Origin of the sequence: Rheinheimera soli (assembly GCF_031457405.1) — a bacterium.
GTDB classification, from domain to species: domain Bacteria; phylum Pseudomonadota; class Gammaproteobacteria; order Enterobacterales; family Alteromonadaceae; genus Pararheinheimera; species Pararheinheimera soli_A.
On sequence record NZ_JAVDWR010000019.1, the window covers coordinates 1 to 57,671 of the forward strand.

Here is a 57,671-nt window from a genome sequence, read left to right on the forward strand (position 1 = left end):
AACAGCTGATCCAGTAATTGGTCTGTAATTGGCATTCTTTATCCCTTCCAAGGAGTTAGGTAGAATGCCACTTACACAGATTTTTTTACACTCTCGCCGATCGTAGCTGAATTTTCGCTGAGTAATGCAGAAAATTTTACACTCTCAAACCAAGGGCCGCATTGCGGCCCTGATATCTAACTATTCAGATTTAGTCTGACAGTTACCAAATCTTCACGCGATTTTCCGGCGCTATATACAACTTGTCGCCTTCTTTCACATCAAAAGCTGTGTAGAACACTGGCAGGTTAGACACTATGCCGTTGACGCGGTAATGTGGTGGTGAATGAGGACCTGTTGCCAGTTGTTGTTTCATCATTTCTTCACGGTATTGAGAACGCCATACCTGAGCCCAGCTTAACAACACACGCTGATCACCGGTGAAACCATCCATCACTGGCGCTTCTTTGCCTTGCAGCGATAACTGATAAGCCTTCATTGCGACAGTTAAACCACCTAAATCACCGATATTTTCACCTAAGGTCAAATCACCGTTTACAAAGTGACCTGTGACAGGCTCAAATTTGCTGTATTGAGCGCTTAAGGCTTTGCCTAAAGCCTGGAACTTGGTTTCATCCTGCTCTGTCCACCAGTTGCGTAAGTTACCATCACCGTCGTATTTAGCGCCCTGATCGTCAAAACCATGCCCAATTTCGTGACCAATCACAGCACCTATGCCGCCATAGTTCACTGCATCTTCTGCTGCCATATTAAAAAACGGCGGTTGCAAAATAGCGGCAGGGAATACGATTTCATTGTTGACGGGGTTGTAATAGGCATTGACGGTTTGAGGTGTCATATACCATTCGTCTTTGTCGATTGGCTTGCCTAATTTGGCCAGCATCTGATCGTAACCCCAGTGGGTGGAACGAACAAAGTTACCCAACAAGTCATCGGCTTTGATCTCCAGATTAGAGTAATCTTTCCACTTATTTGGATAACCAATTTTTGGCACAAAAGTACTCAACTTCACCAAAGCGGCCTTTTTGGTGTCTTCCGACATCCAATCCAACTCTTTAATCGACTGCTCATAAGCGCTGATCAAATTGGCAACTAACAACTCCATGCGTTGTTTGGCTTCAGGTTTAAAATGACGTTCTACGTACAGCTTGCCGGTTAATTCGCCCAGCACAGCGTCGCTGGCATCCACTGCTTTTTTCCAGCGTGGTTTTTGTTCTTTAATACCACGTAAAGTCGCTGAATAAAACTGGAACTGACGGTCTTCAAAAGCTTTATTCAGCTTGTCAGCAAAGGAATTGATGGTATGGAAGGTCAGGTAGTCCTGCCAGCTTTGCACATCAGTGGTTGCAACAAGTTTACCTAAAGCTTCAAAGTAGCCTGGCTGACCGATAATAACTTCATTGACGTTCGCAAGTTTTGAACCTGCGGCAAAATCGCTCCAGCTAAAGTCACCCAGGGTTTTGCTTAAATCAGCATTAGATACCTTGTTATAGGTTTTATCTGCGTCACGGTTTTCAACACGAGTCCACTGATTTTTGGCCAGTTCAGTTTCCAGTGCATACACACGTTGTGCTGCAGCTGCAGGGTCGGCATGCTTAGCTAAAGTAAATAAATCCAGCAGGTAGGTCTGGTAATCGGCCTGAATTTTTTTCGAGGCTTCGTCTTCTTTGGTGTAATAGTCACGGTCTGGTAAACCTAAGCCGCTCTGGTCAAAATACACAGCGTATTCAGTGGACTTTTTCGCGTCGTTATTGACATACCAGCTTAGCGGAATAGTCACCCCATCACGTTGCAGTGAAGCAAAAGTACTGGCTAGTTGGGTTTTATCTTTTAAGCTCTGGATTAGCTCTAATTGAGGCTGCAGGGCTGTTAAGCCTAATTCTTCCAGTTTGGCTTCGTTCATATAGCTGTTGTAGAAGCTGCCTAACTTATGGCCATCTGAACCTGGTGCCAGATCTGTGCGGCTGGCCACTTCATCAATAATAGCTTTCACAGCTAACTGAGAGTTATCCGCCAGTATATGGAAAGAACCATAAGAAGATTTGTCTGCCGGAATTTCAGTTTTTTTGAGCCAACCGCCATTCACCGCTAAAAAGAAGTCATCCTGAAAACGTACTGTCGAATCAAAGTTTTCTTTATCCACACCCGAAACTAAAGCGGCTACCGCTGCTGTTGTTTGTTGTTCTGCTGCTGGTTTTGCCGTTTCTGTAGTAGTGGTTTCAGGGGCTTTGCCACAAGCCGCCAGACCAAGCGCAATAGCCACGCTTAAGGCGGTCAGAGTAATTTTTTTCATTCGAAGGGTTCCTGCCAAAAGGGTTAAATAACCGCACTATACTACTCCGGCAGGCCATTTTTTGTTAATGGAAGTTGTAACAAAATATGAAAAAACCGGCAATGCGAAGCAGTTGCCGGTTTTTTGTTGTGCGTCTTAGTGAAGACTCAGCTTATTTTTTCTTCGCTTTTGGATTTGGCAGGTCAGTGATAGAACCTTCGTACATCTCAGCTGCTAAACCAATAGATTCGTTTAAGGTTGGGTGAGCATGGATAGTCAGAGCTATGTCTTCAGCGTCTGCACCCATTTCTACTGCTAAGCAGATTTCACCTAACATTTCGCCAGCGTTAATACCCACAATAGCGCCACCTAAAATACGGTGCGTTTCTTTGTCGAAAATTAACTTAGTGAAGCCTTCAGTACGGGCTGAAGCTATAGCACGGCCAGAAGCAGCCCAAGGGAAAGTGGCGGTTTCAACAGCAACACCTTTTTCTTTGGCTTCTTTTTCAGTGATACCTACCCATGCCATTTCCGGATCTGTGTAAGCGACAGAAGGAATGCAACGTGGGTCGAAGAAATGTTTCAGACCAGAAATGACTTCAGCAGCCACATGGCCTTCATGCACAGCTTTATGCGCTAACATTGGCTGACCAATCACGTCACCAATAGCGTAGATATGAGGCACGTTAGTACGCAGTTGTTTATCTACATTGATAAAACCACGCTCATCGACGTTCACACCAGCTTTAGCTGCATCTAACAAAGAGCCATTTGGACGACGACCCACTGCGACTAAAATTTTGTCATAACGTACTGGTGTTGCCGGTGCGTTTTTGCCTTCAAAAGTGACATACAAACCATCAGCTTTGGCTTCAACTGCAGTCACTTTAGTCGACAGCATGATGTTGAAGTTGTCTTTGTTGTATTTGGTGTAGACCTTCACCAGATCCGTATCAGCAGCAGGAACCAGCTGATCAGCAAATTCAACGACAGAAACTTTAGAGCCTAAAGCACGGTACACAGTACCCATCTCTAAACCAATGATACCGCCACCTAATACCAGCATTTCGCCAGGAATGTCTTTTAATTCCAGAGCGCCGGTAGAGTCGATGACGCGGGCATCATCTTTTGGAATAAATGGCAGAGCTACAGGCTCAGAACCGGCAGCGATAATGGCGCTTTCAAAAGTAATAGTGGTATCACCGACAACCAGCGTATTTGGGCCAGTGAATTTGCCGTAACCAGTCACTACTTTGACTTTACGCATTTTAGACATACCGGCTAAGCCGTTAGTTAGCTGAGCTACTACTTTGTCTTTCCAGGCACGGATTTTGTCTAAATCGATTTGTGGAGCGCCAAAAGTTACACCGTGAGAGGCCATTTCTTTAGCATCGTCGATCACTTTGGCTACATGTAATAAAGCTTTAGATGGGATACAGCCAACATTTAAACAAACACCACCAAGTGTGCTGCGTGCTTCAACTAAAGTCACTTCCAGACCTAAGTCGGCAGCGCGGAATGCTGCAGAATATCCACCAGGGCCAGCGCCTAACACCACAACTTGAGTTTTGATTTCGTTGCTCATCGTTTTACCTTTTTATCTTTTGCTAAGATAGCCACCTGTAAAATCAGGCGGCCAGGAAATAAAGTGACGGAATTTTATCACCCTACCTGAAAGATGTCCCGTAACTTTTCAGAACATGGGACAACTTTCAGTCGTGTTTCGTCTTACATAATGATCTGACGGATATCGGCCAGATAAGATGCCAGAGTAGCAGTGAAACGCGCTGCTAAAGCACCATCAATCACACGGTGGTCGTAAGAGACAGATAAAGGCACCATCAGGCGTGGTTCAAATTCTTTACCATTCCACTTAGGTTTGATATCCGATTTTGACACACCCAGAATAGCCACTTCAGGCGCGTTGACTATAGGCGTAAAAGCCGTACCACCAATACCGCCTAAACTGGAGATGGTAAAACAGCCACCCTGCATATCCGCAGCTGTTAGTTTACCTTCACGGGCTTTTAACGAAATATCCTGCAGTTCGCGGGATAACTCGATAATGCCTTTTTTGTTTACATCACGTACCACAGGCACCACTAAACCGTTTGGTGTATCGACCGCTATGCCTAAATGCACATATTTTTTCAGAATCAGGCTGGCACCATCTTCAGATAACGAGCTGTTAAAGGTTGGGAACTCTTCCATAGCTTTAGCCACAGCTTTCATAATAAAGACCAATGGAGTGTATTTAACGCCCATTTTCTTTTTATCAGCCAGCGCGTTTTGCTCTTTGCGGAACTCTTCCAAAGTCGTGATATCAGCTTCATCAAACTGAGTGACATGCGGAATCCGTACCCAGTTGCGGTGTAAATTTGCACCGGATAACTTCTGAATACGTGACAACGCTTTTTCTTCCACAGCGCCAAACTTGCTGAAATCAACTTTTGGCCAGGGGATTAAATCAAAACCCACACTGTTGCTACTGCTGGTGACGTTGCCTTTGCCAGACGCCACCTGAGCAATAATGTTTTTCACATAATTTTGCACGTCTTCGCGCTGTACACGGCCTTTACGGGCTGTGCCTGTGACTTTGCTTAAATCAACGCCAAACTCACGGGCTAAACGACGAACCACAGGAGAAGCATGAGCATAAGCCTGATTCTCAGTAAATTCGCTTGCAGGTGCAGAGGATGTTGCAGCAGGAGCTGACGCAACAGGCGCCGGAGCAGCGACAGGAGCTGGCGCAGTAACAGCGGCCGGAGCGGCTACCGCAGGAGCTGCAGCTGCCGGAGCACTTCCAGCCACTTCAAATACAAAAACTGAAGAGCCTGTTTGTACTTTGTCGCCTACTTTGACTTTGATCTCTTTGACAGTACCTGCAAATGGTGCTGGCACTTCCATTGAGGCTTTGTCCCCTTCCACCGACAGCAGAGATTGATCAGCGGCAACAATGTCACCTACTTTCACCATCACTTCAGTCACTTCAACGGCGTCGCCACCAATATCAGGGACCTGAACTTCTTTTAACTCTGCAGCGGCAGGTGCAGCAGGAGCTGCGGCAACTGGAGCTGGTGCAGCCACTGGAGCAGGAGCCGCCGCGGCTGGCGCTGCAACAGCGCCACCTTCAGCTTCAAAAACCATAATCAGCGAGCCGGTTTTTACTTTATCGCCGGCTTTGACTTTAATTTCTTTGACAGTACCAGCTTGCGCTGCTGGTACTTCCATTGATGCCTTGTCGCCTTCTACCGATAATAAAGACTGGTCCAGCGTGACTTTATCGCCCACTTTCACCAGTACTTCGGTGACTTCAACTTCATCCGCACCTATGTCAGGCACATGAATTTCAATCGTCATGACAAATCCTCTTATGCGTACAGTGGGTTAGTTTTGTTGGTGTCGATACCAAAGCGGGCTATGGCATCTGCCACTAACTGCTTATCGATTTCACCGCGTTTAGCCAGTTCACGTAAAGACGCCAGCACGACATAACCGGCGTTCACTTCAAAGTGACGACGCAGGTTTTCACGGCTGTCAGAACGGCCAAAACCATCTGTACCCAAGACTTTATAAGATACCGAAGGCATAAATGAACGCACCTGATCGGCATAGTTTTTAATGTAATCGGTCGCTGCAATAGCAGGAGCTGTGCCTAACACCTGAGCAATATAAGGCACTTTCTCTTCAGCCATAGGATGCAGCATGTTGAAACGCTCACAATCCTGACCGTCACGTGCCAGCTCGTTAAATGAAGTCACAGAATAAACGTCTGAGCCCACACCATAGTCTTCACTTAAAATTTCAGCCGCTTTACGCACTTCGTTCATGATAGTGCCGCTGCCTAACAGCTGAACTTTGGCTTTTTCACCGACATGGCTTTCCAGTTTATAGATACCACGACGAATACCTTCTTCAGCACCTGCAGGCATAGCAGGGTGATGGTAGTTTTCGTTCATCACTGTGATGTAGTAGTAAATGTTTTCCTGTTCAGCACCGTACATACGACGGATACCGTCCTGAATAATCACCGCCAGCTCGTAAGAGTAAGTTGGGTCATAGGAAATACAGTTTGGTACTGTGCCCGCCAGAATATGACTGTGACCATCTTCGTGCTGTAAGCCTTCACCGTTTAAGGTAGTACGGCCGGCAGTAGCGCCTAACAGGAAACCACGGGCTTGCTGATCACCAGCCAACCAGGCCATATCGCCCACGCGTTGGAAACCAAACATGGAGTAGTAAATATAAAACGGGATCATCGGCAGATCGTTGGTGCTGTATGAAGTAGCAGCTGCGACCCATGACGCCATAGCGCCCAGCTCGTTAATGCCTTCCTGCAATACCTGACCTGAAGTTTCTTCTTTGTAGTAAGACACTACTGCGCGATCTTCCGGCGTGTAGGTCTGGCCACGAGGGTTATAAATACCAATCTGACGGAATAAACCTTCCATACCAAAAGTACGGGCTTCGTCAGCAATAATAGGCACAATTTGCTGGCCGATATTTGGATCTTTCAGCAAGACGTTCAGTGAACGCACAAAGGCCATAGTGGTCGAAATTTCACGTTTTTGCTCTTCCAGAAGAGGCTCAAAAACATTCAGTTCTGGCAGAGTTAAAGCCTTAGTGAAATTAGGTAAACGCACTGGCGTATAACCATTTAAGGCGTTACGACGGGCATGCAGATACTGATGCTCAGGTGAACCTTCAGGCAACTGGATATAAGGCAAAGCCTGTACATCTTCTTCGCTGATGTAATCTTGCAGATTCAAACGCTTACGAATTTGCAGCACATGGGTCATATCCATTTTCTTAACCTGGTGCGCAATGTTTTTGCCTTCAGCCGCTTCACCCATGCCATAACCTTTGATGGTTTTGGCCAGGATCACAGTTGGGCGACCTTTGGTTTCCTGAGCGGCTTTAAAGGCAGCATATAACTTGGACGGCTCATGACCACCACGTTTTAATGCGAAGATTTCTTCGTCTGTCATATCAGCCACTAAAGCTGCAGTTTCAGGGTAACGTCCGAAGAAATGCTGACGCACATAAGCACCGTCTTTGGCTTTATACGTCTGGTAGTCACCGTCTACTGTTTCGTTCATCAACTGCAGTAACTTGCCTGTGGTGTCTTTCGCCAGCAGCTTGTCCCAGCCACTGCCCCATACCACTTTAATCACGTTCCAGCCGGCGCCACGGAATAAACCTTCCAGTTCCTGGATGATTTTACCATTGCCCATCACAGGACCATCTAAACGTTGCAGGTTACAGTTCACCAGGAAACATAAGTTATCCAGCTTTTCACGGGCAGCAAAAGATAAAGAACCACGGCTTTCCGGCTCGTCCATCTCGCCGTCACCTAAGAAAGCATAGACACGTTGCTGGCTGGTATCTTTCATACCACGACCATCTAAATACTTCAGGAAACGCGCCTGATAGATAGAAGTGATAGGGCCTAAGCCCATAGAAACAGTAGGGAACTGCCAGAATTCAGGCATTAATTTAGGGTGTGGGTAAGAAGATAAACCTTCGCCACCGACTTCCTGACGGAAGTTGTCCAGTTGATCAGCAGTTAAACGGCCTTCGACAAAAGCACGGGCGTAGATACCCGGAGAAATATGGCCCTGGTAATACACCAAATCGCCGCCGTCTTTTTCATTAGGCGCACGGAAAAAATGGTTAAAACAGGTTTCGTAAAACGCAGCGGAAGACTGGTAAGAGGCCATGTGACCACCTAAATCCAGCTCTTTTTTCGAAGCGCGCAGAACTATCATAATAGCGTTCCAGCGGATCACTGAACGGATACGTTTTTCCAGATTTACATCACCAGGATACGCAGGTTCCTGCTGTGGCGGTATGGTATTGATGTAATTGGTGGTGATGCCTGTTGGCATATCCACGCCTTCCAGACGAGCCTGTTCCAGCACTTGTTCTAACAGGAACTGAGCGCGCTCTACACCTTCGGTGCGAACTACAGATTCAAGAGCCTCTAACCATTCTTTGGTTTCGAGCGCGTCGATGTCAGTCTTATTGACTTCAGACATATCAAAGTTTCCTTAATCAGTTCCACGCCAGAGAGCGGAACATTAACAGTTAAAAAGTATGCTTACGCTCATTCGCTCTGTTGTGAACGTCTGAGCGAGCGTTCAATGCGTGAGCGCTCCCGGTCAGCTTCCAGCAATGCCTCTTCGATAAAGGCTAAATGGCTGTTGCTGGCTTGCCGGGCTTGCTCCGGCTCGCCATTGATCACCGCTTGCATCAGACAATGCCTGTGCGAATTCAGCTGGCTCACTATGCCTTCTTTTTCCTGCAAAACTTCAAGGTTTAACTTGATGTTTTGCTCTACCAGCGGCGTTAAGCCGCGCACCAAATGCAAAAGCACCACATTATGCGATGCCTCTGCAACCGCCGAATAAAACTGGCCAACTGACCGCGCTTCAGCGTCTAAATCCTGTTGCTGCTGGGCAGCACAAATTTCTTCATACCGTTGTTTAATCAAATCATAGTCAGCTTGTGTGCCACGAAGTGCAGCGTAATAAGCACAAATGCCTTCCAAAGCGTGACGAAACTCCAGTAAATCAAATTGCGACTCCGGGTGACGACCAATCAGAGCAAACAACGGATCTGTCAGTCCAACCGCCAGATTTTCGCAGACATAAGTGCCACCACCCTGACGGCGATTGACCAAACCTTTGGCTTCGAGTTTCTGAATAGCTTCACGTAAGGATGGACGGGAGACATCAAACTGCAGCGCAAGTTCACGTTCAGGCGGTAACTTTTGTCCGGGCGTAAAAGTCCCCTCCAGCAGCATATGTTCCAGTTGCTGGACTATTTGATCGGACAATTTGGCAGGTTTGATTCTCAGACTGGACATTGCCACCTTGGTTTTAATTCTATGGTTATTGTTTGGCTATTTTAAGTTGATCACTTGTAAATTGGTCTTACCAATTCAATTTAATGCGGCATAACTTAGCAGAAAGGAGTCAAACTGTAAATTAAACTGCGGAATTATGCGACCAAAGCGGGTAAATAATTAGAGTAAAAGCTCAGAAAAACAGAGGGTAAAATGCGGCAAGAAAATTGGTCTGACCAATAAAAAGAACTGGGGGCAGAGCAAAGGCTTAACTTTACCCTGACCCGAATTAAGCTTAACCCAGCCAGCCTGACAAGGTCAGCACTGCGACTAAAGCAAGGAAAAACAGTACATTACGTTTGGCTAACTGTACCATGCAGGCGGTTTCTTCAGCGCAGTTGTACGCATCATCAGGCAAAGGTTCAGCCGCTTTGGCCACACTGGTAATCACAGTAGTGGACGGCGTACTGAAATCTCCTAAAAACGCCAGCAGCGCAGCGGAAGCGCGGGAGAAATGCCCAACCAAAGCTAAACCTACGCCAAATAAACGGGCTGGTACCCAGTCGGCCCAGAACATCACTTGCTGGAATGCAGCAGGAATATCAGGGGTTGCTTCGACAAATTCGGCTGTTTCTGCATCTTCAGTTTCTGCCAGTTTCACTGGTTTATCCCAGCTGCCAGGCTCGTTCAGTTGGCGTAACAAGGCGTAAGTAATAGCGCCAGCCCCACCTAAAAGTGCGAACCAGAACAATACGGCGGCATAATAACGAAAGTTCAGCCAGACCAGACGTTGACCATAACTCAGCTCAGGGTCTGTTAAACCTGCGTCCTTGCTTAATTGCTGCATAGTTAAAAAAGCGGCTTCGTTATCTGCTCTTTCGCTGGCATTTAAATACTGTTTGTAGAGTTGACGGTAGTGCCAGCAACCAATACACACCAGCAGCACAAGAGTGTTCAGCACTAAAGTCACCAGGCTGCTGCCAATCAACCACAGCAGCAGGGCATACAAGATGCCGGGTAAGATTAACCAAAGGTACTGACCTTTGCTGTCATCTGACAGTTTAGACAAGCCTGAACTCTGACTTAGAGACAGGTACTTTTTGGCATAAAACGAAAACTGCCAGGCCTCACTGCGAACCGCCAGCCGTTCAATAATTAAGGCGATAAGCATACTGATCAAGGTCATTTATCCATTCTCCTTTAACGCAGATTGATAACGGTTCCAGTCAAACGACGGGCCAGGATCGGTTTTCCGACCCGGTGCAATCTGCTGATGTCCCACAATACGATCCAGGCTAATAGCAGGAAAGTCTTGCATCAGTTGTCTGGTTAACAGCACCAGACTTTGGTACTGCGCATCGGTATAAGGCTGATGCTCAGTGCCTTCTAATTCTATTCCTATCGAAAAATCGTTACAGTTTTGTCGTCCGTCAAATTCAGATACCCCAGCATGCCAGGCTCTGTAGTGAAAAGGCACATACTGCCGGACCAAGCCGTTCCTGAAAATAACACAATGAGCGGATACCTGCACTCCTGTTAAATCAGTAAAACTCTGATCGACGCTGGTGTCCAAAACACCCATAAACAAATCATCAATGTAACTGGTACCAAACTGACCTGCAGGTAAGCTGATGCAATGGATCACCAACAAGCTGATATCACTCTCTTGTGGTCGCCTGTTCCAATGTGGACTGGCACGCTGTTCAAGTTCAAGCGGAACTTGCAGTTGATTTAACGTCACAGTGTCAATCCCGTTTTGCAAAAACGCTTCATGCTCGGTTAAGCTGGAGCCTTTATTGTCAACCCTGAGACTTTGGAATGCAAGCACCTGACAATACAACTAAATTAGGTCGGTTATTTAGCTGGATCAGTTGGCTGCTGTTGCTTGCCCTGCTGTATTGGTTTTTTGAAGATCAGATTTCGTTACAAATAAATCCGAATCAGCAGCTGCAAAGTCAGATCGGCAGCAGTGGTGAAAAAGTCACCATATTAAAGCGCAACAAAGCAGGGCATTACGTCGGTACAGCTTTGTTTAATGGTGTGCCTATGGAATTTATGCTTGATACAGGCGCTACTGTAGTAGCCGTATCTGAGCAGGCCGCACTCAAATTAGGCATGCCCAGAGGCCAGCGTTATCAGGTCAGTACAGCCAATGGGCCTGCTGCTGCATACGACAGCAGACTGAACAGCCTGCAACTGGGTGATATTGTGCTGACAGAAATACGCGCCAGTATTACCCCTGGCTTGCATGGCACAGATATTTTGTTAGGCATGAGTGCATTAAAACAATTAGAATTCAGCCAACAACAGGACGAGCTGAAGCTAATCCAACGCTAACTTTTAATGGGCCACAGAGCCTGTTATTTATCGGAATTATAAATACAGATGATTAACGTCCCTTACCTTATTGATTTGCAACGGGATATTGAACTGACTGTTCGTCAGGCTCTGGCTGAGGATTTAGGCCATTTACCACTGGAGCAAGGCGATATTACCGCCTCCCTGATCCCTGCGACCCAACAAGCCAAAGCCACTATTATCAGCCGCGAAGACTGTGTGTTTTGTGGCAGTGCCTGGCTGACAGAAGTATTCCGTCAGTTATCCAAAGAGGTGCAGGTCGAATGGTTTGTCGCTGATGGTGACAAAGTAGCAGCCAACTCCATGTTATGTGAGCTGACTGGCCCTGCCCGCATTTTGTTAACAGGCGAGCGTACCGCTTTAAACTTTATTCAGAGTTTAAGCGGCACTGCCACCACCACAGCTCAGTACGTTGCTTTACTTGAAGGCAGCCCCACCCGCTTACTCGATACCCGTAAAACTTTGCCTGGTATGCGTTTAGCACAAAAATACGCTGTGGCTTGTGGCGGTGGTAAAAACCACCGTCTGGGTTTATATGATGCGTTTTTAATTAAAGAAAATCATATTGCAGCTGCGGGCTCTATCGACAATGCCGTCAGCATTGCACGGCAAAACTTCCCGGGAAAACCTGTTGAAGTAGAAGTAGAAGACTTAATTGAATTTGAGCAAGCCCTTAAAGCTGGTGCTGACATTGTGATGCTCGACAACTTCCATATTGCCGATATCCAGCAAGCCGTCAGTATGAACAAAGGTCAGGCCAAACTGGAAGTGTCAGGTAATATTACTGCTGAAGCTTTACGTTCTTTAAGCAGCACTGGCGTGGATTATATATCCAGCGGTGCTTTAACAAAAAATCTGCAGGCTATTGATTTATCTATGCGTTTACGCAGTATCTGACACCTGCTCTGAGGTTACGCTTTTTGGCGTAACCTTCTGCCATTCGTCGCAGTAAACAGCAAAGTGATAAAAGGCTGATACACTTTAATCAGTGTTCCCGCAACGCTGTGATCCTTATGAATCCTGGTCAATTATTGCAAGGCACTGTCTGTTACTGGCGTGATGATAAAGGTTTTGGTTTTATTGCCACAGACTCTGGTGAACGGCTGTTTTTCCATATCCGTGATTTTGAGGCAACTCCCCAACACAGGCCACAACGAGGCGATCTACTCTGTTTTCAATTGGGGCTGGATAAACAAAATCGTCCTTATGCTCTGGCTTTGCAACTGGCGACAGCCAACACTATCTTGCTCACTCCATCCACAAAAACTATCAGTCCTAAAGGGCCTGCTATTTATCAGATCCAACATCAGGCCTGGTGTTTCCGTTATTTGTTTTTTGTTTTGTTGTTACTGTCTTTGCTGGCTGGCTCTTTTGCTTTTACCGTGCCGCTGTTTTATCTCGAAGCCAGTTTGTTTACCTATTGGCTTTATCAAATTGATAAAAAACTGGCGAGCAGCGGGCAACAAAGCCGTTTACCTGAAGAAAGTTTACAGATGTTTAGTTTAATTGGTGGTTGGCCCGGTGCCTGGCTGGCGCAAAAACGTTTGCATCATAAAGTACATAAGGCGCCTTTTCAGCGAGAGTTTCGTTTTGTTATTTATGGCAATAGTTGTTTTTTACTGTGGCTATTATCTGAATCAGGCACAGCGTTTTTACACAAAGTAGCGCTGTTCTGAACACTACAGCTTCAGCGCTGCAGCAAGGCAAAGATAAACAGTCTTTAAAAATCAGCTATTTAACCTATATTTCACTTTTTATATCCGCTCTGTTTGCAACTGAAATTAAACATCAGAGCAAAGCTTGCTTAATAACAAATATTAACCAGAATTAAGTAGCCCCAACAGTGGGCAAACCAATCAGGAGAAGTTCCATGAAACGTAATCAAGGTTTTACCCTTATTGAATTAATGATAGTTGTTGCGATCATCGGTATATTAGCGGCCATTGCTTTACCTGCTTATCAGGATTACACGGCCAAAGCCCGTGGCTCGAATGCCGTCGCTTCATTAGGTGGTCAAAAAATTAAAGTCGCCGAAGCTTTTGCCACCTCAGGGGTTTTGGGTTGTACTGACTCAGCAAACGTAGCTATTCCAAACTGCACTGGATTAGGCGTTTTGGCTCTGACTTATGATGGTATCACCGCCACTATGACCCCAACAGCACCAGCGCAAGCGGGGCAGAATATTACCTGGGCTTGTGCCTTAACAGGTTCTGGCGCAGTTCCAATTAAAGGTTGTGGTATTTAGTTTTTAGTCTCTCGCATCATAAACGGCCCGTTCAGGGCCGTTTTTCTCAGAATAAAGCAAGACCAGAGAGGCCAAGATCCAGCACCGGGAATCTGTATGGCATTAAACCCAAACTCGATATTATTAAAACGTTTACAGCAAGCTAATTTAGTTGACCCTCAGCACTGTTCTAAATTGCTGCAGGAAAAAAGTCATCAGTATCAGACCATTGCTGACTTGCTGATTGGTGAAAAGCTGATCCAGTCGAAACTACTGGCGGAAGCTGCCGCTTCTTTTACCCTGCACAGCTCGCTGGATTTAGATTTTTTTGATATCAATGCCATTCCGGAACAGTTACGTAACGAAAAACTGATCCGTAAGCACCATATTCTGCCACTGAGCAAAAGGCACAAAACCTTATTTCTGGCTGTGGTCGACCCTACTGATATGACGTCAGTGGAAGACTTTGAATTTAATACTGGCCTGAATGCCGAAATGATAGTGGTCGAGTTCGACAAGCTGCACAAAGCCATCGACAAGTTGTTTGATACCACAGCCACCGACAGTTTTACCGACACCCAATGGGATTTAGCCAAAATGGGCTTGGCTGGTGGTGAAGAAGAAGACATCAAAACCGTGGGGTCTGACAGTGAAGATCAGCCCATTATTTCCTTCATCAACAAAATGTTACACGACGCTATTCGTAAAGGTGCTTCCGATCTGCATTTTGAACCTTATGAAAAAAGCTACCGTATCCGCTTTCGCATCGACGGCATTTTGCATGAAGTGGCATCGCCCCCTGTGGCTTTGTCAACGCGTTTGTCGGCCCGTTTAAAAGTGATGTCGCGTCTGGATATTGCGGAAAAACGTGTGCCTCAGGATGGCCGTATTAAACTTAAACTGTCGCAGAAAAAGTCGATCGACTTTCGGGTCAGTACTTTGCCTACTTTGTGGGGCGAAAAAGTAGTGATGCGGATCCTCGACTCCGACAGTGCCATGCTGGGTATTGATATTCTGGGCTATGAAGCTGAACAAAAGCAGCTGTATCTGAATGCCTTGTCTCAGCCACAAGGCATGATTTTAGTCACAGGCCCGACAGGTTCAGGTAAAACCGTGTCTCTGTATACAGGCTTGAATATTCTCAATACCGAAGAAACTAATATTTCCACAGCTGAAGATCCGGTCGAAATTAACTTGCCCGGCATTAATCAGGTGCAAGTAAATCCAAGAGCAGGCCTGACCTTCCCTTCAGCCCTAAAGGCTTTTTTACGTCAGGACCCTGATGTGATTATGGTCGGCGAAATCCGTGATTTAGAAACGGCCGAAATCGCCATTAAAGCAGCCCAGACAGGTCATTTAGTGCTCAGCACCTTACACACCAACTCAGCCCCTGAGACCCTCACCCGTTTACTGAATATGGGAGTACCCGCTTATAACGTCGCCAGTTCAGTCACGCTTATTATTGCCCAGCGTCTGGCCCGGCGCTTGTGCAATCATTGTAAAGCCGCTGAACAAATTCCAGAACAGGAAGCATTAAAACAAGGTTTTTCAGCCACTCAGCTCAGCCAATTAAAGCTATTTAAACCTGTGGGTTGTGACCATTGCACCGGCGGATACAAAGGTCGTTTGGGTATTTATGAAGTTATGCCTATTACAGGTCAAATTGCCGCTAAAATTATGGCAGGCGCTAATTCGCTGGATATTGCAGCCCAGGCTCAAACTGAGGGGTTTCCAAACTTACGCCAGTCCGCGCTAAAAAAAGCAGCCGCAGGGCTCACCAGCCTGGCTGAAGTGAATCGGGTGACCAACGCCACAGATCACAGTGCAAGCAAGGATTAGAATCATGGCCGAAGTAAAAGTAAAGCAACTCGATATCTTTTTGTGGAAAGGCATCAACAGAAGAGGCAAAACCAGCAATGGTGAAATCAGAGCTGGCTCAGTGGCTGAAGCCAAAGCTTTGTTGCGTCAGCAAGGTTTTACCCCTTCGTCAGTAAAGAAAAAAAGCAAACCCCTTTCTTTTGCTCAGCCCGGCATCAAGTCTTCCGATATTTCAGTAGTGACCCGGCAAATCGCCACTATGTTAGGTGCAGGTGTGCCTTTGGTGCAAAGTATTGACCTGATTGCCAGCGGTGCCACTAATGAAACTCTGCGTCAGTTGATGGCAAAAATTTCCGTTAAAGTACAAGGGGGTACGCCTTTATCCGAAGTGCTGCGTGAACACAAAGATCATTTTGATGAGCTGTACTGCGATTTAGTGAAGTCCGGCGAACAATCCGGTGCTTTAGACAGAATTTTTGACCGCATCGCCATTTACAAAGAAAAAGCCGAAGCGCTGAAATCCAAAATCAAAAAAGCCATGTTTTATCCTATAGCCGTTATTGTGGTGGCTGGTATAGTGACTTCTATTTTGTTAATTTTTGTCGTGCCGCAGTTTGCGGAAATCTTTGGCAGCATGGGCGCTGAATTACCGGCTTTTACTTTGTTTGTATTAGGTATTTCGGAGTTTATGCAAAGTTACTGGTACATAGTGCTGGGCGCTATAGTGGGCGCAGTTTTTATCTTTTCTAAATCCTATAAAACCAGTCAGAGCTTCAAAGTAGCAGCCGACCATGCCATTTTAAAAATGCCCATTATGGGCATGATTTTAAATAAGGCCGCAGTTGCACGGTACGCCCGCACTTTATCCACCACTTTTGCCGCTGGGGTGCCTTTGATTGAAGCTCTGGAATCGGCAGCTGGCGCTGCGGGCAACGAGAAATACAGGGCAGCTATTTTGTCGGTACGGGAAGAAGTAGCGGCTGGTAATCAGATGCATCTGGCAATGAAAAATACCGGCTGTTTTCCTGAGATGGTAAATCAAATGGTGTCGATAGGCGAAGAGTCTGGTGCTTTGGACAGTATGCTGGCTAAAGTTGCTTCAATTTATGAGCAGGAAGTAGACGATGCAGTCGATGGTTTAACCGCCTTGCTTGAGCCCTTGATTATGGCGGTGTTAGGTGTCTTAATAGGCGGACTTATTATCGCGATGTATCTTCCGATCTTCCAACTGGGCAGTATTGTGTAATGGATTTTTTTTCTCCTTTGGTGCAGGTGTTTGAACAATCAGCTGTGACCTTTTATGTAGTTGTAGTGTTGTTTAGTCTGGCTGTAGGCAGTTTTCTGAATGTGGTGATTTATCGTTTACCAAAAATGATGGAACTGGCCTGGCAACAAGACTACCAACAGTATTTCAATCAAAACGCAGAGCAAACACCAGCCCGATTTAATCTGGCTTTGCCTCATTCGCATTGCCCTAAATGCCAGCATCAGCTGTCCGCTTTGGACAACATCCCGTTGTTGAGCTGGCTGGTACTCAAAGCCAAATGCCGTTACTGCAAAGCCCCTATCAGCGCGCGTTATCCGGCGATTGAAGCTTTCACAGCTCTGTTGTCTTTGCTGGTTGCTATGCATTTTGGTGTGACAGAACAAACTCTGATTTATTTGCTGGTGACCTGGTTGCTGATTGCTTTGTCTTTTATCGACATCGACAAAATGCTGCTGCCGGATCAACTCACTCAGCCACTGCTCTGGTTTGCTTTATTGCTTAGTGTCACTGGTTTTACTGTCTCCCCTACAGACTCGCTGATTGGTGCTGCTGCCGGCTACTTAAGTTTATGGTCTGTGTTCTGGTTATTTAAGCTGGTCACGGGTAAAGAAGGCATGGGTTATGGCGATTTTAAACTGCTGGCCATTTTTGGTGCCCTGCTTGGCTGGCAATTATTGCCACTGATTATTTTGTTGTCCTCTGTAGTAGGTGCTGTTTTGGGTTCATTGATGTTGCTTATTCAGGGCAAAGGCAAAGCCACCCCTATTCCATTTGGCCCATATATAGCAGCTGCAGGCTGGATAGCTATTTTATGGGGTAAAGATATTACCGCCTGGTATCTGGGTACCATGGGCCTGTAAAGAATGGGTCTTTAACATGTCTGGATATATAGTAGGCCTGACCGGCGGCATAGGCAGCGGTAAAACCACAGTCGCCAATTTATTTCATGATCTGGGTGTACAGAGCGTGGATGCCGATTTAGTGGCACGCGATGTGGTGATGCCGGGAGAGACAGCTCTGGTTGCTATCACTGAGCATTTTGGCCACGGTATTCTGCAACAGGATGGTCAATTGGATCGCGCTGCGCTCAGAGCACGGATTTTTGCCGATGAAACAAAAAAGCAGTGGCTGAATCAGTTATTGCATCCTTTGATCCGTCAGCGTTTGCTGCAGCAGTTAGCAGACTGTACATCAGGTTATGCCTTGCTGATTGCCCCTTTGCTGCTGGAAAACAAACTACAAACTTATACCGACAGAGTACTGGTAGTGGATGTTCCCCCAGAACTGCAACTTAGCCGCACTATACAAAGGGATGGAGTGCCGGCAGAACAAGTACAAAACATACTGAACAGTCAGCTTTCACGGCCTGAACGTTTGCAGGGTGCAGATGATGTGCTGCTCAATACAGTGCCACTTTCACAACTTCAAGCTCAAATACAGCAGCTGCACCAGCGTTATCAGCAGTTTGCCAAGGAAAAACTAGCAAAAAGCTCTACTTAGGTTTATGGTAATGAACATTGTTAACAAATGTTTCAGTCATGACTTCAATCATCTACGAACATCCGCTGAACGAAAAAGTACGCACCTATTTACGGGTTGAGTACTTGTTTCAGCAAGTCACCAAGCTGCAGCCGCTGGAAACAGAATGGCAACAACAAGGCTTTTTTAGCTCGTTATTTTCGTTGATTGAAGTATTGGAACGTAATGATGTACGGCCTGATTTGATCAAAGATGTAGAGCGCTGTGAATCAGCTCTGGTGAACTGGTCCCGCCACCCTGCCATTTCAGATGAGATGTTACAAAGCATGCTGCAAAAAGCAGTGCGGTTACAAAGTGATTTGTTACGCTGCGGAAAATTTGCCAGCAGTTTAAAAGAAGATAAATTTCTGGCCCCGTTGCGCCAGCGTTTTTTTATACCAGGTGGCACCTGTTATTTTGATTTACCTCAGTTGCAGTACTGGTTTTATCAGCCTTTAGCTCAGCGAAAAAAGGTAGCCCAGGAGTGGCTGGACCAACTCTCTCTGGTTGAAACTGCCATCTCTTATGTGCTGACCTTCATCCGGGAACGTGGACAATTTAAAGAGCTCATCGCTGAAAACGGTTTTTTTCAGAGTAATACTGAACAGTTTGAATTACTGCGTATCGACTACTCCATGGAGTACCAAAGCTATCCTACCATCAGCGGTAACAGATACCGCTATGCCATACGTTTTATGCAGCTCTGCAACAGTGTAGGACGCACCACTATGGATAAAGCTATCCCCTTCAAATTGGCTTGTTGTTAGATTGTATTAACTGCCTGATGGGCGGGGATAAACCCGACCCCTACCTGAAATCCGCAGTCTGCGGTACACTAGCGCTCTTTTGAAGATGCTGTTGGAGTCTGCCTTATGGCCACTATAGTTAAATGCCCGACCTGCCAGAAAGAAGTCGTCTGGGGTCCTGGATCTGCTTTCCGGCCTTTTTGTTCTGACCGTTGTCGTTTAATTGATTTAGGCGCATGGGCCAATGAAGAGCATAAAATACCGGATAAAGGCCGTGCCGACTTGCCTCTTTCTGAGCAGCAATTAGAGCAATTAGAGAATGAGTTATTAGAACAGGACAATGAATTCTTTAAATAAAACCGTAGGGGCGCGACCTTTATGGTCGCCCGTCTACCCGTTAAAACCGATCCCAAACGACCATTACGGCCGCCCGAATTCGGCCAACAACTTATCTAAAATCGGCTGATTGGCATCAGGGAACTGATACTGATGGAGCTCAGACAAAGGCACCCAGCGCACTGGCTGGCCTTCAAGCCCTATCGCTTCGCCTTCAAACTCTTGTACCAGATGAATATCCAGCAACACTGTTTTTTCGGGGTACGCATACTGCAGTTCAAACCAGGGGCTTGACGCTGCAATATCCAGATCCACTTCTTCTTTCAGTTCTCGTGCCAAAGCCTGACTGGTGGTTTCACCCGTTTCCACTTTACCACCGGGAAACTCCCAGCGACCGCCCTGGTGCAATTTATCCGGACGCAGCGCCAGTAACACCTGCTGCTGTCTTAAAACTACACCTACGGCGACATGAACCACTTTCAGCGTCATAATTAAACCAGTTTACCGTGACACTGTTTGTACTTTTTACCTGAGCCACAAGGACAAGGATCGTTACGCCCTACTTTTTCAGCATCACGAAACACAGCCGAAGCGCTGCTTTGTGGAACTTCAGTAGCCACTTGTTCCATTTCTTCGTGCTGGAATTGCATATCGGTGCTTTCCGCTTTACGGCGCTGTTCTTCTACCGCATCTACGTCTTCAGCTGCACGGATTTGAACCCGTGATAACACACCAATCACATCCAGTTTCAAATTGTCCAGCATAGTGGAGAACAACTCAAAAGCTTCACGCTTGTATTCTTGTTTCGGGTTCTTCTGCGCATAACCACGTAAGTTAATGCCCTGACGTAAATGGTCCATTGCCGCCAGGTGTTCTTTCCAGTGTGTGTCTAAGCTTTGCAGCATCACTGACTTTTCAAACTGACGCAGCACTGAAGGACCCACCATATGCTCTTTCAGCTCGTAAGATTTATCGACCACTTCGTGGATTTGCTCACGCAGCTTCTCTTCAAAGAGTTTTTTGTCATCCGCTAACCATTTGGCAATAGGCATGTCGATGGCAAAATCAGCTCGGAATCGCGCTTCTAAGCCCGGAATATCCCACATCTCGTCCAAAGACTGAGGTGGAATGTATTGATCCAGCACAGAGGCCACTACGTCGTGACGAATCGCATTGATGGTTTCAGAAATATCAGCCGTATCCATCAGCTCATTACGTTGTTCATACACCACTTTACGCTGGTCGTTGGCTACGTCGTCAAATTCCAGTAATTGCTTACGGATATCAAAGTTACGGGCTTCTACTTTACGTTGGGCATTTTCAATAGCGCGGCTGACCCATGGGTGCTCAATGGCTTCACCAGGTTCCATACCCAGTTTGCGCATCATGCCCGCCATACGGTCTGAAGCAAAAATACGCATCAATGCATCGTCTAACGACAGATAAAAACGTGAAGAACCCGGATCACCCTGACGACCAGAACGACCCCGTAACTGGTTGTCGATACGACGGGATTCATGACGTTCTGTACCAATGATATGCAAGCCACCAGACTCAATCACAGCGTCATGGCGTTTCTGCCATTCTTGTTTCACTTGTTCAATTTGTTCTGCGCTGACATCACCTAAAGCGGCCAGCTCAGCCTGTAAGTTACCACCCAAAACAATGTCAGTACCACGACCAGCCATGTTGGTGGCGATAGTCACAGTGCCAGGCTGACCAGCCTGAGCAATAATTTGTGCTTCGTTGGCGTGGAATTTGGCGTTTAATACCTGATGCGGGATTTTTGCTTCGTGCAGCAATTTCGACAGGTATTCAGAACTTTCAATAGAGGCAGTACCCACCAGAATAGGACGCATCAAGGCACGGTTTTCTTCAATGTCTTTGATAATCGCCTGATACTTTTCTTCAACCGTCAGATACACCAGATCAGGCATATCGTTACGCACCATAGGTCTGTTGGTTGGAACTACTATGGTTTCTAAGCCGTAAATAGACTGGAATTCAAAAGCTTCAGTGTCTGCAGTACCTGTCATACCTGCCAGTTTGTCGTACAAACGGAACAGGTTCTGGAAAGTGATAGAGGCTAAAGTCTGGTTTTCGTGGTTAATACGAACCCCTTCTTTGGCTTCAATGGCCTGGTGCAAACCTTCAGACCAGCGACGGCCTTCCATAGTACGGCCTGTATGTTCATCGACTATAACAATCTCGTTATCTTTGATCACATAGTCTACGTCTTTCTTAAACAGGTTGTGTGCACGTAAAGCGGCATAGGTATGGTGCAACAGAGTAATGTTAGCCGCAGAGAACAGAGAGTCGCCAGGCTGTATTAAACCCAGTTCCTGCAAAATTTCTTCCACACGGATTTGGCCCAGTTCAGTCAGATAAATTTGTTTGGCTTTTTCATCTATGGTGAAGTGACCATCACCCATAGCGCCTTCTTCATCTTCTTTTTCTTGCTTCACAAGCTGAGGCACCACTGTATTGATCACTCGGTACAGCTCAGAACTGTCTTCCGCCTGACCCGAAATAATCAGTGGAGTACGGGCTTCGTCTATTAAAATAGAATCCACTTCATCGATAATGGCATAAGCTAAATGGCGCTGAACCCGCTCTACCGCAGAAAATGCCATGTTGTCGCGCAGGTAATCAAAACCAAATTCGTTGTTGGTACCGTAAGTGATATCTGCATTGTAGGCCGCTTGTTTATCGGTATGACCCATACCAGGCACATTCACACCTACAGTTAAGCCTAAGAAATCAAATAAAGGCGCATTGGTTTCCGCATCACGACGGGCTAAGTAATCGTTGACTGTGATGACATGCACAGCCTGACCACCTAAAGCATTTAAGTAAGCAGGCAAAGTAGCGGTTAAAGTTTTACCTTCACCTGTACGCATCTCAGAAATTTTGCCCTGATGCAGCACTATGCCGCCAATCAGCTGCACATCAAAATGACGCATCTTAAATACACGTTTACTGGCTTCACGTACTGTGGCAAAAGCCTCTGGTAATAAATCGTCCAGTGTGGCGCCGTCTGCAACGCGCTGTTTAAATTCAGCGGTTTTTAATTTGAGTTGTTCGTCGGTCAGGGCAACAAAAGAAGGTTCCAGGCTATTAATCAGATCAACCGTTTTTTTCAACTTTTTTAAATAACGATCATTACGACTACCGATTAATTTGGCGAAAAATTTTCCAAACATTTTATAAATACCACTTCTTGGTTGAGACTCACTCCGAGTCCGGCCTGAGCCTTTTTACCCACATCCCAGAAACTCCGGCTTCAGGAAAGTGGGTACATATTATTGAATACGGCGATTAACAAACATCATAGGGTCAATTTGCTGACCATTTTTCAGTACTTCGTAATGCACATGTGGACCTGTTGAACGGCCAGTGCTGCCCATAATGGCGACCTCTTGCCCTTTGGTCACCATCTGTCCAACCTGGACAGTGGTCTCTTTGGCATGAGCATAACGAGTGCGATAACCATCACTATGCTCAATTTCAACCAGTTTACCGTAACCAAAACGTTCACCAGACCAGGTCACAATGCCACCTGCTGTTGCAAAAATAGAATCACCTTCCCTGCCGGCGAAATCTACCCCACGGTGTACTGAAGGCTCCCCACTAAAGGGATCACTGCGCACACCAAAACTCGACGATAAATAACCACTTAATACAGGGCGGCCCGATAACTGAACGCTTTTTCCTATATGGTGATTCAAATCCAGAGATTCAAGCATCGCAAAGCGGGTTTGTTCTGATTGCAGGTTTTGCTCCAGCTCGTTGAGCTGCAACAATACGGCATTCAGTTCAGCCAGACTGATTTCAGTCGAGGTTTGTGCAGGTCCCCCCATAGCCGGGTTCTCGTGCAGGTTAAACTCTTCTGTCGATAAATTGGCGGCGTCAATTAAACGTTCACCGACCATATTCAGTCGGTTTACCTGAGCCTGCAGTGTTGCCACTTTAGAAGTTAACGCCGCCAGCTGGTTTTCAGCACGACGGCGAATATCCGCAATTTCTTCAGTTTCAGCGGCACGGCTCAGCTGGACTTTTTCAAGTTCGGCATTGCCTTTCTGAAACAGATTTGCAAAAGCGGCTCCTGCACCGGACGCAATACAAAAAAGTAAGACGGCCGTGACTGTCAGTTGCGATGGCGTGCTGCCAAAGCTGAAGTGGCGATGTCGGCCACGATAGAAAACTGTTACACTCATGCAACCTCAGTATAAATTCATAAGTTAAGATGGCGCGCTATTCTCAGAAACCAGTGGATCTAAGTCAGTTGCTGCAACAAAGCTCTTTGTTGTCTACCATGCAGCACGCCGATCTGTTGCGCCAACTTAATACCGAATTAGCGCAGTTTCTGCAACTGGATCCATCCGGTTTTTGCAAAATTAGTACCATAAAAGCTGGTCGCTTAGTAATTTTATGCCAATCGCCTGCCTGGGCAACCCGGCTGAAAATGCAAAGAGAGGCCATTCTAGACAATTTCCGCCAGAAAATCTTGCCGGATTTAGCAGGTATCGACATTGAAGTGTCACCCAATACCCAGCTGCAGTATGTCAAAGCGGAAGAAATCAAAACTGAAGGACCTAAAATCTCTGAACAAGCTGCGGTGTATTTACTGGCTTTAGCACAAAACAGTGAAGGTGAGTTAAAGCAGAAACTACAAAGGCTGGCAGAGCTGGCTCAAAAACCTGACTCTGCCCCCAAGACTTAGGCTAATTGTGGCGCTAAGTACGATATTGGCATTTGCGCGTCTTTTTCGAAGCTGACAAATTCCCAGTTCGCCTGATCAGCAAGTACTGCAGACAATAACTGGTTGTTTAAAGCGTGGCCCGTTTTATAAGAACGGAACTCGCCCAGAATGCTGTAACCGGCCATATATAAATCACCGATTGCATCCAGAATTTTGTGTTTGATAAATTCGTCTTCATAGCGCAGACCGTCCTGGTTTAATACCCGGAACTCATCCAGCACTACGGCGTTATCAAAACTACCGCCTAACGCCAGATTATTGGCGCGTAAATATTCAATGTCCTGCAGGAAACCAAAAGTACGGGCACGGCTGATGTCTTTAATAAAAGACGCAGCAGAGAAGTCCAGCTTCATGCGCTGTTTGGTTTCTGAAATCACAGGGTGATCAAAATCGATGGCAAAATCCATACGGAAACCGTGGTGTGGCACAAACTCGGCCCACTTATCACCGTCTTCAACCCGAACTTTTTGCTTAATACGAATAAATTTTTTGGCTTTTTTCTGTTCACTGACACCGGCTTCCAGCAACAGATAAACAAAAGGGTTGGCACTGCCGTCCATAATTGGAATTTCAGCAGAGTCGACTTCGATAAACAGGTTATCGATACCTAAACCAGCCACTGCAGCCATTAAATGCTCAGTGGTGGACAGGCGTACGCCTTCGTCGTTGATCAAACAAGTACACATCACAGTGTCGCCCACTAATTCAGGGCTGACTTTAAAATCAACGATCGGGTTCAGATCGACACGCCGGAATACGATACCGGTATTATCAGGAGCAGGCCGGAGAGTAAGCGTAACCTTTTCTCCCTTGTGTAAACCTACCCCGATCGAGCTGATTGATTTTGCAATGGTACGTTGTTTAATCATATTTTTTCCTGTTCAAATATTGAACAAATCCAAAATGGCGGCGAAGCATAACATAGCTGACCAGCTATGCCAACCTTTAGGCCTTTTGCAAGCTGACTAAAAATTAGTCAGCTTGTTTACGTAAAAACGCCGGAATATCGAAAATATCGATGTTCGCTTGTTTTTCCGCTACAGGTTTACTTTGCACATTCGGTACTTCTAACTGCGCCTGTGACATATCACGGGCGGCGTTACCCTGATGATGAGCATAGCTTGTACCAGCACTACCATAAACGTGCGCTGAACGAACTGGTTCATGACGGTGATTTGGCACCAGGCTGATATCAGGCTTACGCTCTGCACCTATACCTGTGGCCACTACAGTCACACGCAGTTCATCCGACATATCCGGGTCAATTACAGCACCAACGACCACAGTTGCATTTTCTGAGGCAAAAGCTTTCACTGCATTACCCACAGTTTCAAACTCTTCAATGCTGATATCCAGACCAGCCGTGATATTCACCAGAATACCTTTAGCACCTGACAAATCGATATCTTCCAGTAACGGGCTTGAAATCGCTTGTTCGGCCGCTTCTTCAGCACGGTCAGGACCAGATGCACGGCCAGTACCCATCATCGCAGTACCCATTTCTGACATGACAGTACGCACGTCGGCGAAGTCGACGTTAATCAGACCTGGACGAGTGATCAGCTCTGCAATACCCTGCACTGCACCTAACAATACGTTGTTAGCCGCTTTAAACGCATCCAGCAGGCTGGTGCCTTTGCCTAAGACTTTTAATAACTTGTCGTTAGGAATAGTGATCAGTGAATCCACATGTTTTGCCAGTTCAGCAATACCTTCGTCCGCATAAGCTAAACGCTTTTTGCCTTCGAACGGGAATGGCTTAGTCACAACAGCAACAGTCAGAATCCCCATTTCACGGGCAACTTCAGCTACTATTGGGGCAGCACCAGTACCAGTACCACCGCCCATACCGGCAGCGATAAAGATCATATCTGCGCCTTGCAGCGTTTTCTTAATGGTTTCACGGTCTTCTTCTGCAGAACGACGACCCACTTCAGGGTTAGCACCAGCGCCTAAACCTTTAGTCACGCCAGCACCCAGTTGCAGAGTCATATGCGCAGAAGAGTTACGCAGCGCCTGCGCGTCCGTATTGGCAGCAATAAACTCAACACCTTCAATGTTGCTTGCAACCATATACTCAACAGCGTTACCGCCACCACCACCAACACCTATTACTTTAATTACAGCTTCTTCGCTGTGGCTTTCCATTAACTCAAACATAGCTCTCTCTCCGTTTTAGTACGCTTACTCAAAAAGTTAAAATTCGCCTTTAAACCAGCTGGTGAGTCGTTTCACCATGCCGCCGACTGACTCGCGGGCAGCAACAGCTTTTTTTTGCTGGGTCCGCATGTCTTTTCCATAAATCAATAACCCCACTACGCTGGCGTAGGCCGGGTCCTGTACATATTCTTTTAAACCGCTGATGCCAATCGGATAACCTAAACGCACCGGCATCTGGAAAATATCTTCGGCAAACTCAATGGCACCTTCCATTTTGGCGGTCCCACCGGTCAGCACTATGCCTGCGGCAATTTGCTCTTCCAGACCACAGCTGCGAATTTCTTCCAGCACCAGTTCAAATAATTCCTGGTAGCGGGGTTCAACCACTTCAGCCAGGGTATGACGTGACATGCTGCGAGCCGGACGACCACCCACGCTTGGCACTTCAATATTTTCTTCTTTACCCACCATACTGCGAAGCGCACAGGCGTATTGCACTTTGATATCTTCGGCATGGCCTAAAGGCGTGCGGAAAATTTTGGCAATATCGCTGGTGACCTGATTACCAGCCACAGGGATCACAGCGGTATGACGTAAAGCACCGTTAGTAAATACCGAAATATCTATAGTGCCGCCGCCCATATCCACAACGCAGACACCCAGTTCTTTTTCATCATCCGTCAGCACTGCATAGCTGGAGGCTAATGAAGAAAAAATCAGCTGGTCGACATGCAGTTCGCAGCGCTCAGCACATTTTTCGATATTTTTTGCCATATCATTGGCGCATGTGATGATGTGAGCCTTGGCTTCCATCCGCACTCCCGACATGCCAATAGGGCTTTTAATGCCTTCCTGCATGTCGACTGAAAATTCCTGTGGCAGTACGTGCAACATGCGACGCTCAGCCGAAATAGGCACTGACTTGGCGGCGTGGATGACGTTAATCACATCTTCAGCTGTCACTTCGGCGTCATTAATAGGCACCATGCCACTTTCGTTCTGACAACGAATATGTTTACCGGTAATACCTAAATACACAGAAGACACGCGGCAATCGGCCATCAGTTCGGCTTCTTCCACGGCGCGGCGCACAGACTGCACCACCAGGTTCAGATCGTTGACACCACCTTTGTCCATACCACGGGCTACATGAGTACCTACACCAACAATACTTAACTGATTGTCAGCGGTAATTTCGCCCACTAAGGCTTTTACCTGTGCTGTGCCTATATCTAAGCCAACGATAAGATCACGTTCTGTCGACTTTGTCATCTTGTTCTCTTTGTTCTGGCGCTTCGACCCAACGTACAGCGACGCCTGTGTCATAACGCAAATCAACTTCGGCAACTGCCTGAGTTTTATGTTTACTAATCACAGGGTACAAATCGATAAACCGCTGCACCCGCTTTGCCGTATCTTCACGGCCCAGAGTCAATTGAATGCCCTCTGCTAAATTCAGTTGCCAGGCCTGACGGGCTGACACTGTGAGTCCTGTTGCCATATGCTGATGGACGGTCAGCATCTGATTCAATTGATTGAACATGGTCAGTGCATCCTGCTCGGCCCCGTCCGGACCTTGTAACTTTGGCAATGGCTGTTTTAGTTCAGCCACAGGAGCGACAAAGAGTTGACCTTGTTGATTGAGTAAATATTGGTCATTCCATACCGCCACTGGCTTATGTTCAGTCACCACCACCACGAGCGTATCAGGCCATTGTTTGCGCACGGCAGCCTGAGCGACCCAGGGTTGTTGCTGCAGAAACAGCTGCACCTGATCCACGTTCAAATTAAAAAAGTTACCCAGATACTGTTGTTGCAGCTTTTGGTTTAACCCTGCCGCTTCGATCTGAGAAAAATCGCCATAAACCTTCACTTGCTGGATAGGCGCACTTTGTTGATCCTGGCTCCAGAGCCAGATCTGATAACCTAACCAGCTGACAAACCAGACGGAAAAACAGAAAAACACCACACCAGCCCAAAAGGCTTTGTTCGCAGGTGTTGTTACTGTTTTGCCGTTTTTAGTCATAAGGTCTGTTCTAAAATCTGTAAAACTAACTGTTCAAAACTCAAACCTGCTGCTTTGGCGGCCATTGGCACCAATGACTTTTCTGTCATGCCCGGCACAGTATTCACTTCCAGCAGATAAAAATTACCCTGCTCATCCAGCATCGCATCCACACGGCCCCAACCTGAAGCCCCCACAGCAGTAAAAGCAGACGCTGCTGCACGCTGCAACAAGGCTGTCTGTTCGGCTGTTAAAGGCGCAGGACAAAGGTATTCAGTGCTATCGGACTGATACTTGGCTTCGTAATCATAAAAAGAGCGGGGAGTACGCATTTCAACGACTGGCAGAGCCTTACCATTGAGCACAGTCACGGTAAATTCGCGGCCCTGGATCCATTGTTCTACCAGCACATCAGCATCGTACTTAGATGCCACAGCCAATGCCTGTTCCAGCTCTTGTGCAGTGCTTGCCGCACTCATGCCAATACTGGAACCTTCATTCGCTGGTTTCACCATCACTTTACCAGCTAATTGCTGCAAAATATCCTGATAATTCAGTTGTTTCCCAGCTTCAGCCACTAAAAACCTAGCAGTAGGCAAGCCTTGTGCCTGAAACAGCCATTTGCAGCGGATTTTATCCATCGCCAAAGCTGAACCTAAAACACGACTGCCGGTATAAGGCAAGCCCATCAACTGCAATGCGCCCTGCATAGTGCCGTCTTCACCACCCCGGCCATGCAGCACTATAAATACGCGGTCAAAACCCGCAGCAGTTAAAGCACTTAACGGCTGATCTTTAGGATCAAAAGCATGGGCGTCGACACCTTGCTTTTGCAGAGCAGCTAAAACTGCAGCACCAGAACGTAGCGACACTTCACGTTCTGCCGAGGTTCCACCCAACATCACCGCCACTTTGCCAAATTTGCTGCTCATACTTCAAGCTCCCTCGTTTGGTTTTAATGCAGAAATTGCTAATTTAGTTGCCGCCAGTTGTTTGGCCAGCGCGCCTATATTGCCAGCGCCCTGAGTCAGCAGCACATCACCATCCTGCAACACATCCGCTAAAGCTGCAGGTAAGTCGGCTGGAGTCGCCACATAAATAGGGTCCAGCTGACCACGAGCGCGGATAGAGCGGCATAAACTGCGGCTGTCGGCGCCCGGAATAACGGCTTCGCCTGCGGCGTAGACTTCAAGCAATAACAATAAATCGACAGACGACAACACCTTGGCGAAGTCTTCGTATAAATCACGGGTTCTGGTGTAACGGTGTGGCTGATAAGCCATGACTATACGACGCTCTGGCCAGGCGTTACGCGCTGCAGCTAAAGTAGCCGCAACTTCACTTGGATGGTGGCCATAATCATCCACCAGCAGCACTTTACCGCGGCCTGTTTCAAACTCGCCATACTGTTCAAAACGACGGCCTATACCTTCGAATTTTTGCAGTGCAGCCAAAATAGAATCCGTGGCTATGCCTTCATCTTTTGCTACAGCAAAAGCTGCGGTCGCGTTTAATGCATTGTGACGACCGGCTAAATTCAGCTCGATTTGGCTGGCAACACCTTCTTTGTCGGTGATAACAAAATGGCTTTGGGTACCGGTTTGGCCGAAGTCACTGATCACATAATCTGCATCTTCACTAAAACCATAGGTAATAACAAAACGACCAATTTGTGGGATCAGCTCACGCACTACCGCATCGTCGATGCACATCACGGCGACACCATAAAATGGCAGGTTATGGCAAAACTCCAGATAGGTGGCTTTCATTTTTTCAAAGTCACCCTGATAAGTTTCCATATGATCAGGTTCGATATTGGTGATCACAGACGCCATAGGCTGTAAATGCAGGAAAGAGGCGTCGCTTTCATCGGCTTCAGCAATTAAATAGCGGCCAGCACCAAGACGGGCATTGGTACCAGCAGAATTCAGTAAACCACCAATAACAAAAGTAGGGTCAGTGCCAGCTTCCGCAAAAATAGAAGCTATTAAACTGGTGGTAGTGGTTTTGCCATGGGTACCGGCAATAGCAATGCCATGGCGGAAACGCATCAGTTCGGCCAGCATTTCAGCGCGGCGCACCACCGGAATACGGTGTTCTATCGCAGCAGCTACTTCCGGATTATCGGTTTTTATCGCACTGGAGACCACCACTACGCTGGCACCTTCAATGTTCTCTGCCTTATGACCAATCACAATACAGGCGCCTAACGCAGCTAAGCGGTCAACCACAGGGTTTGGCGCTATGTCCGAACCTGAAACTTTATAACCTTCATTCACTAAAACTTCGGCAATACCACCCATACCAGCGCCGCCGATGCCCACAAAGTGGATCCGCTCGACACGACGCATAGCATTTTTCTTTTGTTGTTTTGTATTGCTCATTTAGCCTTACCTGTAACTTCACCACAGACTCTTACAACTTGTTCTGCGGCATCATCTATTGCTGTTCTGCGGGCATTATTTGCCAAATGACGCAGCGCACTTTTGTCCTGTAACCAGGACTGAAGTAAAGGCAACAAAGCACCTTTACTGAATTCGTTTTGTGGCAACAAGACTGCCCCTTGTTTTTGCACTAACCAGCTGGCATTGGCCGTCTGGTGATCATCAATAGCGGATGGCAAAGGCACAAAAACTGCCGCCACCCCGGCACAAGCCACTTCAGACACTGTTAAAGCACCGGCACGACAAATCACCAAGTCAGCCCAGGTATAAGCTGCAGCCATATCTTCAATAAAAGCACTGGCACTGGCTGCTAATTCAGGTAAAGCGGCATAAGCCTGCTGCACCTGAAGCTCCATGCTTTTACCGGTTTGATGCCGTATTTCCAGCGCGCCAGTGTTGGCTGCCTGAGCAAAAATGCCAGGTAACTGTTGATTAAACACCTGAGCACCTAAACTGCCACCTACCACTAATACTTTTAAGCTGTCACCTGGCGCCTGCAGTTGCTTTTGTGTCGATACAGCCAGTACTTCAGCACGCACCGGATTACCTACCACCAGTCTGTCTTTGCGATCGGCAAAAGCTTGCGGAAAGGCCACCAGGACTTTATGGGCAATACGGGCTAATAACCTGTTGGTGGTGCCAGCGACTGCATTTTGTTCATGCACTATCAAAGGCTTACCCGCTAACCATGCAGCTAAACCACCAGGGCCACTGGCATAACCACCAAACCCTAACACCAGATCAGGGTTCAATTTCCTGACTAAAGCACGGGCCTGACTGATGGAGCGCCATAACATCAGCGGCGCTTTCAGCAAGCTTTTTAAACCTTTGCCACGTAAACCGGCCACAGCAATGCTATGAAATGGAAAACCAAACTGCGGCACTAAAGTCGCTTCCATCCGATCTGCTGTACCCAGCCAGTGAATGTTCCAGCCTTGTTGCTTTAATAGTTCTGCCACAGCTTTTGCCGGAAAAATATGACCACCAGTGCCACCCGCCATAATCAGCGCTGTTTTTTGCTCTTGGTCAGCAGTCTGAATCAGCTCAGGCATGAGGACCTCCGCTAATGGCATGTCGACCTTTCAATCGCACTTCAAAATCAATTCGCAGCAACAAAGCTGCGGCCACCATCATAATAATTAAGCTACTGCCGCCCGAACTGATAAAAGGCAAAGTTAAACCTTTGGTTGGCAAAACACCGCTCGCCACACCAACATTAACGCAGGTTTGAAAACCTATCCAAATCGCCAGTGCATAAGCTAAAAAGCCATGAAAACTCATGCCCTTAAACAAAGCTTTGTTACCAATCCATAAAGCGCGGCTGACCAGTAAAAACAGCAGGCTTAAAATGACAAAAACACCCACCAGGCCAGTTTCTTCTGCAATCACAGCAAAAATAAAGTCGGTATGAGCTTCCGGTAAATATTCCAGCTTTTGTACGCTGTTGCCGAGGCCCTGCCCAAACCAGCTACCACGGCCAAAAGCCATCAACGATTGGGTCAACTGGTAGCCGTTACCAAAAGGATCAGCCCATGGATCTAAAAAGGAGGTGACACGACGCCAACGGTATTCGCTGTACACAATCAACACACCAATAGCGGCCAAACCTGTGAAAATTAAGCAGAAAAACTGCCATAACTTAGCACCGGCCAAAAACAGCAACACCACCGCAGTGGCAAACATCACAATCACTGTGCCCAGATCAGGTTGCATCAACAGCAATACCGCCAGCACAAACAAAACAATCAGTGGTTTGATAAAACCCTTAATGTTTTCCCGTACTTCTTCATGGCGACGCACCAGATAACTGGCCAGATAAACAAAAAAGAACAATTTGGCGGGCTCAGCCGCCTGAATATTAAAAGGACCAAGCGCCAGCCAGCGGGTTGAACCATTCACGTTGCGACCAAACAACAACACAGCAATCAGCAATGCCAGCGCCAGCATCAGTAATAAAATATTGGTGTTGTGCCACCAGGATACAGGCACATTCAGCACCACATAAGAGGCGCCTAAACCAATTACCAAATACACCAGATGACGGATAGTAAAATGCATAGGGTTGTCATATAGACGTTCGGCCACAGGCACTGAAGCACTGGTCACCATAATAATGCCAACGCAAATCACCAGCGCCAGCAACACCAGAAACAGCTTGTCGTAGCTGTTGGCTTCATCACGTTGCCACCACAAAGCTATTGCTTCGCTGGGTGAAGGCATTAGGTTCATCAGCATTTGCTTCATAACCACACCTTCTGCACAGCAGCAGTAAATTGCTGACCACGGTCTTCGTAATTTTTAAACATATCCAGGCTGGCACAGGCAGGTGATAACAACACCAGATCCCCTGCTGTTGCCAGCTGAGCAGCAGTTTTTACTGCGGCCATTAAATCTCTCACTTCAAAGCTGCCTGCTTTGAGTGCAGCAATAGCGTGACCGTCCTGACCTAAAGTGATTAAGTGATCCACATCAGTATTTAGCACTGCGCCCAATTCAGTGAAATCAGCGCCTTTGCCATCACCACCCGCTATTAAAATCAATTTGCCTGTCACTTCAGCTCGTAAACCTGCAATAGCAGCCAGGGTAGCGCCCACATTAGTTGCTTTGGAGTCATTCACCCAACGCACAGCTTTATGATCCGCCACTAATTGGCAACGGTGTGGCAATGAGCTAAAGGTTTTAAGGGCTTGTACTAAGCCTTCCCTGCTGGCACCTGCTGCTAAAGCCAAAGCGCAACTGACCAAAGCATTAAACTGGTTATGCAGGCCCACTATGGTCATGTCACGCACAGGCATTAAAGGCAAACCTGCAACCTGCAACCAGCTTTCGCCCTGCAGCTGCACGACACCGTAGTCTGCACCCGCTAAATCAATAGCCAGAGCAGGAACTGCAGCTTTTGGTGTGGTCAACTCATCGGTTTTATTGTAAATCGCCAGTTGTGTGCCCTGATACACCCTTTGCTTGGAAGCAGCATAAGCGGCCATAGTGCCGTATCTGTCCATATGATCTTCAGTCACATTGAGAATACAGGCGGCTTTGCTGCGTAAAGAAAAAGTGGTATCCAACTGAAAACTGGACAGCTCCAGTACAAAAACGTCGGCATCACTTTGCAGCGCATCCAGAATAGGTAAACCGATATTGCCTGCAGCTACAGCATGTAAGCCTGAACATTGCAGCATATGGGCAGTTAAACTGGTGACAGTGGATTTACCATTGGCGCCGGTAATGGCCAGCACTGGCTTGTGGTTTTGCAGTGCAAACAGCTCTACATCACCAATCAGCAAGGCGCCCTGAGCTAAAGCAAAACGTATAGCCGGATGTTTAGGATCTAAGCCTGGGCTGACCACTAGAACATCCATATGAGCTAAACGGTTGGCATCCAGTTCACCTAAATAAATACCGTCCACTTTGTCTGCCGGAATTTGATCCAGTCCTGACACTTTTAAGCGGGTATCCATTAGCACTGGTTTCACGCCTTGTTTCAGCAAAAAGCGCACTGTGGCCAGACCTGAAAGGCCTAGTCCTATCACAGCAACACGTTTTCCCTGGAACAACTTAGCGTTCATTTTTTATCTCAGTTTTAAAGTAGCTAAACCAATCAGCACAAAAATGACTGACAAAATCCAGAACCGCACAATAACGCGCGGCTCGGGCCAGCCTTTTAATTCGTAATGGTGGTGAATAGGTGCCATGCGGAAAATACGCTGACCACGCAATTTGTACGAACCCACCTGCAAAATTACAGATACGGTTTCCATCACAAAAACACCGCCCATAATAAAGAGCACTATTTCCTGACGGACTAAAATGGCAATCACACCTAATACAGCACCTAAAGCTAAAGAACCTACATCGCCCATAAAAACCTGAGCTGGATAGGTATTAAACCAAAGGAAACCGAGACCTGCGCCGACTAGCGCAGCACAAACCACCACCAATTCGCTGGCATGAGGCAAATACGGAATATTCAGATAGTTGGCAAAATTCACGTTACCGCTGGCATAGGCAATAATGGCAAAAGCAAAAGCCACCATAATGGTTGGCACTATGGCTAAACCGTCCAAACCGTCGGTTAAGTTCACTGCGTTGCTGGTACCTACCAGCACGAAGTAACACAAAGCAATGTAGATAAAACCCAGCTGTGGCAGTACATCTTTAATAAAGGGCACTACTAAACTGGTTTCAACCGGGCGTTCAGCTGTGGCATACAGAAAAAATGCGATAGCGATGGCAAACAAGGATTGCCAGAAGTATTTCCATTTGGCGATTAAACCTTTTGGATCTTTGCGAACCACTTTGCGGTAGTCGTCAATAAAACCAATCCAGCCAAAGCTTATCAGCGTGAAAATCACCACCCAGACGTATTTATTGCCAAGGTCAGCCCACAGCAGAATACTGGCCAACACCGAAGCTAAGATCAGCAACCCGCCCATAGTAGGGGTGCCTTTTTTCGAGAAGTGACTTTGTGGGCCATCATCCCGTACCGTCTGACCAATTTGCAGTTGTTGTAACCTGGCGATCAGCTTGGGACCAAAATACAGGCTCAGCATTAAGGCCGTTAAAATACCCAGAATAGACCTGAAGGTCAGGTAACTGAATACGTTAAAAGCATTGATATATTGAGTTAAATACTCGGCTAACCACACTAACATGAGCTGATCTCCTGCTGACATCTTTCTAGCAAGTCCTGCACGACCAATTCCATTTTGGCGCTGCGCGAACCTTTGACCAGTACTGTGCTACTCGACTGTTCATCAAGGATCGGGCTTAACTTTTGGATCAGTTGCTGACGGGAACTAAAATGGGCCCCTTGGCCGTTAAATAAATCACTGGCGCTCTGTGATAACACACCCAAGGTGAATAACAGATTAATTCCTTTTTGTTTGGCGTATAAACCTACTTCTTCATGGTACAAACGGGCATCAGCGCCCAATTCACCCATATCGCCAAACACTAATACTCTGAAGCCAGGATAAGTGGCTAACAAATCGATAGCCGCCTTAGTGGATTCAGAGTTCGCGTTGTAGGTATCGTCAATCAGACGTAATTTGTCGCTGGCCTGAGTGACATTAATCCGGCCTTTGACCGGTTTCATCGCCGCTAAACCTAATTGCACATCAGTCAGGCTGGCACCTAAGGCCAAAGTCGCAGCGGCTGCAGCCAGCGCATTAGCCACATTATGTTTGCCAGGTAACACCAGCTGAATAAAAATACGGCCTTGCGGGCAGACTAAGTCAAAACTGGCGCAACCCTGTTCATTCAGCACTATATGTTCAGCAGTAAAATCTGCGGCCTGAGTGCTGCTAAAGGTCAACACCTTTTTATTCTGTAGGCGTTTTAACCAGTAATCAGAGAATTCACTGTCCAGCGGCACTATGGCAACACCAGCAGGGCCTAAAGAGCCATAAATTTCGCCTTTAGCGCGAGCCACACCAAACAAGTCACCAAAACCTTCCAGATGGGCTGCCGCCACATTGGTGATAATAGAAACTTCAGGTTTGACCAAAGAGGAGGTATAAGCGATTTCACCTAAATGATTGGCGCCCAGTTCCATCACAGCGTACTGATGCTGCTCTGTTAAACGTAATAAAGTGAGAGGCGCGCCTATATCGTTGTTAAAGTTACCGGCAGTCGCCAGCACATTGCCAATACGATCCAAAATGGCAGCCATCATTTCTTTGACAGTGGTTTTACCCACACTGCCGGTCACAGCCACAGACTTAGGATTGACCTTTTGCTTTACGGCTGCCCCTAAAGCACCTAAAGCTAAACGGCTGTCGGCGACAATAATTTGCGGCACTGCGACATCCAACTGCTGCTCAACAATTAAAGCGACTGCGCCTTTGCTGACCACATCAGCAGCAAACTGATGACCATCAAAGTTCGGGCCTTTTAAGGCAATAAACAAATCGCCCTGATTAATATTGCGGCTGTCTGTGCTGACGCTGTTGATCTGAATATCAGCGCCAACCAATTGTCCCTGCACTAGCTGTGCTATTTCTTTTGTTTGTAAAGGGATCATAACGCAGTCTCCGTTACCAGTTGTCGAACAAAAGCACGTTCGTCATATGGCAAAACTTCATGGCCAATGATTTGATAATCTTCATGGCCTTTACCGGCGATCAACACCAGATCACCAGCTTTGGCTTGTTCTAATGCGCTGCGTATGGCCGTTTTACGATCGGTGATCAACTGATACTGGCCAGCAGTGCAGCCTGCCGCTATATCCAGACAAATCGCTTTCACATCTTCAGTGCGTGGATTGTCAGCGGTAATAATGAGTTGATCCGCTAAACGCTCTGCAATAGCGCCCATTAGCGGTCGTTTGCCTTTATCTCTATCGCCACCACAACCAAAGACCACCCAAAGCTGGCCCTGACAATGGTTGCGAACTGCAATTAATGTTTGTTCCAGCGCATCTGGCGTATGGGCGTAATCCACCACAGCCATCACCTTACGGCCTGGTTGATAAAACTGTTCGATGCGGCCCGGCACGCTGCATAGTTGTTGTGCTGCCACAACTAAAGTGTCAAAGCTATGACCCAGCTGCAACATAGCCCCCATGGCCGCCAAAACGTTTTGAATATTAAATTCACCCAGCACTTTAAGCTGTAATTGCTGCTGTTGGCCTAAATGGCTGCTTAAGCGGAACTGATAACCCAGCGGGGTAATTTCCAGTTGGTCGTAGGCCAGATATTCGCTATAGCCCACACAGTCTGTTAACTGACCATAAGCCAATACAGGCAGAGTGCAGTCAGCAGCCAACTGACGACCAAAATCGTCAGAGACATTAATCACAGCTTTTTTGGCTAAATCTGGCTTAAATAACAAAGCCTTAGCTTCGCCGTAAGCTTGCATAGTACCGTGGTAATCCAGATGATCGCGGGTTAAATTGGTAAACACAGCCACTTCAAACTGCAAACCAGCCACACGCTGTTGCACTAAAGCATGAGAAGACACTTCCATCGCAACCAGCGCTTTGCCTTTGGCCGCTTCAGTCGCCTGAATACGGTGAAGAATACGGTGAATATCCACCAGATGAGGTGTGGTGTTATTCAGTGCCGTCAGATTGCGGTAATCGCCATAACCTAAAGTACCAATCACAGCGGCTTGTTGCTCTAGCAGCACAGCCAACTGATTAACAAAAATCGCCGTGCTGGATTTGCCGTTGGTGCCGGTAATACCTACAAGTTGCTGTGCCTGATGCGGATAAAAAGTTGCAGCCAAGGCTGGCAACAGTTCAACCAAATCAGGTACAACCACAATACGTTGATCATTCAGCGCGCTCTGAGTGTCGGTCAACACCAGCGCCGCACCAGCAGCTAAAGCTTTTTCAATAAACTGATTGCCATGAGTCTTGGTGCCCGGCAGAGCTAAAAACACATCGCCGCTTTGCACTTCCAGACTATTGATGCGTAAATTCTGTAACGGCAAAGCAGCCACAGCAGTGGGCAGCTCAATTGCAAAAGGTGTCAGCCATAGCTGAAGTGAGTTAGCCGGCATTAGGCACCTCACTGATTTTGCTGATACGGCTGTCGTTGGCATCAGGCGCAATATTCAGTAACTGCATAGCAGCGCCCGACACAGCAGAAAACACAGGAGCAGCAACTTCACCGCCGTAATAATAATCACCACTTGGTTCGTTGATAATAACCACAACTGCAATGCGAGGATCAGAAATAGGAGCTACGCCAGCAAAAGAACCAATATAGTCATCGCTGTAACCACGGATACCGGCTTTTTTCGCCGTACCTGTTTTACCACCTACTCTGTAACCCGGCACTGCTGCTTTTTTTGCACTGCCACCTGGGCCAACCACAGCTTCCAGCATAGCGACCATATTGTCGGCATGTTGTTCGCTGATCACCCGCTCACCTTGTGGCTTTTTCGTGGTTTTAAAAATAGATAATGGGTAAGCCACACCACCATTGGCGATGGTGGCGTAAATACGTGCCAGCTGGACCGCATTCACAGTAAAGCTATAACCAAAGGATACTGTGGCTAAAGCGTGTTCGCCCCAACGACGTTGTTCACGTAACACACCCGAAGTTTCGCCTGTCAGGCCTAAACCTGTTTCTGAACCCACACCCATTTTGTAATACATATCAAGAAATTTGTCGGTGGGCATACCTAAAGCTAAACGGGTGACCCCTATGTTACTGGACTTGCGCATGATGCCGGTCAGGTCCAGATCTCCATAACCATTGACATCACGCACCAAGCGGCCACCAATACGTACAGGGCCATAACCTGTAGAGATCACTGTGTTCATAGTGGCAGTGCCATTTTCCAAAGCGGCTAAAACGGGCAAGGGTTTAATGGTGGAACCTGGCTCGAAGGTATCTGTGATAGCACGGTTGCGGTATCTGTTGCTGTCAGCATTTTTTCTGTTGTTTGGGTTGTAGGAAGGTGCATTAGCCAACGCCAGCACTTCACCGTTATGCACATCAACCACCACTACAGAGCCTGAAGTAGCACCAAACTGCATCACAGCTTTTTTCAGCTCACGGTAAGCCACCGCCTGAATACGCTGGTCAATACTCAGCTGAATATTGTTTGACGCCTGACCATCAGTTTGTGACAGGACTTCAACTTCACGGCCTTTGGCATCTTTGCGGATGGTTTTTAACGCAGGCTTGCCGGTTAAAACGTCGTTAAACTGACGTTCAATGCCTTCCATGCCCTGATCATCCACATTGGTAAAACCCAGAATGTGGGCAGTCACTTCACCTGCCGGATAATAACGGCGGGATTCCTGCTGAAAGGCTATGCCCGGGATTTTTAACTGTTTGATGTAATCCACAGTAGCAGGACTGGCCTGGCGCTGCAGATAAACAAAACGTTTGGAATCATCGGCACCAATTTTGTCCGACAACTGCTGCGGGCTGATTTGCAGCATATCAGCCAGCGCATGCCAGCGACGTTCGTCAATTTTATGTCTGTTACGCAGCACCAGTTGTGGATCGGCCCAAATCGATTTGACAGGCACACTGACCGCCAACTCTTCGCCGTTACGGTCTAAAATCATGCCGCGCATCGCAGCGTCAGCTTTTACCCTAAGTGAGCGCATATCACCTTGTTCCAGCAGCATTTCAGGCTCCAGCACCTGTAAATATGCCGCACGGATAATCAGAGCGCTGAATACCGCTAACAAAGACACTATTACAAAAGCAAAACGCCAACTGATGACAGTCGGCTGTTGATTCTTTTTCGCCTGTTTTTTAGGTGCTGCTGGTTTTCTTATCATGGCTGCTGCACCACCACATCTTGTGGGCCACTGGGCCTGACCATATTGAGTTTGTTCGATGCCAGCTCTTCAACCCTGCTGTGCTCGGACAAAGCCCTTTGCTCCAGCAACAAATTGCGCCACTCCATTTCCAGGGTGTCGCGATGTTGCAGTATTTTATCTTCGTACATTGTCAGTTGGCGGTTCATATGAGTGAACTCCACCACAGCCAGAGCTGAACCTAAACAACACAACATCAGCACCAGCAGAAACTTGTGCTGCCAGATATCGCTGATGATCAGACGGTTCAGTTTGATGGCGCTCATGCGGTTTTCTCCGCTATACGTAGCACAGCGCTGCGGGCTCTGACGTTGTTCTCGAGCTCAGCATCCGACGGCATAATAGCTTTGCCAATCAGTTTTAATGGGGTGTACAGGTTCAGTTGGTCCTGAGTCAGAGGCAAACCTTTAGGAATGGCAGCGCCTTTGCTTTTTAAACGCATAAACTGCTTCACCATCCTGTCTTCCAGCGAGTGGAAACTGATCACAGTTAAACGGCCACCAGGTTTTAATACATGTACAGCAGCGTCCAGCGCAGTTTTGATCTGATCCAATTCGCTGTTGATATAAATGCGAATGCCCTGAAAGCTGCGGGTCGCAGGATGTTTTTTCTCTTTGTGGCTTTTGGGTACTACTGTACTGATTAAGCTGGCCAGTTGAGAAGTACGGGTCAGTGGTTGCTCACTGCGGCTGTCCACTATGGCGTTAGCAATACGCCAGGCTGATTTTTCTTCGCCGTATTCACGTAAAACAAAAGTAATGTCTTCGACATCAGCTTTCGCCAGCCAGTCGGCAGCTGAAATACCAGAAGTTGGATCCATCCGCATATCCAGCGGCCCATCACGCATAAAGCTGAAACCTCGTTCAGCGTCATCCAGTTGTGGTGAAGACACGCCTAAATCCAGCAATATACCGTCTACTTTGCCGGTAATTCCGTGGTCTTCAGCAATTTGAGCTAAAGCCGCAAAGGGGCTATGGGTAATAGAAAAACGAGGGTCAGCCAATAAAGGCGCAGCTGCCACAATAGCAGCAGGATCGCGGTCAATACCGTATAAACGGCCTTGTTCTCCTAGTTTAGATAAGATCACTCTGCTGTGACCACCGCGGCCAAAGGTACCGTCGAGATAAATCCCGTCGGGTTTGATGGCTAATCCGTCTATGGTCTCAGCCAATAAGACAGAGATATGGGCGCTTTGATCCATTAGAGTACAAAATCCTGCAGCCGCTCTGAGATCTCGGCGTCGACGGACATATCACGTTCAATTGCCATATCTTCGGCAACACGTTTATTCCACGTCTCTTCGTCCCAGATCTCGAATTTGTTAAGTTGTCCGACTAAGCGGATGTTTTTTGTCAGGCTGGCATGGCTTCTTAGTGGCGCAGGTAATAGAATGCGGCCGCTTTTATCCATGTCACAATCCGACGCGTGGCCTATCAATAAACGTTTAAAGCGCAACTCTTGTGGGTTCTGGTTGGATAAACGCTGCAATTGCTCTGCAACCTCTTCCCATTCAGGCAGTGGATACAGCAGTAAACAAGGATCTTTGGTGTGAATAGTACAAACCATGGCTCCTTCGGCATCAGCAAATAAGGTATCGCGGTAACGCGTTGGAAGCGCTAACCGACCCTTATCATCTAATGTTAAAGAAAACGACCCACGGAACATGTTAATCCCACTTCATTGTTGTTTGATCCTGATATTTGATCCACAAATACCCACAATTTCCCACTGATGTACAGTTTAGGGCCGCAGAAGAAAGCTTGTCAAGGTGAAAACCCCTTTGTTTGATCATGTCAGATCCAGTAAAAACGCGGCTTAGCGCGAAGATCCTGATTTCTGTGGGAAAAAGTGGAAGAAAAAAACCACAAAATAGTTTGAAATTTTTTATTTAGTTACGCATAACTCAATGATTCAGACTAACGACCAGCCGCATGCGACCAAGGAGCTGTTACCAAACTGATAACAGCGCTTTTTCCGTGCGGAAGTTCTCAATAACCTTATGATTTTATTTGATAAAAACTGACATACCACCAAAGGACTCCAGAAGCGCTGGCTATAAACGATAATAACTGCAAAAGCTTCTCAGTTTCGGATTAAGACAAAAAAAGCAGAACAATACGCGGTTAACTATGAGACACAGCCAATAAAATAAAACTCCTCAGAGTAAGCAAGCACTTACAACAGAGATGAAAAAGCCCTGGCAGTGATTAGAGCTCCAGGGCTCAAAACAGGGAAATCAGCGACGCACTGCAGAAGCGGGTCGGGCTAACTGAAAAATATCAGCTGCTACCCTGCTGTACCCTGAACCACCAATACGACTGATTAAATCCATTTTCTGAGGATCAGGCATGCCATTGGCATCCAATAACGAAGGATTGATATACAGAGCCAGCACTTGTGCAAAAATCACTTCGCAGCTTGGATTTTCAGGTGGGTAAGGTTGCAACTTTGCCAGCCGGCATTCCAAAGCCACAGGAGCCAAAGCCACCCGCGGCACTTTGATTTGACTGGACGCGGCCTGTTCAAGGCTGGCAAGTTCAAATTCACTTTGATCAGCAGGTACAGCAGCCGCACTGATATTCATTTCATTCGCCAATGCATAAGGCACCAGATTCACGACAAAATCATGAGTGGCTTCAATATTTAAGCTGGTGTCTTTGCGGCTGCCATCGGCTTTATGCTGGGTGGAGATCATCAAAGTGGGTGGCTGATCTGTCACCATCTGAAAAAAGCTAAAAGGTGCTAAGTTCAATACACCGTCCGCAGACAAGCTCGATACCCAGGCAATAGGACGAGGGGTAATAGTGCTGGTTAACAGCTTATAAGCAGCTGAAGGCTCCAGTTGCTGCAAATTAATCCACATTAATAAAGACTCCAAAAATATAAAATGAACCCCAACACAGCAGCTCCCGCTATCACCCGCATCAACCCCTGCTTCGCTACAAACAAGGCAATAGCCGCCAGTACAGTGATACATACTGCTTGCCAATCGATGGCCCCAGAAAAACCAGTTGGCCACACCACATGGTAGGCAAAAAACAGCGCTAAATTAACAATAACCCCGACGACCGCAGCACTAATTGCAGTTAATGGTGCAGTGAGCTGTAACTTGCCTTGAGTGGATTCCACCAGCGGGCCGCCTGCAAGAATAAAAATAAAGGAAGGTAAAAAGGTAAACCAGCTCACCAGAAGCGCGGCTGTAATTCCCGCCAGCAGCATCAAATCAGGCCCAAAGCTGGCCTCTACATAAGCCCCAACAAAAGCGACAAACACCACCACCATAATCAGCGGACCTGGTGTGGTTTCCCCTAAAGCCAGGCCATCCATCATCTGGCCTGGAGTTAGCCAGCCAAATTTATCGACAGCGCCCTGATAGACATAAGGCAGGACTGCATAAGCTCCGCCAAAGGTCAGTAAGGCTGCTTTGGTAAAAAACCAGCTCATTTGGGTCAGTTGATGCTGCCAGCCCAAACTCAGGGTCAATGCCAGCATAGGCACAATCCAAAGCACTAAACCGCAAGCCATCACAACCACAAAGCGGCTCCAGCGAAATAACGCATGTGAAGGAGTGGGTGTTGTATCGTCAATTAATGCCGGACCATAACTTTGTTGTGTTGCGCTGTGGTTGTCTTGTGAAAACACTGCAGGCGCAACTTTACTGCCGATAAAACCAATCAAAGCAGCAGACAAGACAATAAGCGGAAAAGGCAGTTTGAAGGCAAAAATAGCTACAAAAGCGGCAACGGCTATAACCCACAGCAGCGGATGCTTCATCACCCGCCCACCGATACGCCAGGCGGCATGCAGCACTATGGCGGCTATCGCAGGTTTAATGCCATAAAACAAAGCAGCCACCCATGGGTGCTCGCCATACACCAGATAACCCCAGGACAGCAGCACCAACAACAGCAAAGACGGCAGAATAAATAACAAACCCGCTATGATTCCACCCAGAGTGCGATGCATCAGCCAGCCTAAATAAGTGGCCAATTGCTGCGCCTCAGGACCAGGCAACAGCATGCAATAATTCAACGCATGCAAAAACCGGCCTTCACTGATCCAACGGCGTTTTTCTACCAGCTCGTTATGCATCAGGGCGATCTGCCCTGCAGGCCCGCCAAAGCTGATACAACCCAGCTTTAGCCAAAACCAGAAGGCTTGCCAAAAGGGGATACTGATCGATGGTGATGGCTTTGTGGGCGTCATAACAGCTCATTGCAAGGAAAGAACAGGCAGAGGTTAACAAAATTCAGCTGAAGCTTGCTACCTTGCCTGAGTGAATACAAACAAAGTGTCTGTCTGCAACTTACCTCATCACCAGCTCAGCAGAGTCAGAATGCTCCTTTCCAACCAGTTGTAGCAATTGGTTGGCCCTGCAGGACCAGCTATGACGAAGCAAAGCTTCGGATTGAGCTATTTGCTCAGGTTTGTGTTCATCCAATCCCAGTTGCAATAACTCTGAGGCCTGATGAAAACCGTATACCCCCTCCGCAGGGCTGAATTGCTGCTCAAGAAAACTATTGTGCCGCGTTAATACAGCAGTGCCAGCCGCCAGTGAGGTCAACAGCCTCTCATGCAATCCGGCGCTGAAACCAGGGTGATCATGCAAAACAAACTGACTACGGCTAAACAATTGCTTTAACTCTTGCCAGGTCATACTACGTAATATCAAATGAGAGCTTGCTCCAACCTCATTCCAGCCCCGCCCGGCAATAGCCAGTTGAATACCCGCTTCTGCAAAGTCGTGTACCAGCTGATTTCTGTTTCGGCCACGTAAAAACAGATCAGCCAGCCGCAAAAAATTCAGAGTATTAGCATCAGCCTCTAGTACACCGCCCTTTTCACCAAAACGAAGTACAGATAATAAGGTCGGCAAACTATCGACTGCCGGGTCCATCAGCAATTCAAGTAATTTGGGGTGCGCTGCGTGCAAAGCTGAAATCTGTGCAGTTTCATCAAAGTAGCTGGCAGGAAATAAAATCCCAACGTCTGTTGCTGGCCTTGGTGCCAGACTGCGTACTTTTGTAGCATGCAGAAACTGTTCAGCGTCAAAACCAAGTCGGGTTAGCCAGTTCACATGACTTTGGTCGACACATAAGAGTTTGAGCCAGGTTTTATGTGCGGCAAAACGCTGATAGTGATGCACCGGATGATCCAACAACCAGCTAAAACAAGGCAACTGATTCAGTGCATCAAGACAACTCACATAATCCAAACCTAAACCATTGATACCGAAAATAAACTTTATATTTTTATTTGCGATAAGGTTATACAAGTGCAGTAAATGCTGTTCATGGCTTTGTTCTGCAGATAAAGGAAACCACAAAACTTCATAGTTCAGTCGACCCAGTTCAATGGCCAGCTCCTGCAAGAAATTACTGGCCACACCATACTGAAATTGTCCGGAAATAATTAATACATAATTGGTTTTCATTGAGCTTTACCTGCCAGAAGGGAAACGCTACAGGCTACATACTCAAAATTTGAGAAAAAATCAGTTGAAACGAGAACTCTATATGTCCTTGAATTCATTTATTTATCCCTGTTTTACACAGGATCGAATTCAAACAAATAAAATACAAAACATCAACATAAATAAAACATGACATCAAATAGAAGGGACAAGCAGCCGCTATAAAAAAGGAATTTATTCAGTAGCAAATGCTGTAGTGAAAGTGACAAGCCACTTCTTACCGATCTTTAACCGGTAAAAAGGGCATGATACAAAGAAGGTGTGAGTTAGCCCGTTAAGCCGGGTTCTGTCGTGGACAATCATTCCTCTAGGACGTACGTCACCGCACGCCTCAAGCAACCTACCCGCCCCCAACGCGGGCCGCGCCAAAGGGGGCCTATTTGGTCTTGCTCCGAGTGGAGTTTACCGTGCCACGAACTGTTACCAGCCGCGCGGTGCGCTCTTACCGCACCCTTTCACCCTTACCTGATCCCCTGCTTGCGCAAGGGCCATCGGCGGTTTGCTCTCTGTTGCACTAGTCGTCGGCTCGCACCGCCCAGGCGTTACCTGGCACTCTGCCCTATGGAGCCCGGACTTTCCTCCCCCTGCTTACGCAGGCAGCGATTGTCTGGGCCAACTCACGGCGCGCATTATAGGGGAATAAGGTTTAATCGCCCAGCTTTAATTCCAAAGCCAAAAAATTAGTCCGCAGCCCCCCAACTTAAGCCCAATTTATACAAGGCGTTTTTCTTTTCACCGTGAATTTCTGCGGTTAAAGCTGCGGCTTTTTTTAGTGGTAATTCGCTCATTAAGAGTTTTAAGGTTTGCTGAGCGGCAGGGTTAATTTCTTCTTCGGCGGCTAAAGTCGGCGCTATCATCAGCACCATTTCGCCCTGACAACGGGCAGGGTCTTCATCCAGCCAGGCTGTGATTTCTGCTGCTGTGCCATAAACAAAGTTTTCAAAAGTTTTTGTCAGCTCTTTTGCCAGTACCAGCTCACGTTCGGCGCCAAAGATTTTTACCACATCTTCTAAGCAGTCTTTGATACGACGGGCGGTTTCATAACAAATTAAGGTGCCCACACCTTGCGGAATAGCGCTCAACACGTTCTGACGTTGCTGGCTTTTGGCTGGTAAAAAACCAATAAAATGGAATTTATCTGTAGGTAAACCAGCACAACATAAAGCACTGATCAAGGCACAAGGGCCAGGAATGGGTACTACCCGTACACCGGCATCCCGGCATAAACGCACCAGGCTGTAACCCGGATCGCTAATCAGCGGTGTGCCTGCATCAGAAATCAAAGCAACATCTTCACCTGCCTGCAATTTTTGCAATAAAGTGGCAGCACGTTGCTTTTCGTTGTGATCATGCAGCGCCAGCATTTTGGCTGAAATACCTAAGTGGCTGAGTAACTTACCACTGTGCCTTGTATCTTCCGCCGCCACCCAGGCGACAGAGCTTAAGGTTTTAATAGCGCGCTGACTGATATCATCTAAATTGCCGATGGGCGTGGCTACTATGTATAAATTTCCGCTTTGTGCAGTCATATGGCGCTTATTCCGTTGTACTTGAATTACTTTGGCTGGAATTCATTGAGCTTAGGCACGGCACTGAGTAAGATACCTGCATGTTTCCTTCATTGTACCTGTGCATTGTGAAATCCAGCAAACTGAAGCCACTTATTCTTTTGGGCAGCGCCATAGCGTTAGCCAGTTGTTCTTCCTCGCCACAACAGGCAGCTCCGGTCAAACGGACGCCTGTAGTCCAGCCTGCCGTTGAGGCTGAAGATGAGGTGGAAATAGTTAAAATCGAAAGGCCTTTGTCCGGCGCCGACTTTATTGAACAGGCGGGCCAGCAACAAGGTTCAGAGCAGCAATGGCAGTTACTGGAAGCGGCCAAAGCGCATTTGCAACAAGGTGAAATTGAACAAGCCTTAGCGATAAGCCGGGTGCTGGCACAACAAGCCACTGCTGAAGTGCAGCAAGCCAATTTATTGCCTTTTTTTCAGGGTCTGATCGCAGCTGATAATCATGAAGATATTCAGAAATTCAGCAGTCAGTATTCGTTAAGCTCATTCAGAGCTGCAGACAAAACTTCTTATTTACAAAGCCTGGCGCAGTATCAGAGCAGCAGAAGAGAGTCGGACAAGGCCGTTAAAACCTACTTGCAATTGTTGGCACTGCAACCGAAGCAAAGTGCGTATCAAAGCGGTTTGTGGCAGCAGTTGGGTATGCTTACGCCGGATCAATTACAAAACCTGAGCCAAAGTGGTGATAACACTACTCAAGGTTGGGCTCAGCTATTGCAGTTACACCAACAGCATTTGGGCAACAGGGCGGCTTTAACTCAGGCGATTAGCAACTGGCAGCAGCAATACCCAAACCTGCCGTCTCTGCAGCAATTACCAGATGAAATTCAGCAATTAAGTGCTGTAGACGCCTTTTCACCTCAAACTATTGCAGTCCTGCTGCCTTTTAGCAGCAACTTCCGCCAGCACGCTGAGGCTATTCAACAAGGCATTCTGGCTGCATCAGCCAACCAGCAAGCCCGTTTGATTTTTATCGACAGCCAGACAGACACTGCGGCACTGCAGCAACAACTGGCCGCTGAACAAGTGGATTTTGTGATTGGGCCTTTGTTAAGAGAGCAAGTGGATGCCATTTCACAGCAAGCCGACTGGACCATCCCTACGCTGTTTTTAAATGGTAAAACCGATTTGGTGCAACAAGCTGCCGATAAGTTTTATTTCTCCTTAAGTGTGGAAGATGAAGCTCATCAAATGGCGATGCTGTTTAAACAGAAAAACTATAAACAGCCTGTACTGATGGCTTCCCGTAACCCGCTCAGTCAGCGTATGGCCGAACAGTTCAGCCGTGACTGGAAACAAATAGCAGGTAAAGAACCTGAAACTTATTGGTTTGCAGATCAAGCAGGCATGGAAAGCACCATTAAGCAGTTACTGGAAACAGCAGCCAGCGAACAGCGTATTCGTGATATCAGCAAACTGGCAGGGGAAAGTGTCAAAGCTGAACCTCATAGTCGTCAGGATATAGATGCCATTTATTTGCTGGCCGACCCGGCACAAACCCGTTTACTGAAACCTTATATAGACGTGTCAGTGGCCCCAACTAAAACAACAGTGCCTGTGTATGCCAGTTCGCGCAGTCATCAGAAATCGGCTGAGTTTACCGATAGGCGCGACTTACTGGGTTTAACTTTTACCGAAATGCCCTGGATGCTCAGTACGGGTCAGCAACTGGAATTCCGTCAACAGTTTGAGCAGCTGTTTCCACAGCAGGATGAAACTCTGCAACGTTTATTTGCTATGGGCTACGACGCCTACCACTTAGTGTACCGTTTAAAGCAGCAGCAACAATTTCCGGCTCTGCGTTATCAGGGCTTAACGGGGAATCTGGCGTTGTCTGCAGGTGGACAGGTTCAGCGACAGTTAACCTGGGGCAAATACAGTAAGGATGGCTTGCTGACCCCACGGACGCCCTGAATGAGCAAAAGCACAGGGCAGTTTTATGAACAACAAGCCTTAGTGTTTTTAGAGCAACAAGGTTTACAACTGGTGCAGCAAAATTACAGTTGTCGCTTTGGTGAAATTGATTTAGTGATGCGCGAGCAACAAAGGCTGGTTTTTGTTGAAGTAAAATTCAGGCGCAGCAACAGCTTTGGTGGTGCTGCTGCAGCTGTCACTTTGAGCAAACAGCAAAAATTGACACGTACAGCTTTGTACTATTTACAACATTCACAAAGTACTGGCCAGCAGCATTGCCGTTTTGATGTAGTGGCCATTACCGAACAGCCGGCAGAGATTCGCTGGATTAAAAACGCTTTTGCAGGAACAGCTAACTAATGCAAGACCATATCAGGCAACTTTTTACTGAAAATATTCAAACCATGATAGCGACAGGCGAAGCTTTGTCTGCGCCTATCGAAAACGCCGCCGTCAGTCTGGTGAACTGCCTGATCAATGGTGGCAAAGTGATTTGTTGTGGTGAAGGTGCGTCTGCAGCTTTAGCCACGCATTTTGCTCAGCTGTTGTTGGATCAGTTTGAAGCAGAACGGCCTTGTTTACCGGCTTTTGCCTTGTCAACCAACAACTCAAGCCTGCAACCAGGCAATCAGGTTAACCCTGATCATCTAGCGCGTCAGGTCCGGGCTTTAGGCCAGACCGGCGATGTGTTGGTGGCGATTTCGATGACGGGCGAAGAACATAATCTGATTAAAGCCGTTGAAGCGGCTTTAACCAAAGATATGACAGTGGTGGCTTTCACTGTAGATAACAGTGGTGAATTGTCTGGTTTACTGGGCAATCAGGATACTGAATTGAAGGTGCCAGCGCACAGACCGGCCCGGGTATTTGAGTGTTATACCTTTTTACTGCATGCGTTATGTGAACTCATCGACATAACTCTGTTTCCGCAACAAGGAGATCTCTGATGTTGAAAAAAATAATGCTGGTGTTACTGACCAGTTGGCTATTACAAGGTTGTGCCGCAGCTGTGCTGGCAGGCGGAGCTACAGCTGTCAAATCAGCGGGCGACCCTCGCACTTTGGGTAGTCAGATTGACGATAAAAGTATTCAAATTAAAGTCACTCGCTTATTGAGTGAAAACCCTGAAACCAAGGACAAAGGCAATATCAATATGACCAGTTACAACGGCATAGTGCTGTTAACAGGCCAGGTGCCGAATGAACGTGTACGTGAAGTGGCCGCTGAACTGTCCAGAGTGGATGGCGTGAAAGATGTGCATAACCAATTACGTGTTGGCAGCGAAATCAGTTTTGGCACTGGCAGCAAAGACAGTTGGCTCACGACCCGTATTAAAAGCAAATTTCTGGCAGATAAAAACGTCAGTGGCTTAAATATCAAAGTAGTGACGGAAAACGGTGAAGTATTTTTAATGGGTTTAGTCAGTCAGCAAGAAGCAGACCGAGCCGTCAACCTGGCGCGTAATGTCGACGGCGTAGCTCGAGTCATTAAAGCCTTTGAATACAAAAACTAGTGAGATATCAGGGTCAGAGCCTAAGCTCTGACCCCAGCAATTCAGCATTCCTGCAAAGCTTTGAGCACTTTCGAATGAAATTCACGGTGTTTCATAATCAGTAATACTAAAACAGAAGTGGCCATAAATAATCTGGGGTCAAGAAACCAGGATAAAGTGGCTAACGAGAAGTAAATTGACCGCAAACCATAGTTAAATGAATGCCCCGCCTGATCGATCACTTTCGCTGTTCTGTTGGCATACAAGGCTTGTTCTTCTGATGTCATTTCGCGGCCATCTGGTGCTGCACCTATCAGCACACCACCAAAGCCATACTGGCGTAATGACCAGGTAAACTGGAAAAAAGCGAAAACATAAATGACTGCCAGAAATAAGATTTTCACCTGCACAGTTTCTTTATTTTGTGCTGTCCATGGAGTCAGGTAACTTAAGACTTCGCTGATGCTGCCGCTTGAGGCCAAAGCCGTTAATAAACCCGCCAAAATCAGCAAGGTACTGGACGCAAAAAAGGATACATTACGCTCCAGCGTTGAAATCAGCGCTACATCAGCCATTTTGTTGTCGCGGTTCAGCATTTGTTTCATCCAGTCATTACGCTTGCGGCGCAGTTCAAAGGATAAACAGCTCAAGGTTTTCGCTTTGCGTTTGGCCACTACTGTGTACCCGACCCAAAGCGACAAAAACCAAATTACAGCTACTAAATCAAGCAAAGTCAGCATAACAAACCTTATTCCAGAGACAATTCAGTTGCCAGTGGCAACCTAAAATAAAAACAAGCACCACCTGTGTCGGCGCGCTGATAACCAATTTCACCACGCATGGCCTTGATCAGATCTTTGCAAATGGCCAGGCCTAACCCTGTGCCAGCCACTTGCCTGCGATCGGATGAATCTGCCTGAGAAAACTTCTCAAATAATCTGGGTTCAAAGCTGTCAGACACGCCCTGGCCCTGATCAATCACAGACACCCTGACTGTTTTGGCGTATAACTCCATAGTCACCCGCACCGAAGCGCCTACAGGTGAATGCCGTATCGCATTCGCCAATAAGTTGGCCATCACTTGTTGCACTCTGACTTCGTCTACTTCCACCCATAAATCATCCTGCTCAGCAGAAAACAATTCAAGCGTCACCTGACGCTGCAAGGCTAAGGGCTGGTTCAAGTCTATCGCTTGTCTGAGCAATTCAGCCAAAGGCCAGAGCCTTAACTTAAACTGCATTTTATTCACGGCCAGCTTTTCTATATCCAGTAAATCGTTGATCAGTTTACCTAACCTCTGACTGTTTTGCTGCGCCAGCATCAACATATGTTGCTGCTTATCGTTCAGCTCACCCAAAGCACCACCCACAGCCAAACCTAAAGCGCCGCTGATCGCAGTGAGGGGTGTACGCAGTTCGTGACTGACAGTAGAAACAAAATCATTTTTTAACTGCTCTACCTTTTTCCGCGCTGAGATATCACGAATAAGCCAGACATGGCGCGCCTGGCCTTGATGCTCTGTGCTGTTGCGTGATAAATCCATCGCAAAAACTTCACCTGTATGGCGCGCTCCCAGCAATTCTATTGCAGTGCCGTCCCCAGGATCCACAGTGGCTAATATATCCGCCTGACCCGAAGCCAAAAGTATACTAAAAGGCCGCCCCGCTAACTGAGCCGGCAAGTAACCAAATACAGTACTGACAGCGCTGTTCACCCGCTCTATAGTACCATCCGGATCTGTGGTGACTATCACATCCAGCACACTGTCCATAATACGGCGTGAGTAGATTTCATTGTCTTGCAAGGCATCGGCAAATAAGGCGCTGCGCCGGTAAGAATAAAGCAGCCAGGCCAGCATCAGACAAAACACAACAGACAAAGATGCTCCGGCTAGACGCCATTGCCACAAGCCCCAGCCTGTAGCTTCCTCCATAAAACGCACAGCAATTTGCCAGTCTGCGCCTTTGATATTTAAATCCAGGATCAAGGCTTCGTCATTGAATAAATGCGAATAACCAAACAACACCTGACCAGAGCCTGCGCCTTTTTCCCTGATCCCGACCTGCACCTGATAACTGTTGGCTTGCTGCAACAGCATCTGATTAAAAGTAGTTAAATCCAGTACTGTGCTGATAATGCCCCAGTAACGGCCATCGTTCAGAAATAACGGCAGCCGGTAGACGTAACCATCCCCGCCCTGAACAAGAGCGACAGGGCCAACTAACCTGGGTTCTTTGTCATCTATCAGTTGTTTAATGTCAGGCCATTGTTGTGGCAAATTCTGGTAGTTCAGGCCCAAAGCCCTTTCATTGCCCTGCACCGGATAAATCAGCGTCAACACATTGTCCGGCGCCAGACCTATATTGCGGATATGTTTGCCCTGCTCCAGCAAACTGTGCAGCAAAAATAACATTTCTTTTTCGGCCAGCTTGCCGTCACTGGCGCGTATATGAGACGCCAGACCCAGGCTCATATACAAAGAGGGGTTTAATTCGGATTCGACAAAAGAACGCAGCTGCCCTGATAAGCCGACCAATTGTTGCAACGCCTGATTCTGCCGCTGCTCCACCAGTTGTCTGGCCTGATACTCGGTAATAATTGCGGCACAACATAAACATAAAAACGGTACTAACCATTGCCAGGGCAACAGCCAGTGAGATTGTTGTTTTAACACATTGCTCTGTTCCATGGTTCATAACCTGTTGAACATCTTCTGGTATCGCCAGTGACTATAACCTATACAGCAGCTATTACTCTATGCCCCCATCACAGAGTGCAACAGAATAAAAGTTGATCCGCTTACTGAGTATCCCGCCCAGCCGTGTTAAACTGCGACGCCCTGACGGCATGACACTGCATCAGTAGAGGAGAGCGCTGTGACTGAATTAATTCTGCAAACCCCGGACGACTGGCACTTACATTTTCGCGATGGCGATATGCTAAAAGAAACTGTGGCAGCCACTGCCCGTTGTTTTAAGCGCGCTATCGTAATGCCCAATCTTGTTCCTCCTGTCACTAATGCTGCAGAAGCTTTAGCTTACAAAGAACGTATTCTGGCCGCCCGTCCAACAGGCAGCAGCTTTGAACCTCTGATGGTGTTGTATTTAACAGACCAAACGTCAGCTGAAGACATCAAAGCCGCCAAAGCCGCAGGTGTAGTCGCCGCTAAATTGTATCCGGCAGGCGCTACGACAAACTCTCACTCTGGTGTCAGCAGCTTAAGCAAACTTTATCCTGTACTGGAAGTGATGGCCGAACAGCAGATGCTGCTGTTGGTACATGGTGAAGTGACAGACAGTCATATCGATATTTTTGATCGTGAAAAAGTCTTTATCGATCAGCATTTAACTCAGCTGATAGATACCATCCCTGGCTTAAAAGTGGTGTTTGAACATATCACCACAGCGGACGCTGTTGAATTTGTGAAAGCAGCACCAGAGCGTGTTGCCGCCACTATCACCCCTCAACATTTATTGCTGAACCGCAACGATATGTTGGTTGGTGGCGTGCGCCCGCATAACTACTGCCTGCCGGTATTAAAACGCCGCACGCATCAGGAAGCCTTGCGTGCTGTGGTTGCCAGTGGCAATACCAAATTTTTCTTAGGCACAGATTCAGCCCCTCACGCGAAACATCGTAAAGAAGCTGCTTGTGGCTGCGCCGGTTGTTACAGCGCCTGGAGTGCCATTGAGTTATACGCTCAGGTGTTTGAAGATTTAGGTTGTTTAGACAAATTAGAAGGGTTCGCCAGCCACTATGGCCCGGACTTTTACAACCTGCCCCGCAACAGCGGTACCATCACCTTAGTGAAACAAGACTGGACAGTACCAGCGGAAATCACCTTACCTGATGGCAGCCCTATAGTGCCGTTTTTCGCTGAACAGCAATTAAGCTGGCAGTTGAAGCAAGGTTTATAAGCGTATCAAGGGGCCGGTTTGGCCCCTTTTTTGTGCTTATTATTTGGCGGAACAGCGCTGATAACAGCCCGGTTCGCGTGGGCAATGGTTACCACGAGAGCAAATCAGCTGGGCTGGTTTATCTAAACTGCGGGCAACCCAGTTAATATTCAAAATATTCGACACAGTCGTTAAAGTAGACCTGATAGCTTTAGGTACTACAGCAGAGCCACCCTGAGTACGACATAACTGTTTTAACTCCTGCGCCATAGTGTCTACATCCATGCCCTGAGCTTCAATAGCCGGATTTAAGTCGATACCGGCACAAAGCACATGGGCATTGCCCGCTAAATCCGACACTTTGGTCGACTCACAACAATAAATCCGTGGCTGTCCCTGCACATCCAAAATAGACAACTGAGCAGAATGTGCCGATTCAGCCGCTTCAAACATACGAAACACAGCCCAGTGCTGACATGGATCTTCCACCTGCCGCATATTGCCCCAGGGCAAAGGAATACCATTGCCACGGTATACGGCCTTCAACTTACCCGGTGTATAGGCATCAAAATAATGCCAATGACTGTAAGGCGACACAGCCGTCATACGGCGCATAGCGACAGAGGCCGACACACCAGCTAAATGGTGTGAACTGATTTCATAGCCTTGTTTATCCAGCAACTGGCGAAACGGCATTTTAGGGCACAACAAAGCACCAGCAAAAAAGCTCGATTCAAAATCACGCCAGGCATGCAAAATATCCTGAGGCGCCACAGCACTGTCGTCCGTCGGCACAGATTCAAAAGCACCACCTACCATCATGCCGCTTTTTACGCCATCTTTGTTATGCAGCACCGCATGGCCAATATGCACCGCCAGCTCGTACTTCAGCCGGGTGGGCCACTGCTGCAGCAACTTATTTAAATGCAAAGTGGCAGGAGGTAAAAAATACGACGTCGGTACGTTTTTCGACAACACGCCCAGCTCGTCCAGTACTTCTTTGGGCGTTTGCTCAAACCAGCAAAGCTTCAAACCAAGCTGCTGTAAGATTTGCATTAAATCTTCCACCGACAAGGGCATACGCTTCAGACCCACTTCTTCAGCAGCCCTTTCCAGCTCGGGGAAGTGGTTTTGATGATGCTCCTGATGCGCCCGGATCAGCAACTGGGCAAACTGACGGCCACTGATGCCGGTTTGTGACAACATCTCTGGGATCGCAATTTGCAGAATATCGTTGGAAAACAAAAAGCCCGGCTCCAGCGCCATACCAGATACGCCGCCCCTGCTGCCTTTTTGTGGTGTGATATCCAGTTGCTGCTCTTCGCCATCCAGAAACCATTCGACTTCTTTTTGAAAAACTTCAGCAATGACCTGCAGCATATCCAGGCTGGGTACCCGCTTTCCGCGTTCAATCATTGATAAATAAGACACTGACGGCGCGTACTCAGAATTCACTCTGATGCAACGGGTCGACAAGTCTTCCATTGTTAAGTTATTGCGCTTTCTCAGGTTTCTGATCTTAGTACCAAGGAAATGCGACTTTCTGAGTAAACTTTTATTTGCTGTCATTTTGTAAAATTCACACTGTGAAGTTTTTATTGTGAAATTATTCAGAAAACTAACATAGACTAAATATCAAGCAACATCAATGCTGCTTTATTGGCCCTACAGCCTTAAGAACTTATTACAAGCAACAAACAACAGGACAAAAATCATGAACATGACAGCCACCCAAAACTCACACCAGGACCATGATATCCGGGAAGAGATCAGCTACATCGCCGGGCTGAACCAGAGTTATGTCCGTCAGATCATGGATTACTCCAAAGCCTTCCTTGATAAAGTTTTTCCACTGGACTGCGGCTCACACAAAGATGTTTGCAGTTATGTGGTGTATTACCAGCATGTATTGGCGTTTTTTGCCGACGGCAGCAACAGTGGTTTAAGAACTCCGGCGCAGTTTGTCGCTTTTGGCGGCCATCCGGAGCAGCCACAAGCGCTGTTATTAAAAGATGGCGAACGCCATGTCGAATTATTGTTTTGCCACAAAGGAGCGCATGGTGCTTTGGACAAAGCAGGTATTGAAGACATTCAATTGCAACTGACAGGTGAGCAGGCAGGCTGGTTCAGCATGATCCGTGGCAATGCTCAAGCCCAACCTTGTATGGCCAGCACACAAAATAGTCCATGCTTTCGTGCAAAAGATGGTGGCGATTACCGCTTAAATTAGATATAACTAACGCAGTTGATTTTTTATACCCAAAGTAATAGAAATTACGGGTATGCATAATTTGCCAAAGCTAATAAAAGTTAGCGGCAAAAAGAATAAAAACAACAGGGGACGATAGACGTTCGACGGGGAGAAAAGGCCAGCAAATTGCTGGCCTTTTTTATGTCCATGGAAGGACGGTATGTCGTAACTGTCGGGGTGATAGCGGTCTTTCGAAATGCCAACAGTTTGGCATTTCGCCGTTATCACGCCTTCGCCTCTGGCGCAGGCCGGAAGCCTGTTACGACGATGTCCATGGAAGGACGGATCTCAATCAGAACTGATAAGTCATACTTAAAGTCACTGAACGCGGTAGAATATAACGGCCGTTTGGTGAAGTTGGGTTACGTGGATCACCTTCAGTTAAACCTTGTTTATCTGTCAGGTTGTCTACCGACAACTGAGTTTTTAACTGTTCTGTTAACTCCAGCTGTACACCCAGATCCACTTTAGTGTAACCAGACAAAGTGACAGTATTTTCATTGTCAGCGTAACGATCAGAGACTGCAGATACAGTGCCGTACACAGAAGCGAAGGTATCTTCAAAGGCTTCAAAACCATAACTTGGGGTTAACCGCACTTGCCATTTAGGCTGACGCTGCGCTCTGTTGCCTTCGTTGGTTGGGCTTTCAGTGATTTCAGTTTTTTGCAAAGTCGAATTCAGATTCAGCGAAAAACCTACACTGGTGAAGTAGTTAAAGTCCAGCTCTACCCCATAAGCTCTGTTGGTCATCACTTCAGCCGGATCGCCAGGACGACGGACAAAAGTGTCGCCTTCCACCTGGTTATAGAATGACGTGGCGTAGAAGCTGTAATTTTGTTCAGCCCATTTATAACCCAACTCAAACTGAGTCACTTCTTTAATCAGCTTCTCACCGCTGGTAAAAGCCGTGTAGTTATCGCGGAAATCGTCAAAAAATGGCATTTTATTGCCTTTGTTCACACGGGCAAATACACCCATATTTTTTTGCCACATCCAGTTCACACCGGCAGTCCAGGCAATTTTACTTTCGT

Annotated in this window: 51 protein-coding genes and 1 other RNA gene (1 of these 52 running past the window's edge); 17 read left to right on the plus strand and 35 right to left on the minus strand. The window is 47.2% G+C overall.

Going from position 1 to position 57,671, the window contains the following annotated elements:
- Positions 1-202 precede the first annotated feature (202 nt).
- The 7 genes from J2W69_RS17740 to ampD form a co-directional block, all read right to left on the minus strand.
- Positions 203-2,293, minus strand: coding sequence for a M13 family metallopeptidase (locus tag J2W69_RS17740; RefSeq protein ID WP_310280975.1), 2,091 nt, complete (start codon positions 2,291-2,293; stop codon positions 203-205).
- A 151-nt stretch (positions 2,294-2,444) separates the two neighbouring features.
- The gene (gene lpdA / locus J2W69_RS17745) at positions 2,445-3,857 is read right to left on the minus strand and encodes a dihydrolipoyl dehydrogenase (RefSeq protein WP_008899676.1); all 1,413 of its coding nucleotides are present in this window, start codon (positions 3,855-3,857) and stop codon (positions 2,445-2,447) included.
- 143 nt (positions 3,858-4,000) lie between these two features.
- On the minus strand, positions 4,001-5,632 hold the full coding sequence (aceF, locus tag J2W69_RS17750; RefSeq protein ID WP_310280977.1) for a pyruvate dehydrogenase complex dihydrolipoyllysine-residue acetyltransferase: 1,632 nt from the start codon (positions 5,630-5,632) through the stop codon (positions 4,001-4,003).
- 11 nt (positions 5,633-5,643) lie between these two features.
- Positions 5,644-8,310, minus strand: coding sequence for a pyruvate dehydrogenase (acetyl-transferring), homodimeric type (gene aceE / locus J2W69_RS17755; protein WP_310280979.1), 2,667 nt, complete (start codon positions 8,308-8,310; stop codon positions 5,644-5,646).
- A gap of 68 nt (positions 8,311-8,378) precedes the next feature.
- A complete protein-coding gene (gene pdhR, locus J2W69_RS17760; RefSeq protein ID WP_008899679.1) occupies positions 8,379-9,140 on the minus strand; it encodes a pyruvate dehydrogenase complex transcriptional repressor PdhR in 762 nt (253 codons plus the stop codon).
- Positions 9,141-9,414: 274 nt separating this feature from the next.
- Positions 9,415-10,305, minus strand: a complete 891-nt coding sequence (gene ampE, locus J2W69_RS17765) for a beta-lactamase regulator AmpE (RefSeq protein WP_310280982.1) — start codon at positions 10,303-10,305, stop codon at positions 9,415-9,417.
- A complete protein-coding gene (gene ampD / locus J2W69_RS17770; RefSeq protein WP_310280984.1) occupies positions 10,306-10,860 on the minus strand; it encodes a 1,6-anhydro-N-acetylmuramyl-L-alanine amidase AmpD in 555 nt (184 codons plus the stop codon).
- Between the two features lie 77 nt (positions 10,861-10,937).
- Here ampD and J2W69_RS17775 point away from each other — a divergent pair, with 77 nt between their 5' ends.
- From J2W69_RS17775 to yacG, 10 genes are all read left to right on the plus strand, one after another.
- Positions 10,938-11,456: a retropepsin-like aspartic protease family protein gene (locus tag J2W69_RS17775; protein WP_310280987.1), complete on the plus strand. Its 519-nt coding sequence runs from the start codon at positions 10,938-10,940 to the stop codon at positions 11,454-11,456.
- A 48-nt stretch (positions 11,457-11,504) separates the two neighbouring features.
- Positions 11,505-12,374, plus strand: a complete 870-nt coding sequence (nadC, locus tag J2W69_RS17780) for a carboxylating nicotinate-nucleotide diphosphorylase (RefSeq protein WP_310280989.1) — start codon at positions 11,505-11,507, stop codon at positions 12,372-12,374.
- A gap of 116 nt (positions 12,375-12,490) precedes the next feature.
- Positions 12,491-13,153: a cold shock and DUF1294 domain-containing protein gene (locus J2W69_RS17785; RefSeq protein WP_310280991.1), complete on the plus strand. Its 663-nt coding sequence runs from the start codon at positions 12,491-12,493 to the stop codon at positions 13,151-13,153.
- Positions 13,154-13,347: 194 nt separating this feature from the next.
- The gene (locus J2W69_RS17790; protein ID WP_310280992.1) at positions 13,348-13,722 is read left to right on the plus strand and encodes a pilin; all 375 of its coding nucleotides are present in this window, start codon (positions 13,348-13,350) and stop codon (positions 13,720-13,722) included.
- A gap of 96 nt (positions 13,723-13,818) precedes the next feature.
- Entirely contained in the window at positions 13,819-15,540 is a 1,722-nt protein-coding gene (pilB, locus tag J2W69_RS17795; protein WP_310280994.1) for a type IV-A pilus assembly ATPase PilB, read from the plus strand.
- Positions 15,541-15,544: 4 nt separating this feature from the next.
- Complete coding sequence (locus J2W69_RS17800; RefSeq protein ID WP_310280996.1) at positions 15,545-16,765, plus strand: type II secretion system F family protein; 1,221 nt, start codon at positions 15,545-15,547, stop codon at positions 16,763-16,765.
- Positions 16,765-17,646, plus strand: a complete 882-nt coding sequence (locus J2W69_RS17805; RefSeq protein ID WP_310280999.1) for a prepilin peptidase — start codon at positions 16,765-16,767, stop codon at positions 17,644-17,646. Before J2W69_RS17800 ends, J2W69_RS17805 begins: the two co-directional genes overlap by 1 nt.
- 16 nt (positions 17,647-17,662) lie before the next feature.
- A complete protein-coding gene (gene coaE / locus J2W69_RS17810; RefSeq protein ID WP_310281001.1) occupies positions 17,663-18,286 on the plus strand; it encodes a dephospho-CoA kinase in 624 nt (207 codons plus the stop codon).
- A 38-nt stretch (positions 18,287-18,324) separates the two neighbouring features.
- The gene (zapD, locus tag J2W69_RS17815) at positions 18,325-19,071 is read left to right on the plus strand and encodes a cell division protein ZapD (RefSeq protein WP_310281002.1); all 747 of its coding nucleotides are present in this window, start codon (positions 18,325-18,327) and stop codon (positions 19,069-19,071) included.
- Positions 19,072-19,176: 105 nt separating this feature from the next.
- Complete coding sequence (gene yacG / locus J2W69_RS17820) at positions 19,177-19,407, plus strand: DNA gyrase inhibitor YacG (RefSeq protein ID WP_310281004.1); 231 nt, start codon at positions 19,177-19,179, stop codon at positions 19,405-19,407.
- 63 nt (positions 19,408-19,470) lie between these two features.
- Here the strand turns inward: yacG and mutT are convergent, their stop codons facing one another.
- The 3 genes from mutT to J2W69_RS17835 all read right to left on the minus strand — a co-directional run bounded on the left by mutT (position 19,471) and on the right by J2W69_RS17835 (position 23,603).
- Positions 19,471-19,875: an 8-oxo-dGTP diphosphatase MutT gene (gene mutT, locus J2W69_RS17825; protein ID WP_310281006.1), complete on the minus strand. Its 405-nt coding sequence runs from the start codon at positions 19,873-19,875 to the stop codon at positions 19,471-19,473.
- A 2-nt stretch (positions 19,876-19,877) separates the two neighbouring features.
- Positions 19,878-22,589 (minus strand): preprotein translocase subunit SecA, encoded by a 2,712-nt coding sequence (secA, locus tag J2W69_RS17830; protein WP_310281008.1) that lies wholly within the window; start codon positions 22,587-22,589, stop codon positions 19,878-19,880.
- Positions 22,590-22,688: 99 nt separating this feature from the next.
- Entirely contained in the window at positions 22,689-23,603 is a 915-nt protein-coding gene (locus tag J2W69_RS17835) for a M23 family metallopeptidase (protein ID WP_310281010.1), read from the minus strand.
- Positions 23,604-23,632: 29 nt separating this feature from the next.
- Between J2W69_RS17835 and J2W69_RS17840 the strand changes: the two genes are divergently transcribed.
- Positions 23,633-24,109: a DUF721 domain-containing protein gene (locus J2W69_RS17840; protein ID WP_008900088.1), complete on the plus strand. Its 477-nt coding sequence runs from the start codon at positions 23,633-23,635 to the stop codon at positions 24,107-24,109.
- On the opposite strand, the gene lpxC is transcribed toward J2W69_RS17840, so the two are convergent.
- The 21 genes from lpxC to rsmI form a co-directional block, all read right to left on the minus strand.
- Positions 24,106-25,017, minus strand: coding sequence for a UDP-3-O-acyl-N-acetylglucosamine deacetylase (gene lpxC, locus J2W69_RS17845; protein ID WP_008900089.1), 912 nt, complete (start codon positions 25,015-25,017; stop codon positions 24,106-24,108). The two genes, J2W69_RS17840 and lpxC, sit on opposite strands and share 4 nt — an antisense overlap.
- 103 nt (positions 25,018-25,120) lie before the next feature.
- Positions 25,121-26,308 carry a cell division protein FtsZ gene (gene ftsZ, locus J2W69_RS17850; RefSeq protein ID WP_310281013.1) on the minus strand — a complete coding sequence of 396 codons (1,188 nt, stop codon included), beginning with the start codon at positions 26,306-26,308 and terminating at the stop codon, positions 25,121-25,123.
- A 36-nt stretch (positions 26,309-26,344) separates the two neighbouring features.
- Complete coding sequence (ftsA, locus tag J2W69_RS17855) at positions 26,345-27,580, minus strand: cell division protein FtsA (protein WP_008900091.1); 1,236 nt, start codon at positions 27,578-27,580, stop codon at positions 26,345-26,347.
- A complete protein-coding gene (locus J2W69_RS17860) occupies positions 27,558-28,334 on the minus strand; it encodes a cell division protein FtsQ/DivIB (RefSeq protein WP_310281016.1) in 777 nt (258 codons plus the stop codon). Before J2W69_RS17860 ends, ftsA begins: the two co-directional genes overlap by 23 nt.
- A complete protein-coding gene (locus J2W69_RS17865; RefSeq protein ID WP_310281018.1) occupies positions 28,331-29,245 on the minus strand; it encodes a D-alanine--D-alanine ligase in 915 nt (304 codons plus the stop codon). The genes J2W69_RS17860 and J2W69_RS17865 overlap by 4 nt, the downstream gene beginning before the upstream one ends.
- A gap of 3 nt (positions 29,246-29,248) precedes the next feature.
- A complete protein-coding gene (murC, locus tag J2W69_RS17870) occupies positions 29,249-30,697 on the minus strand; it encodes a UDP-N-acetylmuramate--L-alanine ligase (RefSeq protein WP_310281020.1) in 1,449 nt (482 codons plus the stop codon).
- Positions 30,694-31,809: an undecaprenyldiphospho-muramoylpentapeptide beta-N-acetylglucosaminyltransferase gene (gene murG, locus J2W69_RS17875; RefSeq protein ID WP_310281022.1), complete on the minus strand. Its 1,116-nt coding sequence runs from the start codon at positions 31,807-31,809 to the stop codon at positions 30,694-30,696. Before murG ends, murC begins: the two co-directional genes overlap by 4 nt.
- The gene (gene ftsW / locus J2W69_RS17880) at positions 31,802-33,001 is read right to left on the minus strand and encodes a putative lipid II flippase FtsW (protein WP_310281024.1); all 1,200 of its coding nucleotides are present in this window, start codon (positions 32,999-33,001) and stop codon (positions 31,802-31,804) included. Before ftsW ends, murG begins: the two co-directional genes overlap by 8 nt.
- A complete protein-coding gene (gene murD / locus J2W69_RS17885; RefSeq protein WP_310281026.1) occupies positions 32,998-34,323 on the minus strand; it encodes a UDP-N-acetylmuramoyl-L-alanine--D-glutamate ligase in 1,326 nt (441 codons plus the stop codon). Before murD ends, ftsW begins: the two co-directional genes overlap by 4 nt.
- A gap of 3 nt (positions 34,324-34,326) precedes the next feature.
- Positions 34,327-35,409, minus strand: coding sequence for a phospho-N-acetylmuramoyl-pentapeptide-transferase (gene mraY / locus J2W69_RS17890; RefSeq protein ID WP_310281029.1), 1,083 nt, complete (start codon positions 35,407-35,409; stop codon positions 34,327-34,329).
- Entirely contained in the window at positions 35,403-36,779 is a 1,377-nt protein-coding gene (locus J2W69_RS17895) for a UDP-N-acetylmuramoyl-tripeptide--D-alanyl-D-alanine ligase (RefSeq protein WP_310281031.1), read from the minus strand. The genes mraY and J2W69_RS17895 overlap by 7 nt, the downstream gene beginning before the upstream one ends.
- Entirely contained in the window at positions 36,776-38,260 is a 1,485-nt protein-coding gene (locus J2W69_RS17900) for a UDP-N-acetylmuramoyl-L-alanyl-D-glutamate--2,6-diaminopimelate ligase (protein ID WP_310281033.1), read from the minus strand. Before J2W69_RS17900 ends, J2W69_RS17895 begins: the two co-directional genes overlap by 4 nt.
- Entirely contained in the window at positions 38,250-40,004 is a 1,755-nt protein-coding gene (locus J2W69_RS17905) for a penicillin-binding transpeptidase domain-containing protein (protein WP_310281035.1), read from the minus strand. The genes J2W69_RS17900 and J2W69_RS17905 overlap by 11 nt, the downstream gene beginning before the upstream one ends.
- Positions 40,001-40,309, minus strand: a complete 309-nt coding sequence (ftsL, locus tag J2W69_RS17910) for a cell division protein FtsL (protein WP_310281037.1) — start codon at positions 40,307-40,309, stop codon at positions 40,001-40,003. The genes J2W69_RS17905 and ftsL overlap by 4 nt, the downstream gene beginning before the upstream one ends.
- Entirely contained in the window at positions 40,306-41,244 is a 939-nt protein-coding gene (gene rsmH / locus J2W69_RS17915) for a 16S rRNA (cytosine(1402)-N(4))-methyltransferase RsmH (RefSeq protein ID WP_310281039.1), read from the minus strand. Before rsmH ends, ftsL begins: the two co-directional genes overlap by 4 nt.
- A complete protein-coding gene (gene mraZ, locus J2W69_RS17920; RefSeq protein ID WP_008900104.1) occupies positions 41,244-41,708 on the minus strand; it encodes a division/cell wall cluster transcriptional repressor MraZ in 465 nt (154 codons plus the stop codon). The genes rsmH and mraZ overlap by 1 nt, the downstream gene beginning before the upstream one ends.
- Before the next feature lie 571 nt (positions 41,709-42,279).
- Complete coding sequence (locus J2W69_RS17925; protein ID WP_310281041.1) at positions 42,280-42,906, minus strand: flavin reductase family protein; 627 nt, start codon at positions 42,904-42,906, stop codon at positions 42,280-42,282.
- A complete protein-coding gene (chrA, locus tag J2W69_RS17930; protein ID WP_310281043.1) occupies positions 42,906-44,249 on the minus strand; it encodes a chromate efflux transporter in 1,344 nt (447 codons plus the stop codon). The genes J2W69_RS17925 and chrA overlap by 1 nt, the downstream gene beginning before the upstream one ends.
- A 100-nt stretch (positions 44,250-44,349) precedes the next feature.
- Positions 44,350-45,477: a glycosyltransferase gene (locus tag J2W69_RS17935; RefSeq protein WP_310281045.1), complete on the minus strand. Its 1,128-nt coding sequence runs from the start codon at positions 45,475-45,477 to the stop codon at positions 44,350-44,352.
- 298 nt (positions 45,478-45,775) lie between these two features.
- An RNA gene (gene rnpB / locus J2W69_RS17940) (RNase P RNA component class A) lies at positions 45,776-46,135 on the minus strand.
- Positions 46,136-46,196: 61 nt separating this feature from the next.
- Entirely contained in the window at positions 46,197-47,045 is an 849-nt protein-coding gene (gene rsmI, locus J2W69_RS17945) for a 16S rRNA (cytidine(1402)-2'-O)-methyltransferase (protein WP_310281047.1), read from the minus strand.
- Between the two features lie 80 nt (positions 47,046-47,125).
- Between rsmI and J2W69_RS17950 the strand changes: the two genes are divergently transcribed.
- The 4 genes from J2W69_RS17950 to dolP are packed head-to-tail and all read left to right on the plus strand — an operon-like array spanning position 47,126 to position 50,513.
- Positions 47,126-49,000: a penicillin-binding protein activator gene (locus J2W69_RS17950; protein WP_310281049.1), complete on the plus strand. Its 1,875-nt coding sequence runs from the start codon at positions 47,126-47,128 to the stop codon at positions 48,998-49,000.
- Positions 49,001-49,360: a YraN family protein gene (locus J2W69_RS17955; RefSeq protein ID WP_310281050.1), complete on the plus strand. Its 360-nt coding sequence runs from the start codon at positions 49,001-49,003 to the stop codon at positions 49,358-49,360. It abuts the gene before it with no gap.
- Entirely contained in the window at positions 49,360-49,947 is a 588-nt protein-coding gene (locus J2W69_RS17960; protein ID WP_310281052.1) for a D-sedoheptulose-7-phosphate isomerase, read from the plus strand. Before J2W69_RS17955 ends, J2W69_RS17960 begins: the two co-directional genes overlap by 1 nt.
- A complete protein-coding gene (gene dolP / locus J2W69_RS17965) occupies positions 49,947-50,513 on the plus strand; it encodes a division/outer membrane stress-associated lipid-binding lipoprotein (RefSeq protein WP_310281054.1) in 567 nt (188 codons plus the stop codon). The genes J2W69_RS17960 and dolP overlap by 1 nt, the downstream gene beginning before the upstream one ends.
- A gap of 41 nt (positions 50,514-50,554) precedes the next feature.
- Here the strand turns inward: dolP and J2W69_RS17970 are convergent, their stop codons facing one another.
- The gene (locus J2W69_RS17970) at positions 50,555-51,232 is read right to left on the minus strand and encodes a DUF599 domain-containing protein (protein WP_310281057.1); all 678 of its coding nucleotides are present in this window, start codon (positions 51,230-51,232) and stop codon (positions 50,555-50,557) included.
- A gap of 8 nt (positions 51,233-51,240) precedes the next feature.
- A complete protein-coding gene (locus J2W69_RS17975) occupies positions 51,241-53,181 on the minus strand; it encodes an ATP-binding protein (RefSeq protein WP_310281059.1) in 1,941 nt (646 codons plus the stop codon).
- A 187-nt stretch (positions 53,182-53,368) separates the two neighbouring features.
- Here J2W69_RS17975 and pyrC point away from each other — a divergent pair, with 187 nt between their 5' ends.
- The gene (pyrC, locus tag J2W69_RS17980; protein ID WP_310281061.1) at positions 53,369-54,409 is read left to right on the plus strand and encodes a dihydroorotase; all 1,041 of its coding nucleotides are present in this window, start codon (positions 53,369-53,371) and stop codon (positions 54,407-54,409) included.
- A 39-nt stretch (positions 54,410-54,448) separates the two neighbouring features.
- Here pyrC and J2W69_RS17985 read toward each other — a convergent pair whose 3' ends face one another.
- The gene (locus J2W69_RS17985; RefSeq protein WP_310281063.1) at positions 54,449-55,957 is read right to left on the minus strand and encodes a DUF3612 domain-containing protein; all 1,509 of its coding nucleotides are present in this window, start codon (positions 55,955-55,957) and stop codon (positions 54,449-54,451) included.
- Between the two features lie 145 nt (positions 55,958-56,102).
- Here J2W69_RS17985 and J2W69_RS17990 point away from each other — a divergent pair, with 145 nt between their 5' ends.
- Positions 56,103-56,618: an aldolase/citrate lyase/malate synthase family protein gene (locus J2W69_RS17990; protein ID WP_310281066.1), complete on the plus strand. Its 516-nt coding sequence runs from the start codon at positions 56,103-56,105 to the stop codon at positions 56,616-56,618.
- A gap of 313 nt (positions 56,619-56,931) precedes the next feature.
- On the opposite strand, the gene J2W69_RS17995 is transcribed toward J2W69_RS17990, so the two are convergent.
- A protein-coding gene (locus J2W69_RS17995; RefSeq protein ID WP_310281068.1) for a TonB-dependent receptor crosses the window boundary here: on the minus strand, positions 56,932-57,671 show its 3' portion. Its footprint extends 1,549 nt past the window's final position; the window shows 740 of its 2,289 coding nt (coding positions 1,550-2,289); the start codon falls outside the window, past its right edge; the stop codon is at positions 56,932-56,934.

Bases quoted from the DNA above. Each gene is read 5' to 3' on its own strand.
- J2W69_RS17740 (WP_310280975.1), bottom strand. From the start codon at position 2,293: ATGAAAAAAATTACTCTGACCGCCTTAAGCGTGGCTATTGCGCTTGGT.
- lpdA (WP_008899676.1), bottom strand. From the start codon at position 3,857: ATGAGCAACGAAATCAAAACTCAAGTTGTGGTGTTAGGCGCTGGCCCT.
- aceF (WP_310280977.1), bottom strand. From the start codon at position 5,632: ATGACGATTGAAATTCATGTGCCTGACATAGGTGCGGATGAAGTTGAA.
- aceE (WP_310280979.1), bottom strand. From the start codon at position 8,310: ATGTCTGAAGTCAATAAGACTGACATCGACGCGCTCGAAACCAAAGAA.
- pdhR (WP_008899679.1), bottom strand. From the start codon at position 9,140: ATGTCCAGTCTGAGAATCAAACCTGCCAAATTGTCCGATCAAATAGTC.
- ampE (WP_310280982.1), bottom strand. From the start codon at position 10,305: ATGACCTTGATCAGTATGCTTATCGCCTTAATTATTGAACGGCTGGCG.
- J2W69_RS17775 (WP_310280987.1), top strand. From the start codon at position 10,938: ATGCAAGCACCTGACAATACAACTAAATTAGGTCGGTTATTTAGCTGG.
- nadC (WP_310280989.1), top strand. From the start codon at position 11,505: ATGATTAACGTCCCTTACCTTATTGATTTGCAACGGGATATTGAACTG.
- J2W69_RS17785 (WP_310280991.1), top strand. From the start codon at position 12,491: ATGAATCCTGGTCAATTATTGCAAGGCACTGTCTGTTACTGGCGTGAT.
- J2W69_RS17790 (WP_310280992.1), top strand. From the start codon at position 13,348: ATGAAACGTAATCAAGGTTTTACCCTTATTGAATTAATGATAGTTGTT.
- pilB (WP_310280994.1), top strand. From the start codon at position 13,819: ATGGCATTAAACCCAAACTCGATATTATTAAAACGTTTACAGCAAGCT.
- J2W69_RS17800 (WP_310280996.1), top strand. From the start codon at position 15,545: ATGGCCGAAGTAAAAGTAAAGCAACTCGATATCTTTTTGTGGAAAGGC.
- J2W69_RS17805 (WP_310280999.1), top strand. From the start codon at position 16,765: ATGGATTTTTTTTCTCCTTTGGTGCAGGTGTTTGAACAATCAGCTGTG.
- coaE (WP_310281001.1), top strand. From the start codon at position 17,663: ATGTCTGGATATATAGTAGGCCTGACCGGCGGCATAGGCAGCGGTAAA.
- zapD (WP_310281002.1), top strand. From the start codon at position 18,325: ATGACTTCAATCATCTACGAACATCCGCTGAACGAAAAAGTACGCACC.
- yacG (WP_310281004.1), top strand. From the start codon at position 19,177: ATGGCCACTATAGTTAAATGCCCGACCTGCCAGAAAGAAGTCGTCTGG.
- mutT (WP_310281006.1), bottom strand. From the start codon at position 19,875: ATGACGCTGAAAGTGGTTCATGTCGCCGTAGGTGTAGTTTTAAGACAG.
- secA (WP_310281008.1), bottom strand. From the start codon at position 22,589: ATGTTTGGAAAATTTTTCGCCAAATTAATCGGTAGTCGTAATGATCGT.
- J2W69_RS17835 (WP_310281010.1), bottom strand. From the start codon at position 23,603: ATGAGTGTAACAGTTTTCTATCGTGGCCGACATCGCCACTTCAGCTTT.
- J2W69_RS17840 (WP_008900088.1), top strand. From the start codon at position 23,633: ATGGCGCGCTATTCTCAGAAACCAGTGGATCTAAGTCAGTTGCTGCAA.
- lpxC (WP_008900089.1), bottom strand. From the start codon at position 25,017: ATGATTAAACAACGTACCATTGCAAAATCAATCAGCTCGATCGGGGTA.
- ftsZ (WP_310281013.1), bottom strand. From the start codon at position 26,308: ATGTTTGAGTTAATGGAAAGCCACAGCGAAGAAGCTGTAATTAAAGTA.
- ftsA (WP_008900091.1), bottom strand. From the start codon at position 27,580: ATGACAAAGTCGACAGAACGTGATCTTATCGTTGGCTTAGATATAGGC.
- J2W69_RS17860 (WP_310281016.1), bottom strand. From the start codon at position 28,334: ATGACTAAAAACGGCAAAACAGTAACAACACCTGCGAACAAAGCCTTT.
- J2W69_RS17865 (WP_310281018.1), bottom strand. From the start codon at position 29,245: ATGAGCAGCAAATTTGGCAAAGTGGCGGTGATGTTGGGTGGAACCTCG.
- murC (WP_310281020.1), bottom strand. From the start codon at position 30,697: ATGAGCAATACAAAACAACAAAAGAAAAATGCTATGCGTCGTGTCGAG.
- murG (WP_310281022.1), bottom strand. From the start codon at position 31,809: ATGCCTGAGCTGATTCAGACTGCTGACCAAGAGCAAAAAACAGCGCTG.
- ftsW (WP_310281024.1), bottom strand. From the start codon at position 33,001: ATGAAGCAAATGCTGATGAACCTAATGCCTTCACCCAGCGAAGCAATA.
- murD (WP_310281026.1), bottom strand. From the start codon at position 34,323: ATGAACGCTAAGTTGTTCCAGGGAAAACGTGTTGCTGTGATAGGACTA.
- mraY (WP_310281029.1), bottom strand. From the start codon at position 35,409: ATGTTAGTGTGGTTAGCCGAGTATTTAACTCAATATATCAATGCTTTT.
- J2W69_RS17895 (WP_310281031.1), bottom strand. From the start codon at position 36,779: ATGATCCCTTTACAAACAAAAGAAATAGCACAGCTAGTGCAGGGACAA.
- J2W69_RS17900 (WP_310281033.1), bottom strand. From the start codon at position 38,260: ATGCCGGCTAACTCACTTCAGCTATGGCTGACACCTTTTGCAATTGAG.
- J2W69_RS17905 (WP_310281035.1), bottom strand. From the start codon at position 40,004: ATGATAAGAAAACCAGCAGCACCTAAAAAACAGGCGAAAAAGAATCAA.
- ftsL (WP_310281037.1), bottom strand. From the start codon at position 40,309: ATGAGCGCCATCAAACTGAACCGTCTGATCATCAGCGATATCTGGCAG.
- rsmH (WP_310281039.1), bottom strand. From the start codon at position 41,244: ATGGATCAAAGCGCCCATATCTCTGTCTTATTGGCTGAGACCATAGAC.
- mraZ (WP_008900104.1), bottom strand. From the start codon at position 41,708: ATGTTCCGTGGGTCGTTTTCTTTAACATTAGATGATAAGGGTCGGTTA.
- J2W69_RS17925 (WP_310281041.1), bottom strand. From the start codon at position 42,906: ATGTGGATTAATTTGCAGCAACTGGAGCCTTCAGCTGCTTATAAGCTG.
- chrA (WP_310281043.1), bottom strand. From the start codon at position 44,249: ATGACGCCCACAAAGCCATCACCATCGATCAGTATCCCCTTTTGGCAA.
- J2W69_RS17935 (WP_310281045.1), bottom strand. From the start codon at position 45,477: ATGAAAACCAATTATGTATTAATTATTTCCGGACAATTTCAGTATGGT.
- rsmI (WP_310281047.1), bottom strand. From the start codon at position 47,045: ATGACTGCACAAAGCGGAAATTTATACATAGTAGCCACGCCCATCGGC.
- J2W69_RS17950 (WP_310281049.1), top strand. From the start codon at position 47,126: ATGTTTCCTTCATTGTACCTGTGCATTGTGAAATCCAGCAAACTGAAG.
- J2W69_RS17955 (WP_310281050.1), top strand. From the start codon at position 49,001: ATGAGCAAAAGCACAGGGCAGTTTTATGAACAACAAGCCTTAGTGTTT.
- J2W69_RS17960 (WP_310281052.1), top strand. From the start codon at position 49,360: ATGCAAGACCATATCAGGCAACTTTTTACTGAAAATATTCAAACCATG.
- dolP (WP_310281054.1), top strand. From the start codon at position 49,947: ATGTTGAAAAAAATAATGCTGGTGTTACTGACCAGTTGGCTATTACAA.
- J2W69_RS17970 (WP_310281057.1), bottom strand. From the start codon at position 51,232: ATGCTGACTTTGCTTGATTTAGTAGCTGTAATTTGGTTTTTGTCGCTT.
- J2W69_RS17975 (WP_310281059.1), bottom strand. From the start codon at position 53,181: ATGGAACAGAGCAATGTGTTAAAACAACAATCTCACTGGCTGTTGCCC.
- J2W69_RS17985 (WP_310281063.1), bottom strand. From the start codon at position 55,957: ATGACAGCAAATAAAAGTTTACTCAGAAAGTCGCATTTCCTTGGTACT.
- J2W69_RS17990 (WP_310281066.1), top strand. From the start codon at position 56,103: ATGAACATGACAGCCACCCAAAACTCACACCAGGACCATGATATCCGG.